Origin of the sequence: Streptomyces sp. NPDC055243, assembly GCF_044544025.1 — a bacterium.
In the GTDB taxonomy this organism is placed as follows: domain Bacteria; phylum Actinomycetota; class Actinomycetes; order Streptomycetales; family Streptomycetaceae; genus Streptomyces.
Genome location: NZ_JBITWR010000009.1, coordinates 343,178 through 400,848, shown reverse-complemented (window position 1 = coordinate 400,848; position 57,671 = coordinate 343,178). Strand labels below are relative to the sequence as shown.

Genomic DNA, 57,671 nt, shown 5'->3' with positions numbered 1-57,671 from the left:
GGGTTCGGGGTCTGGCCAAGAACCTGCACGACTTCGCCGACGATGTCTCGAAGGTGTTGCGGGACATCAAGGGGATGGCGGGCGAGGACGCGATCCTGCAGTGGGCGGGCAAGACCGCGGACGCGTTCACGGAGCAGTTCGAGGACGCTCCGGGCAAGCTGAAGAAGCTCAAGAAGAGCTACGAGATGGCGGGCGACGCGCTGTCCGCGTACTGGCCGGAGCTGGAGCGCGCCCAGAGCTTGGCGGGCAAGGCGCTGGTCAAGGGCCGCGAGGCGCGGGCCGACCTGAACAGCGCCAAGTCCCGGCTGTCCACGGCGGATTCCTGGGTGGAGCGGGCGGGCAAGGAAGCCGACAAGTACAAGGACGACAAGGCTTCGGGCGGCGGCAAGGACGTGCCCGAGCCCGACCCGGACAAGGTGCGGGCCGCCACCCGCAATGCCACCTCCGCGGAGAAGGCGCAGAGCACCGCTCAGGGGGACGTCAGTTCCGCGCAGAGCGCGCTGGACGCGGCGAAGAAGATGGCCGAGGACGCGCGCAAGATGCGCGAGGAGGCCGCGGGCACGGCCAAGCGGAAGATCGACGAGGCGTCCGACGCGGGCATCCAGAACCGCAAGTGGTGGGAGGAGATCGGCGACTGGGTCTCCGACAACTGGGACACCATCGTCGAGGTCTGCAAGGTCATCGTCGCGGTGGTGGGCATCATCGCGATGATCGTGGGCGGACCCATTCTCGCCATCATCGTCGTCGTGGCCGCCGTCATCGTGCTGGCCGACACCCTCAACAAATACAGAAAAGGCCAAGCAGGCCTGCTCGACGTGGCGTTCGCGGCGCTGGACTGTGTTCCTGGCATGAAGGGCCTGACCACGGTCGCCAAACTCGGCAAGGGTCTGAAGGGCCTCAAAGGTGGCCTCAAGGGCCTGAAGAGCGCCCGCAGCATGCTTGGCCGGGGCAAGGACGCTTTCGCGCGCAGTGCCAAAGCCGTCTGGAAGAAGCTGACCGACCCCGTCGACCTCGCCTCAGGACAGATGTTCCTGCCTCAGACGGACATCGAACTGCCCGGCATCCTGCCGCTGGCCTTCCGTCGTCGCGTCGCCTCCGACTACCGCACCGGCTGGTGGTTCGGACCTACCTGGTCCTCCACCATCGATCAGCGTCTCGAAGTCGACGACGAGGGGGTCGTGTTCGTCTCCGAAGACGGTCTGCTGCTTGCCTATCCGCACGCCGACGGGCCCCAGACCGCGACGCTGCCAGCGGTCGGTCCCCACTGGCCCCTCGTCCGTCTGGACAACGGCAGCTATCGCATCGATGACCCTCTCACCGGACAGAGCCGCCACTTCGGCATTCCGGACGAGGGCCTGGCCCTCTTGGAGCGCATAACCGACCGCAACGACAACGCCATTGACTTCGACTACGACAGCGACGGTACGCCGCTCGCGATCCGGCACTCCTGCGGCTACCACCTCAAACTGGTGGTCGAGAGGGAACGTGTCACGGGGCTGCTCCTTGCGGGAGGCGCCAGGGACGGTTCGGACGTCACGATCAAGCAGTACGGATACACCGACGGGAACCTCACGGAGGTCAGCAACTCCGACGGTCTGTCGCTGAAGTTCACGTACGACGATCGCCTGCGCGCCACCTCCTGGACCGACAGCAATCACAGCCGCTACGCGTACACCTACGACGACCAGGACCGCTGCATAGCCGAAGGCGGCGAGGCCGGACACATCGCCCTGACCCTCGACTACGACGGGACGGACGACGCCTGGCCCGACTGCCGCATCACCACCCTGACCACCTCCGAAGGCGCCGTATCCCGCTTCGTCATCAACGAGCGGTGCCAGGTCGTCGCGGAGATCGACGCGATCGGCTCCGTGACTCGGAGCACGTACGACGACCATCACCACCTCGTGTCGTGGACCGACCCCTTCGGGAACACCACCGAGTTCACCAACAACGCGTACGGCAAGCCCGTCACGGTCAGCCGTCCCGACGGCACCGAAGCCGACACCGAGTACAACGAAATCGGCCTGCCGGTACGGGTGGTGACGACGGACGGCGCCGTGTGGCGGCACTCGTACGACGAGCGGGGCAACCGTACTGCGCTCACAGGACCCGACGGCGCGACGACCCGCTTCACCTACGACACCGCAGGGCGGCCGCTGGGGGTCACCGACCCGCTGGGCGCCACCACACAGGTGCGGTGCAATGCCGCCGGGCTCCCCGTCGAGATCGTGAGCGCGCTCGGTGAACGGACCACGCGCTCCTACGACGCGTTCGGGCGCCTCGCCGAGGTCACCGATCCGGCCGGAGCAACGACTCGGATGTGGTGGTCCGTCGAGGGCAAGATCACCCGCGTGCTCGGGCCCGACGGGGCAGAAGAAGCGTGGGAGTACGACGGCGAGGGCAATTGCATCCGCCACACGAACGCCGCCGGCGCCATCACGACCTACGAGTACACGCACTTCGACCTGGTCAGCGCGCGCACAGGCCCCGACGGCGCCCGCTACGAGTTCGGCCACGACGCCTCGCTGCGGCTCACCCAAGTCACCAACCCTCATGGCCGGAACTGGAATTACGAGTACGACGCCGCCGGACATCTGCTGGCCGAGTGCGACTTCGACGGTCGACGTACCCGGTATACCCGCGATGCCATGGGGCGCCTCCTGGAACGCAGGAACCCGCAGGGCCAGACCGTCCGCTTCACCTATGACGCCCTGGGACGGCCGGTCACGAAGGACGTCGGCGACCGGCGGACCACCTTCACCTACGACCCAGCGGGCAGGCTGGTAGGCGGTGCCGGACCGGACTCCGTGCTGACCTGGGAGCGAGACCCTCGCGGGCGGGTGCTCGCCGAGCGGTCGGACGGCCGGACGCTGGCCTTCGCCTACGACGCCATGGGCCGGCGTACGCGGCGCACCACTCCCACGGGCGCGCGGGCCCGCTACGCCTACGACGCGGTGGGGCGGGCAACCCATCTGGACACCTCAGGACACCTCCTGTCCTTCGCTTACGCCGCGAACGGCCAAGAGACAGAGCGACTCGTGGATGATTCGCTCGCGGTCGCTCAGACCTGGGACCCGGTCGGCCGCCCTGTCGAGCAGACGGTGACCGTCGGAGGCGCGGCCGTCCAACGCCGGGCCTACGACTATCGCCCCGACAGCATCGTCTCCGGCATAGACGATCCGCTGCTGGGCGAGGTCACCATGGGACTCGACCCGGTGGGCCGGATCACCGCCGTCAGCGGCCACGACTGGACCGAGCGCTACGCCTACGACGAAGCCGGGCAGCTGACGAGTGCGCAGTGGCCCGAGCATCATCCGGGACAGGATGCCCGGGGCGAGCGGGAGTTCAGCGGTATACGGCTGGCTCGCGCGGGGACGGTGCGCTATGAGTACGACGAGGCAGGGCGTGTCGTCGTACGCCGGAAGACGCGGCTGTCCCGGAAGCCGGACGTCTGGCGTTATACGTGGGACGGCGAGGACCGCCTGACGTCCCTGACAACTCCGGACGGGACCATCTGGAAGTATCTGTACGACCCGCTGGGACGGCGGACCGCGAAGCTGCGCATGGCGCCCGACGGGGCGACGGTCTTGGAGCGGACCGACTTCACGTGGGACGGGCCGCAGCTCACCGAGCAGACCACAGCGTCCCCTGACATGCCCCATACCGTCACGCTGACCTGGGACTACGACGGCCTCCGGGCCATCGCCCAGACGGAGCGCCTCATCGACGAGGCCGCTCAGGAGGAGATCGACTCCCGGTTCTTCGCCATCGTCACGGATCTCGTCGGCACCCCGACCGAACTCATCGGTGAAGACGGCCACATCGCCTGGCGCGCCCGGCGGACCGTCTGGGGCCTCACCAGCTGGCCCGAGCGCAGCGCCGCGTACACACCGCTGCGCTTCCCCGGTCAGTATCACGACCCGGAATCGGGACTGCACTACAACTTCCAACGTCACTACGACCCCGAGTCCGCCCGCTACACCACGCTCGACCCGCTGGGCCTGGAGCCAGCACCCGATCCCTACGGATACGTCACCAATCCGTTCCGTCAGATCGACCCCTATGGGCTCTCCGGCTACGACGACAACGTGGTTCTCTACCACGGCTCGCAGAACTGGCATGGCGACGCGTTCTCATTGCCGACGTCGATATCGGACACCCGGCGGTACACACCTGACGCGGGCGTCTATCTGACGGACGACTTCATGCGGGCCGCCAACCAGTACGCTGGGCCCGGCGGACACGTGGTGCGCACGGAAGTTCCCCGGGCAGACGCCGCTCGCTGGCTGCGCACCCACGAAGGGCCTGCTGGTAACCAACCGGAATACTTCGTGAACACGCCTGAAGACGTCGCCCTCCTGAACGCCGGGTCACCACGAGTACTGCCGTTCAACGAGGCATTCATGCAGAACGTGGCCGGGACCTTCTAGGAGACGTGGATCAATTGAGCATGCCGGAATGGAACATCTCGGAAGAGGTTCTCGGCCGTGCGGTCTTCGCACCGCTCGGCGGCATCATCGAGATCGGTGCGGTCGCCGCGACGGAGACATGGTCGCTGCGGGACGCCTCTGTCGGCGGGTTCGTGGCTGCGCGGCAGCACGATGTGGCGCGGGTCCTCGAAGTGGTCAGGGAAGCCGGGGACTTCGGGGACGCGACCATGGAGATCCTCGACGGTCTCGGCTACCTGCGTGAGCATCCGGTGAGCGCACCGTCCTTGCTGATGTGGTCCTCTGTGTACGAGGACGTGTCACCCCGACTCGAGGAGCCGGACTCGGTGCGGCGCATGAGCCACGTGGGTGCCGATCTGCAGCTGACGCGGTTCCTTCAGGCTCTGGTCAATGCGGCCATCGCGCGCGGGCCAGAGGTCGAGCGGGGGGCCGCCCTCATCGCCGAGGCGCTGCGGATCGCCGCAGAGCTGGTCTCCGGGACGTCGGACGACACCGTCGGCAGCACACCCGCGACCGTCCTGAGGATGTGGCGCGTCGCCTTCCTCGCGGATCTGTTGCTGCCCAATTCGCCGGCGCGGCCCGACGCCCGGTCACTCTTCCGGGAGTACGGGCATGCACTGGACGCCCTGCTGGGTACCCACGGCCTCCCGTAGCTTCGCACCAATCCGCAACCTCGTATGAACACACCGTAGTCGCCAGACCCCCGCGCCCATACCGTGTGCCCGTGCAACCGAGCCGACCGCCGCACCAGCCCACACCCCCGTTCAACTTTCCCGCCGCCCGGCGCCTTCGCGAGGCGCTCGGGATGGCGCACGGGCACGTCGCCTACGGAATGCGGGCGAGCTACGGGCTCACCTACATCACCCCGGAGACCATCGCCGCCTGGGAACGAGGGCTCGCCTCGCCCACCTCCGCCGAACTCACCGCCCTCGCGGGAACCCTGTGGTGCTCACCGGGAGAGCTCATGGGCGCCGCGACCACCCTGCGCGAGCACCGGCTCGCCCGCGGGCTCGCGCCCGAGGACGTGGCCCGGGGCTCCGGCGTCGAGATCCAGGCGTATCTGCACATGGAGGAGACCAACACCTGGCGCGGCAACGAGCGGCAGTCCGCCGCCCTCGCCGAGGTGCTGCAGCTCCCCCTGCCCGACTTCATCGGCATCACCGGGCGCGCCGACGACCTCGCCGAACTGCTGCGCAGCGCCGTGACCAGCCGCTGGCAGGGATACGTCCGGCCGGTCAGCAAGATGCTGCCCGTGCCGAAGCGGCATCTCGAAGACGTGCTCCAGCAGCTGCACGCCGACTACCAGTCCCGGATGGTGCGGACGCTCAGCTGGGGCGGCGGCGCCGGGGCCGACGCCTCGGGAAGTGCCGGGAAGGACTTCCTGGACAAGATCCTGGAGCACTTCTGGGCGCAGGTCCGCGGCGCGGCAGGGGGCTGACGCCGCGCCGCCCGCGCGACGGCTGGAAGCGTGACGGCTAGAAGCGTGGCTGGAAGCGCGCCGGCTAGAAGACCGACTCCGCCTCGTCCATCCGGTCCTTCGGCACCGTCTTCAGCTCGGTGACCGCCTCCGCGAGCGGCACCATCGTGATGTCCGTGCCCCGCAGCGCCGTCATGCGGCCGAATTCCTCGCGGTGCGCCGCCTCCACCGCGTGCCAGCCGAAGCGGGTGGCCAGGACGCGGTCGTACGCCGTGGGGGTGCCGCCGCGCTGGACGTGCCCCAGGATGACCGGCTTGGCCTCCTTGCCGAGGCGGGTCTCCAGCTCGTACGCGAGTGCCGTGCCGATGCCCTGGAAGCGCTCGTGGCCGAACTGGTCGATCGCGCCGACGCCGTAGTTCATGGTGCCTTCCTGCGGGTGCGCACCCTCGGCCACGCAGATCACCGCGAACTTCTTGCCGCGCGAGAACCGCTCCTCGACCAGCTTGACCAGGTCGGCCGGGTCGAAGGGGCGCTCGGGGAGGCAGATGCCGTGGGCGCCGCCCGCCATGCCGGACTCCAGGGCGATCCAGCCCGCGTGGCGGCCCATGACCTCGACCACCATCACGCGCTGGTGCGACTCGGCCGTCGTCTTCAGGCGGTCCATCGCCTCCGTGGCGACCCCCACCGCCGTGTCGAAGCCGAAGGTGCGGTCGGTCGACGAGATGTCGTTGTCGATCGTCTTGGGGACGCCGACCACCGACAGGCCCGCGTCCGACAGCATCTTCGCGGCCGTGAGCGTGCCCTCGCCGCCGATGGGGATCAGGACGTCGAAGCCGATCTCCTTGGCGAGCGCGGGCGCGTCCTCGCAGGCCGCGCGGAAGCGGTCGCGCTCCAGGCGCGAGGAGCCGAGAATCGTTCCGCCGCGGGCCAGGATGCCGCTGACCTCGTTCAGGCCGAGGGAGCGGTAGCGGCCGTCGAGCAGGCCGGCGTACCCGTCCTCGAAGCCGATGACCTCGTCGCCGTAGTGCGTGACGGCTCGGTGCACGACCGACCGGATCACTGCGTTGAGGCCTGGGCAGTCGCCGCCTGCGGTGAGAATTCCGATGCGCATCGTGCTGTGTCTCCTGCTCGCTGTTGATGCGTGTGAGCCGGTCTGATTGTTCCATGGCCGCGCGGGGGCCGCCGCGCACCCGAAGCAGTCACGCGTCACGGCTGCGCCGCCCGATCCTGGGGAGGAGGCCTTTGGGCCCCTCGACGAGGCCCTTCGTCCGGCGGGCGACCTAGCCAGCCGCAGAGGTATTGTCAAGAGGGCACGGCAACCATATCGGGTCATTTGTCCGGCCCTGAGTGAGCTTGCCCGGTCCGACCCGGCTTCGCCGGGTCTTGTCGGGTCTTGCCGGGTACGCAGGGACACCGCAGCGAAGAAGGGGAGAGCACGCGTGACGCGCAGCGTGTACGTGACCGGGATCGACCGGGGCGACGGCCGCCAGGTCATCGAGCTGGGAGTCATGGAACTCCTGACCCGTCAGGTCGACCGGGTGGGGGTCTTCCGGCCGCTGGTCCACGACGGGCCCGACCGGCTCTTCGATCTTCTCCGCGCCCGCTACCGGCTCGCGCAGGACGCGGCATCGGGGTACGGGATGGACTACCACGAGGCCTCCGCGATCCAGGCCGAGCAGGGCACCGACGAGCTGGTCTCCCAGCTCGTCGACCGTTTTCACCGGGTGGCCAGGGACTACGAGGTCGTCCTCGTGCTCGGCACGGACTTCGCCGACACCCAGCTCCCCGACGAGCTGTCCCTCAACGCCCGCCTCGCCAACGAGTTCGGGGCGTCGGTGATACCCGTCGTCGGCGGCAAGAACCAGACCGCCGAATCGGTCCGCGCCGAGACGCGCAACGCATATCGCGCCTACGAGAGCCTGGGCTGCGACGTCCTCGCCATGGTCACCAACCGGGTGGCGCCCGCCGACCGCGACGAGATCCACGACGGCCTCGCGGCCGGCCTCCCCGTGCCCAGCTACGTCCTGCCGGACGAGCCCGCCCTGGCCGCCCCCACGGTCGCCCAGATCACCCACGCGCTCGGCGGCCGCGTCGTGCTCGGCGACGACGCGGGCCTGGCCCGTGACGCGCTCGACTTCGTCTTCGGCGGCGCGATGCTGCCGAACTTCCTGAACGCCCTGACCCCGGGCTGCCTCGTGGTCACCCCCGGCGACCGCGCCGACCTCGTCGTGGGCTCGCTCGCCGCGCACAGCGCCGGTACGCCGCCCATCGCGGGCGTCCTGCTCACCCTCAACGAGCAGCCCGGCGAGGCGATCCTGAAGCTCGCCGACCGCCTCGCGCCCGGCACCCCGGTAATCGCGGTGACCGGCGGCTCCTTCCCCACCGCGGGCGAACTCTTCGCCCTGGAGGGGAAGTTGAACGCCGCCACGCCCCGCAAGGCGGAGACCGCCCTCGGCCTCTTCGAGCGCTACGTCGACACGGCCGGGCTGCTCACCCGCGTACAGGCCCCCAGCAGCGACCGCGTCACGCCGATGATGTTCGAGCACAAGCTCCTGGAGCAGGCCCGCTCCGACAAGCGCCGCGTCGTCCTGCCCGAGGGCACCGAGGAGCGCGTCCTGCGCGCCGCCGACGTGCTCCTTCGCCGCGGTGTCTGCGACCTGACGCTGCTCGGCCCCGTCGAGCAGATCCGCAAGAAGGCCGCCGACCTCGGCGTCGACCTCGCCGACTCGCAGCTCATCGACCCGCAGACCTCCGAGCTGCGGGACGCGTTCGCCGCCAAGTACGCCGAGCTGCGCGCCCACAAGGGCGTCACCGTCGAGCTGGCGTACGACGTCGTCGCCGACGTGAACTACTTCGGCACGCTGATGGTGCAGGAAGGGTTCGCCGACGGCATGGTGTCGGGGTCCGTGCACTCCACGGCCGCCACCATCCGGCCCGCCTTCGAGATCATCAAGACGAAGCCCGACGCCTCGATCGTCTCCTCCGTCTTCTTCATGTGCCTCGCCGACAAGGTGCTCGTGTACGGCGACTGCGCGGTCAACCCGGACCCGAACGCCGAGCAGCTCGCCGACATCGCCGTCCAGGCCGCCGCCACCGCCGAGCAGTTCGGCGTGGAGCCGCGGATCGCGATGCTCTCGTACTCGACGGGTACGTCCGGGTCGGGCGCCGACGTCGACAAGGTGCGCGAGGCGACCGAGCTGGTGCGCCGCAGCCGCGGCGATCTGAAGATCGAGGGGCCGATCCAGTACGACGCCGCCGTGGAGCCCTCGGTCGCGGCGACGAAGCTGCCGGACTCGGAGGTCGCGGGCCAGGCCAGCGTGCTGATCTTCCCGGACCTGAACACCGGCAACAACACCTACAAGGCCGTGCAGCGCTCGGCCGGCGCGATCGCCGTCGGCCCGGTGCTCCAGGGCCTGCGCAAGCCGGTCAACGACCTGTCCCGCGGCGCCCTCGTGCAGGACATCGTCAATACCGTCGTCATCACCGCGATCCAGGCGCAAGGCCGCCCGGCCACCTCCGTGTAGCACCCTCGTATGACAGAGCGACCTCGTATGACGTCTACAGAAAGCATCTCCGCCGTGACCGCCACCCGCGTCCTCGTCCTCAACTCCGGCTCCTCGTCGGTGAAGTACCAGCTGCTCGACATGCGGGACAGCTCACGTCTCGCGGTCGGCCTGGTCGAGCGCATCGGCGAGGAGACGTCGCGGCTCAAGCACACGCCGCTGACGGGCGGCGACGAGCGCGAGCGCGAGGAACCGATCGCCGACCACGAGGCCGCCCTGAAGGCGGTCGCCGCCGAGCTGACCGCCGACGGGCTCGGCCTGGACTCCCCCGAGCTGGCCGCGATCGGCCACCGGGTGGTGCACGGCGGCCTGAAGTTCACCGCGCCGACGGTCATCACGGACGAGGTGCTCGCGGAGATCCAGCGGCTCGTCCCGGTGGCGCCGCTGCACAACCCGGCCAACATCACCGGCATCCGCACGGCCCAGGCCCTGCGTCCTGACCTCCCCCAGGTCGCCGTCTTCGACACGGCGTTCCACACGACGATGCCGGAGTCTGCGGCCCGCTACGCGATCGACGTGGCCACCGCCGACCAGCACCGCGTGCGGCGCTACGGCTTCCACGGGACGTCGCACGCGTACGTCTCCCGCAAGACCGCCTGGCTCCTCGGCAAGGCGCCCGAGGACGTGAACGTCATCGTGCTGCACCTGGGCAACGGCGCGTCGGCGAGCGCCGTGCGGGGCGGCAGGTGCGTGGAGACTTCGATGGGGCTCACGCCGCTTGAGGGGCTCGTGATGGGTACCCGTTCCGGTGACGTGGACCCGGCGGTCGTCTTCCACCTGGCCCGCGTCGGCGGGATGTCGATCGACGAGGTCGACACCCTGCTCAACAAGAAGAGCGGTCTGGTCGGTCTCTGCGGCGACAACGACATGCGGGAGATCCGGCGCCGGATCGACGGCGGCGACGAGGCCGCCGCGCTCGCCTTCGACATCTACATCCACCGTCTGAAGAAGTACATCGGCGCCTATTACGCGGTGCTCGGCCGGGTGGACGCCATCGCGTTCACGGCGGGGGTCGGTGAGAACGCGGCGCCGGTGCGGGAGGCTGCCGTCGCGGGTCTGGAGGAGCTGGGGCTCGCGGTCGACGGAGAACTCAACGCCGTACGTTCCGACGAGGCTCGGCTGATCTCGCCGGAGTACGCACGGGTCGCGGTCGCCGTCGTCCCCACCGACGAGGAGCTGGAGATCGCGCGGCAGACCTATGCACTGGTCGAAAACCCGTCATAAACGCGATACATCAGCAATTCATCACCGCAACGCCTGAGCGCACTTCCGCCCATTTGTAGATTCCACCAGACGGAATATTCCGAAGCGAAACAAACCGATAGGATCGCCCCCATGCGCCGTTCCAAAATCGTCTGCACGCTGGGCCCCGCCGTCGACTCCGAAGAGCAGCTCGTCTCGCTGATCGAAGCCGGTATGAGTGTGGCCCGCTTCAACTTCAGCCACGGCACGCACGCCGAGCACCAGGGGCGGTACGACCGCGTCCGTGCGGCTGCCGACAAGACCGGCCGTGCCATCGGCGTCCTCGCCGACCTGCAGGGTCCGAAGATCCGTCTGGAGACCTTCGCCGAGGGACCCGTCGAGCTGGTGCGCGGTGACGAGTTCACCATCACCACCGAGGACGTCCCCGGCGACAAGTCCATCTGCGGCACCACCTACAAGGGCCTGCCCGGAGACGTCTCCAAGGGCGACCAGGTCCTGATCAACGACGGCAACGTCGAGCTGCGCGTCGTCGAGGTGGAGGGCCCGCGCGTCAAGACGATCGTCGTCGAGGGCGGTGTCATCTCCGACCACAAGGGCATCAACCTGCCCGGCGCGGCCGTGAACGTGCCGGCTCTCTCCGAGAAGGACGTCGAGGACCTGCGCTTCGCCCTGAAGATGGGCTGCGACATGGTCGCCCTGTCCTTCGTGCGCGACGCCGGCGACGTCAAGGACGTCCACAAGGTGATGGACGAGGAGGGCCGCCGGGTCCCCGTCATCGCCAAGGTGGAGAAGCCGCAGGCCGTCGACAACATGGAGGGCGTCGTCGCGGCCTTCGACGCCGTCATGGTCGCCCGTGGCGACCTGGCCGTCGAGTACCCGCTCGAGAAGGTCCCGATGGTGCAGAAGCGCCTCGTGGAGATGTGCCGCCGCAACGCCAAGCCGGTGATCGTCGCGACCCAGATGATGGAGTCGATGATCACCAACTCGCGCCCCACGCGCGCCGAGGCATCCGACGTCGCCAACGCGATCCTGGACGGCGCGGACGCGGTCATGCTCTCCGCCGAGTCGTCCGTGGGCGCCTACCCGATCGAGACCGTCAAGACGATGTCGAAGATCGTCGTCGCGGCCGAGGAGGAGCTGCTCGCCAAGGGTCTGCAGCCGCTCGTGCCCGGCAAGAAGCCACGTACGCAGGGTGGTTCGGTGGCCCGTGCCGCGTGCGAGATCGCGGACTTCCTGGGCGGCGAGGCGCTGATCGCCTTCACGCAGTCCGGTGACACGGCCCGCCGTCTGTCCCGCTACCGCGCGGCCCAGCCGATCCTGGCCTTCACCACCGACCAGGCCACCCGCAACCAGCTCACCCTGAGCTGGGGCGTGGACTCGTACGTCGTGCCGCACGTCGACAACACCGACGCGATGGTCGAGCTCGTCGACGCCGAGCTGGTCCGTCTCAACCGCTTCAACGACGGCGACACCGTGATCATCACCGCCGGTTCGCCCCCCGGCGTCCCCGGCACCACCAACATGGTCCGGGTGCACCACCTGGGCGGCGGCGAGCGCGACTGACATCGTCCGGTACGACACTGAGGGCGCCCCCTGATGCAGGGGGCGCCCTCAGCGCTTTCGCGGCTCCCGGTGGGATCTTGGCGACCGGTCGCTGATCGCGGCGGGATCAGTCGGTGATCGTCTGGCTCAGGCCGGGTACGTGCAGGTTGCCGCCGAACTGGCCCGCCTGCTTGACCTTCACGTCCGTGAAGTAGATCAGCGGGATGTTCAGGGGCGGCGGGTGCTCCGGGTCGAACGTGATCGGGATCAGGCCGAAGAGCTTGCCGGAGATCGACTCGGTGTACATCGTCGTCTCCCCGCCACGGATCGTGGAGGTGGAGCCCTTCTCGGCCTGGACGTGGTACTTCTTGCCGGCCGGGCCCTCGACGATCTGGTGCAGGTCGCCGATGTCCGTGTTCTGGACGACGTACTTCAGGGCCTGCTTGGTGTTGCCGTTGGGCATCGTCAGGTTCACGACGCCCTGGTAGTCCGCGCCCTTGAGCGTCAGCGAGCTGGCCTCGAGGTTCCACGGCTGGTTCGGGATCGGCGCGGGCGTCTGCTCGGCCTTTCCGTCGACCTTCTTCTCGACCACGCACGGGAACGGCTTCTTGCCGTTCTCGTCCGGTGCCAACGGGTCCTCGGCCTCTTCCTTGGCCTTGGCGTCGGCGGCGGCCTTCTCGGCCTCCTCCTTGGCCTTGTCGACCGTGTCCTCGGCCTTGCCGGCACCGTCCTTGACGCCGTCCTCGACCTCGCCGAGGGCGTCGTCGACGGGCTTGGTGACGTCGTCGACCGTGTCCTTCGCCTTGTCCTCGGGGGACTCGGGGGACTTCGAGGACTCGGCCTCCTCCGAGGCGGAGGGGGTCGGCGTGGGGCTCGCGGACTCCTTCTCGTCGGGCGTGAAGATGTCCTTGAGCGCGTCGCCGACACCCAGCGGGTCCAGCGGGTTCTTGGTCTCGGAGGGCTCCGGAGCGGGCTCGTCGGCCTTGTCGTCCGCGTCGGCCGGCGACGGGGTCGGCTCGGCCCCGTCGGCGTCCGATCCCGCCTTGTCACCGGCGGAGGGCGAGGGCGTCGGCTCGGCGGTGGCCTTGCCGGAGTCGTCCTTGCTCTCGTCGCTCTCGTCGGCCTTGTCGGCGGCGTCCTTCTCCGCCTGCTCGGCCTTCTCCTTCGCCGCCTTCTGCGCGGCGGCCTCGTCGGCTTCCTTCTCGGTGTCCTTGGAGGCGTCGTCCGGCGCCGTGACGCACGGACCGTCCTGGAAGGGGTTCTTCGGCAGCGGCTTGGCCTGCGCGAGCTGGGGGGTCAGTCCCATGCCCATGAGGACGGCGGTCGGCATGGCCGCGATGGCTATCGCCTTGCCCGCCGGCACGTGCAGGCGGGTGAGGAGCGGCTTTCTGGGTGCCGCGTGGCGCGGCCCGGATCTCGCGCGGGGCTCCCCCGCGGAGTCCAGTTGATGCACCTCGTCAGCCGGCACGGTGCCTCCCGTTCGTCCCGTTGTCCGGGCTCGTTCCTGACAGATCGTCCGTAGTGCCGCTCACCCCGTTCGCGGCCCCCGCGGCCGCGGGCTCCGGCGCCCCGTCGTCGGAGCTTTCGGCCCGCCCCTTCGCGGACTTCTTGACCGGCTTGGCCGCGGCCCAGGAGATGCCGAGGGCACCGCCGAGCAGCGCGAGCAGGAAGCCGATGACGAAGCCGCCGAAGTTGGAGACCACCAGAGAGACCAGTGCGAGCAGAATCGCCGCGACACCCGCGAAGATCCGGGAATGCGGCTGGAACCACATGGTCAGGCCGAGCACGACAAGCAGGACGCCGATGATCAGCGAACCGGCACCGGCGGTCGTCGCCATCCGGATCGTCATCGTGCCGATCGTGAGGTTCGCGTACGGGAAGTACATGATCGGGATGCCGCCGAGCAACGTCAGCAGACCACCCCAGAACGGGCGCTGACCGCGCCACCCTCGGAACGATCGGCGCATCCGGCCGAGCTTGTCGCCCAGCCCCACTTGCGCTTCGGCGCTCATGTCGTACAGCTCCTCGGGGAATGGCGTTTGGTTCTGTGTGTGCTGCGGATTCGGGCACGGGGACGGTTTGAGGTCAAGATTTCCGTCGCGCCCCCGCGCCCGGCCGTGCTGCGCAACAAGTACCGCTGTCTAAGGCATCAACTGCCTCAGTAGCACTCGTGCTTGCCCTTCTTGACCGACATGGCCAGACCGGAGAGCTTGAAGGTGCCGGCGGTGGTCGCCCACGCACGCTGCTTGACGTCGGTGAACTTCACCTTGTCGGCCTGCTGCGCGAACGAGTCCGGGGCGTACTTGTCGCCCTTCGCCGGGCCGGGGCCCTTGGTGGTCTGGTCGACCGAGACACCGATGTCGACGTTGGTGAACGTCGCGTCGGCCTTCAGGTCGTCGGCGTCGATGTAGAGCTTCTTGGCCGCTACCCTCGGGCCGCCCTTGCCGCCGGCCTTGAGGGTCATCGACACATCGCCGAAGACGGGGACCGGAACGACGACGGACTGACACAGGTTGGTGATCTTGGCCGATTCGAGGCCGACGACGGCGACCGGGTGGTTACCCGACTTGCCGCTGTCGAGCGCCCCGTACTGGACGAATCCCGTACCGTCGAGCTGGTCGGCAGTCACCTTGAACTGCTGACCGGACACACTGAACGATGCCGCGAGTGCACCCTGCGAGAGGGCCACGCCTATCGCGGCAGTCGCCGCGACGCTCGGCACCATGACTACGGCGAACCGCTTCCATCTGGTTCCGCCACGAGCCACGGACTCCATGACTTTCCTCCTTCTCGGACGTACATCTCCGGCCCTGACTGCTGGGCGCTCAGTCGGGCAGGGATGGGAGAAGCGCTACGTCCTCGGGAAGGAGAGCGCCCGCATGGGAGGCGCGCAACCGCGCCACTCAGCACCGGCGATCACCCCCGAGCGACAACCACTGGTCGCACGCGACACGCACAACCTGCCGGACAGGCCCTGCCGGACGGCAGAGACCCCCCTGTCCAAGACCGGCGACGGGATGTCTCCGGCCTGCTCGGTGGGGACCCAGAAACCCCGCTCCCGACTGGCTTTCGGGCTGCGGGTTAATGGACCGAGCGTCGCCGATCGTGGTGCATTCTCGGTCCCCGCACAAGGGGGTTCGTTACTGGCTAGTAACGGCGCGATAACCGAAGCACGACCGCGCGGTATCGGTCGGCCACAGACGGTGCGCCCAGTGGGCGGAACAGACCGGGATGTTGAAGGGCACAACAGGACAGAAGGCTGGCCTGGGCTTACTCCAAGTAACAGTGGCCGCGTTTACCAAGATTTGGTAAAGCGCGGCCACTGTGACGCCTTGGAGGCGAATTTTTCACTCCTGCATCACAAGCCCCGGCGTTTAGGGACTGGTCAGCGGACGGCTCGCGAAGGGTCGAACGTCCGAGCCAGGGCGCGCGGGCGGTTGCCGGACCAGGGCGCGGACCAGGGACGACTCAGAAGAGCACCCGCGCGAGCTGCGTACGCGCCGCGGTCACCCGCGGGTCGTCCGAGCCGACCACTTCGAGGAGTTCGAGCAGCCGCACCCGCGCGGCGTCCCGGTCGTCGCCCGCCGTGCGGCGGACCGCCTCGATGAGCCGCCCGAAGGCGTCCTCCACATGACCGCCCACCAGATCCAGGTCGGCGGCGGCGATCTGCGCGGCCACGTCCGCGGGCCGGTCGGCGGCGTCCTTGCGGACCTGCTGCGGGTCCAGGTCCTGGACGCGCTGCAGCAGTTCGGCCTGGGCCAGGCCGAGCTTGGCCTCCGTGTTGGCCGGGTCGTCGTTCAGTACGTTGCGGTACGCCTGGACCGCGCCGCCCAAGTCGCCCGCGTCCAGCGCCTGGACGGCGGCTTCGAGCAGGGCGTCGTACGGACCGGCGGGCACCTCGGCGACGGGAGCCTCCTGCGCGTCGCCGCCACCCTGGGCGTCCGGGTCGACGACGAGGCCGGTCAGGCCGAAGCGCTCCTCGCCGACCTGGATCAGCTGGTCCAGGGTCTGGCGGATCTGCTCGACCGGGGCCGCGCCCTGGAAGAGCGGCAGGGCCTGTCCGGCCACCACCGCGAAGACGGCCGGGATGCCCTGGACCCCGAACTGCTGCATCAGCATCTGATTGGCGTCTACGTCGATCTTGGCGAGGACGAAGCGGCCGTTGTACTCCCGCGCGAGGCCTTCGAGCAGCGGGCTCAGCTGCTTGCACGGCTCGCACCACTCGGCCCAGAAGTCGATGACGACGGGCACTTCGGCGGAGCGCTGGAGGACCTCGCGCTCGAAGCCGGCCTCGTCGACGTCGATGACGAGACTCGAAGGTGAGACGCCCGGTACGGCGCCCCCGCCCTGCCTGGCCGCTTCGGCGCGCGCCTGCTCCGCCTTCGCCTTGGCCTCCTGGGCCGCCTTCACGGCGGCGAGGTCGACGACTCCGCTCATGGACATGTTCCGTGGCTGCATGAGTACATCCTCCCCCAAGCCGTGCGGGAACCGCGCCCGTCCGAAGCCCCCCGCCGGATTGCGGGGCCAAGGACGGCCGTGGCGCCAAGGTCCCGAGGAGGACCGATGGTTGTCGGTACGAGGTCCCCACCCCGTACCAGTGCCTGCTGCTGTGGTTGTCGCTGTGGTGCTGCTGTGGTGCCGCTGTGGTTGTCGCTCGGCGAAGGAGCGTGGGCGCCGAGGAATTGCCGTTCGTCCCGCCCACGTCTCTTTCGCTACGACTCGTAGCGTAACTGTCGAGCGCCGCGGTGTGGGAGGCGGGCCCGCACGAACTCCGGTGATCTGCCTCACTCGGCGGCCGGTAGGGAACTGCTCCGGCGCGCTCCGTACTGACCGGTATGGTCACGGGATGCAAAGCCGCATCCCTCCTGCCGCCCGCACCGGCGGCCGCCCCCGCAACGCCGCGGCGGACACCGCGATCCTGGAGTCGACCCGGCAGGCCCTGGTCGAACTCGGCTGGTCCAAGCTGACCCTCGGCGACGTCGCCGCGCGCGCGGGCGTCGCCAAGACGACCCTGTACCGGCGCTGGGCGGGCAAGAGCGAGCTGGTCGTGGACGCGGTGGCGGAGCTGTTCGACGAGCTGGAGCTGCCGGACCGCGGCAGCCTCGCGGCGGACATCGAGGGCGTGGTGCTGCAGTTCGCGGCGCTGCTGAGCCGCCCCGAGACGAAGACCGCGCTGATGGCGGTGGTGGCCGAGTCGACGTCGGACGAGCCGCTGCGGGAGCGGATCCGTACGTCGATCGTGGACCGCCAGAAGCGGTTGGTCCTCGCGGGGCGCAAGCGGGCGCAGGACCGGGGTGAGCTCCCGTCGGAGCCCGATCCCGCCGCCGCGGGCCGAACGGCCGACCTCATCTTCGACGTGATCGCCGGCGCGGTGGTCCACCGCGCCCTGGTCAGCGCGGAACCGGTGGACGAAGCGTGGGCCCGCCGCTTCACGCTGCTGCTGCTGGGCGGCTTGGCGGCGGCTGCGGCCCAGCCGTAACTGGCCGGGGGCCTCCAGCAGCGTGACCCCGCCGCGCCGGGCTTCGGGACGCCCCCCGGCTGCGGCCCAGCCGTAACTGACCGGACCGGGGGCGGGCCCACCACGCGGGGCTTCGGGGCGGGCGCCCCCGGCTGCGGCCCAGCAGTATCTAGCCGGGGGCCTCCAGCAGCGTGAGCCCGCTGCGCCGGGCTTCGGGACGCCCCCCCGGCTGCGGCCCAGCACTAACTGGCCGGGGGCCTCCGGCAGCGTGAGCCTGCCGCACCCCGCCTCGGGGCGGGCGCCCCCGGCTGCGGCCCAGCCGCAACTGGCCGGGCGCCTCCAACACCGCGGGCCCGCCACGCCCCGCTTCGGGGGCGGTGCCCCCGGCTGCGGCCGCCGCGACCTACACCGCCGCTTCGCGACGGATGTCTCCCACCCACCCACCCACCCGAGCGCCCCGGATCCGCCCCACCCAGGCACGTTGACGATGCGCTGCGGGGTGAACGGGTGGGCGGGCGGGGAGAATCCGCCGCGAAGCGGCGGGACAGGGCCCGCCCCACCCACCCGCGGGGAAGGAGCGACGAGACAAGGACGTCTGGCCCACCCGCAGGGAATGAGCGGCGGCACAGGGCCCCTCTCGCCCACCCGCAGGGAAAAGCGGCGGGACAGGGGCCGCCCCGTTCACCCGCAGGGAAGAGCGGCGGGACAGGCACCGCCCCACCCACCCGCAGGGAACAGCGACCCAGGCCCCGCCCAGCCCGCCCGCAGGGCCCCCTCAGACCTGGTAGCGGTCCGCCGCGAAGAGGCGGAGATTCTGCGCGACCCACTCCGAGGTCCACTTCAAGCCCTCGCTCAAGGAAACCGACGGAGTCCAGCCCGCCCACTCCCGGGCCCGGGAGTTGTCCGACAGGAGCCGCTGGACCTCGCTGCCCGAGGGACGGAGCCGGGACGGGTCCACGACCACCTCCGCCGCACGCCCGGACGCCTCGATCAGCGCCTCCGCCAGAGCCCCGATGGAGATCTCCTGGCCCACCCCCAGGTTCACCGCATGGCCCACGGCCGCCTCGCACGCCGCCAGCGCCATGAAGCCGCGCGCGGTGTCCGTCACGTACGTGAAGTCCCGCGTGGGCGTCAGCGAGCCCAGCTTGATCTCCCGCGCCCCGGAGTGCAGTTGCGCGAGGATCGTGGGGATCACCGCGCGGGCCGACTGCCGCGGACCGTACGTGTTGAAGGGGCGCACCACCGTCACCGGCAGCTCGAAGGCGTGCCAGTGCGACAGCGCCATCATGTCGGCGCCGATCTTCGAGGCGGAGTACGGGGACTGGGGCTGGAGCGGGTGCTCCTCGGAGATGGGAGCGGTCAGCGCCGTCCCGTACACCTCGCTCGTGGAGGTGTGGACGAGCCGCCGCACGGAGTGCCGCCGGCACGCCTCCGCCACGTTCTCCGTGCCGACGACGTTCGTCTGGACGTACGCCCCCGGCGAGTCGTACGAGTAGGGGATTCCGATCAGCGCGGCCAGGTGGAAGACCGTGTCGCACCCCTCCACCGCGTCCATCACCCGCCCCGCGTCCCGGACGTCGCCCGCGAGCATCTCGACCCGCGGGTCCCCCATCAGATGCGCGAGGTGGCCCTTGTCCGCGTACGGCTTGTAGTGCACGAAGGCGCGGACCTTCGCGCCCTGCTCCAGGAGCAGATCGACGAGCGTCGAGCCGATGAAGCCCTCGGCCCCGGTGACCAGGACGGTGCGGCCCGCCCAGCCGAAGGTCGCGTCGTCGAAAGTGCCGTTGCTGCTCATGCGTACTCCAAGTGCGGTGTGTGGTGGGTGAGTTCGATGACCCGCTCGGCGAGCAGGTCCGCGGCCCGTGCGTGCGGGCCCGGATCGGCGGCACCGCTCATCGCGGCGAGCCGCGCCGGATCGGCGAGCAGCGGACCGACGAGCTCCGCGAGCCGCGCCGCCGTCGTCTCGCCGTCGGGAAGGAGCAGGCCCGCGCCCGCGTCGGAGAGGACCCGCGCGTTGTGGGTCTGGTGGTCGCCGGGCGCGTGCGGATACGGGACGAGGACGGCAGGCACCCCGGTCGCGGCGAGTTCGGCGACGGTCGCCGAACCGGCCCGGCAGACCACCAGATCGGCGGCCGCGTAGGCGAGGTCCATCCGGTCGAGGTAGGGCACGGCACGGGCGATGCCTTCCGCGCCCGCCTCCGTCAGGCGCCGCCGCGTCTCGTCCAGCGCGGCCGGTCCCGTCTTGATCAGCAGCTGCACGTCGGCGCGGTGCCGCCACCGCGCCGCGAGCCCCACGGCCGCTTCGGTGAGCCGGGCCGCGCCGAGACTGCCGCCGTTGAACAGCAGCACCCGCGCCCCCTCAGGCACCCCGAACTCCCGGCGGGCCTCGGCCCGCAGAGCCCCCCGGTCGAGCACGGCGAGCGGCGCCGCGATGGGCATCCCGGTGGTGTACGCGCGCTCACCGCCCGGCAGGTGCTCCCGGCTGCGGTCGAACGCGACGGCGATGTTCGGGGTGAGCCGGGCCGCGAACCGGTTGGCACGGCCCGGCACCGCGTTGGACTCGTGGATCAGGCTGGGCAGACCCGCCATCCGCGCCCCGACGATGACGGGAGCGCTGGGGTAGCCGCCCATCCCGACGGCGACCTGCGCGCCCTGCGCCCGCAGGATCGCCCGGCACTGGGTGCCCGACTTCACCAGGGCGGCGGGCAGCAGATACCGCTTGGCGCCCAGCGAGGGGTCGAACGGAATCATGTCGACGGTGTGGAGCCGGTATCCGGCCTCCGGTATCAGCCGGGTCTCCAGACCCCGCTGCGTGCCGACGAAGGTGACGACCGCGCCCGGCACGGCACGCCGCAGGGCGTCGGCGAGGGCGAGCCCGGGATAGATGTGTCCACCGGTGCCGCCCGCGCCGATGACGACGGAGAGAGGGGCACGGGCCCCTGCCTCGGGAGATCGCATATCGGGTGTTCGCATGGCAATGGAGCATCACGAGCAGGTCTAAGAGGGTTTTAAGAGCCGCGTTTGGCACCTTTGACCCATGAGATCTCCGAGGAGCCGCCCCCGCGGGCGAGCAGGCCGCCCCCGTCACGCGCAGGCGGGCCCAGCGTGACCACACCCCCCGCGCCCAAGATCCTCGTGGTCGACGACGACCCGGAAGTCCGCGCGGCGGTCGAGGACGCCCTCACGATCGAGGGCCACTCCGTCCGCGGCGCCGCGGACGGCAGCCGCGCGCTCGGCGCCATCGCCCGCTGGGAGCCGGACCTCGTGGTCCTGGACGTGATGATGCCCGTCATGGACGGTCTCGCCGTCTGCCGCCAGATGCGCGCACTCGGCGACCGCACCCCGGTCCTCGTCCTCACCGCCCTCGGCTCCGTCAGCGAACGCGTCGACGGCCTCGACGCGGGCGCCGACGACTACCTGGTCAAGCCCTTCGCCCTCGACGAACTCGTCGCCCGCGTCCGCGCCCTGCTGCGCCGCGCCGCCCCGGAGCAGCACTCCCCCGCCGAGGGCGGCGACCTCGCGTACGCCGATCTGGTACTGGACCCCGCGACCCGCACCGGCCGCCGCGGCCACCGCACCGTCGAGTTCAGCCGCACCGAGTTCGCCCTGCTCGAACTGCTCCTGCGCAACGCCGGGCAGGTCCTGCCGCGCGAACTCATCCAGGAGTCGGTCTGGGGACGCGACTTCGGACCCGACTCCAACTCCCTTGCCGTGTACGTCGGTTACCTGCGCCGCAAGCTGGAGTCGGGCGGCGAGCCCCGCCTCGTGCACACCGTGCACGGCGTCGGCTACCGCCTGGGCAGCCCGTGAGCGCCCGGCGCAGGCTCGGCGCCCGGTGGCGGCGCAGGCGTCCGCTGCGCACCCGGCTCGCGCTCGCCGCGGCGGCGGCCGTCGCACTGGTCGCGGTCGGCGTGTGCGCGGCAGCGTTCCTGGTCATCCGCTACAAGCTCTACCAGCAGCTCGACCAGAACCTCGCCCAGTCGGCGAGCCTCATCGCCCAGCAGCGGCACTACGACAACGAGCCGGGCGTCGTCACGGGCGAGTGCCGCTACCTCGGCGCCCCCGCCTGCTCGCAGATCGTCCCCGCCGACCCGGCCGACGATCCCTCGAAGCCCTATCTGCTCCCGGTGAGCCAGTCCACGCGGAAGGTCGCGGCCGGCCAAGCGGCGCCGTACTACACGAGCCTCACCCTGGAGGGGAGGCCGACGCGGATGTACACCACCCACTACGGCAAGGGCGACGCCGTCCAGGTCGCCCTGCGCGCCGACATCGCGGAGCGCGGCGTGCGACAGGCCGCCGGGCTGCTGTCCGCGGTGGGCGGCGCCGGAGTGCTCCTGTCGGGGCTCGGCGGCTACTGGGTCTCGCGCACCGGCCTCGCCCCGGTCGCCCGCCTCACCGCCACGGCCGAACGCATCGCGGCGACCCGCGACGCCCGCCACCGCATCGAGCTGCCGCCGGGACCGCCTGGCCGCGAGGACGAGGTCACCCGCCTCGCCGCCGCGTTCAACGCGATGCTGGCCGAGCTGGAGGAGTCGGTCACCGCACGCCGCCGCCTGGTCGCCGACGCCTCGCACGAACTGCGCACCCCGCTGACCGCGCTGCGTACGAACGCCGAACTCCTCGCCCGCGCCGACCGGTTGAGCGACGCGCAGCGCGACCGTGCGTCCGGCGCGCTGGGCCGCCAGCTGCGCGAAGTCACCGGCATGGTCAACGACTTGATCGAGCTGGCCCGCGACGAGGAGCCGCAGCCCCTCCTGGAGGAGGTGCGCCTCGCGTCGCTGGTCGCCCATGTCGTGGACGCGGCGCGCGGCCACTGGCCGCAGGTGCCCTTCACGCTCCAGGTGTCGCCGGACGCCCAGGACACGCGCATCCCCGGCGTGCCCGCACGCCTCTCCCGGCTGGTCACCAACCTGCTCGACAACGCGGCCAAGTTCAGCCCGCCGGGCACACCGGTGGAGGCATCCCTCACCCCCACCGCCCTGACGGTCCGCGACCACGGCCCCGGCATCGCGGAGGAGGACCTGCCGTACGTCTTCGACCGCTTCTACCGCGCCGAGAAGGCCCGCGCCCTGCCGGGCTCGGGCCTGGGTCTCGCGATGGCCCGCCAGATCGCCCACGCGCACGGAGCGGAGCTCTCGGCGGAGAGGGCGCCGGGCGGGGGCGCGCTGTTCAGACTGACACTGCCCGACCGGTAGCCCGGCTCGTCAGCCGTTCTTCCAGGCGCAACTGCCCAGCGTGGCCTTGCCCTTGGCGAGCGCGCGGTCGGCCTCGTCGGCGGGGAGCACGCGCGTGTGCTTGCCGCGGCAGACGACCGTGCGCTCGCCGTGGCCCGCCAGGTCGACCAGGATCTGGTCCCAGTGGCGGTACTGCACGTCGTGCCCGGAGTCCGCGTAGGTACGCACCTTCGCCTTGCCCGGCAGCGCCTCCTGCCAGGTCGTGAGGGTCGCGGGCGGCACAGTCGTGTCCTTCTTGCCGCCGTAGAGGTACACGGGGGCGTCGAGCTTCTTCAGGTCCGGGCCGGGACGGCCGCAGTACAGCTTCTGCTCGTGCACCTGCGGCGCGGGGTCCGCCTGCTGGCCGCGCTGGTTGTAGGTGCGAGCGCCTTCCTCGTACGCCGTGTCGGCGAAGCCCGGAATCGTCTTCACGGGGCTGTCGTCCGGGAACGCCCACCACTTGCGCGGGTCCCTGATGGAGTCCCGCACGGTGTCGGCGAGCGCGTCGTCGGACATCGAGCAGTACGCGGGCTTCGTGCCGTAGGGCGGCAGGGCCGCCGCGAGGTGCAGGGCCGAGATCCGCCCGGGGGCTCGACCCGCGAGCTCCGCCGCGTACGGACCGCCGCCCGAGATCGCGATCACGCTCACGTCGTCCACGCCGAGCTGGTCGAGGACCTCAAGGGTGTCGGAGGCGAAGTCGGCCTTGCCGAGCTTCTTGTCGAACTCCGTGTCGCCGAAGCCGTTGCGCTCGACGGATATGAGGCGCAGCCCCAGGTCCTCGCGCGTCGAGCGGAAGAAGTCCGTCATGTGCGCCGCGCGGGCGCTCGTGCCGGTGCCGCCGATGAACAGGACCGGCTTGCCGTCCTTGTTCCCGGTGTCGGAGTAGTGCGCCGTCCGGCCGTTCTTCAGCTTCGCCGCGTGCACGTCCGGGCCGAGCGAATCGAAGGTGTCCTGGACCTTCGGCTCGGGCGGCGGGCTCGCGCTGACGTCACCTGAGCCGTACACGGTCAGCGCGCCGAGCAGCGTGAGCGTGGCGGCTCCGATGGCGATGACGGCGGTACGAGTGGGGCCGGGCATGCTCACGGGTGACACAGGGTGACTCCAGGGGCAGGACGGGTTGACGGGCGGCGCCTACCCAGCCCCGTGCATCTGACACCCACAATTTTCAGCCGAGCTTTCCGGGGCGCCCGAGGGCGCCCCGAAGGGGCGCGGGGAACTGCGCGACCAGCCACGACGGCCCCGCAGATCCCACGCACCTCGAAGACCCGATCTAGAACCCCGGCGGCTCGGTATAGATCCCCCACTCGTCCCGCAGGGCGTTGCAGATCTCCCCCAGCGTCGCCTCCGCGCGGACCGCCTCCAGCATGGGGCCGATCATGTTCGACCCGTCGCGCGCAGCCGCCAGCATGGCGTCGAGCGAGGCCCGCACCCGAGCCTCGTCCCGTGCCACCTTGCGGGCACCGAGCACCTTGACCTGCTCCCGCTCCACCTCGTGAGAGACCCGCAGGATCTCCAGGTCGCCGGTGACGGAGCCATGGTGGACGTTGACGCCCACGACCCGCTTGTCGCCCTTCTCCAGGGACTGCTGGTACTGGAAGGCCGACTCGGCGATCTCGCCGGTGAACCAGCCGTCCTCGATGCCGCGCAGGATGCCGGAGGTGATGGGCCCGATGGGGTGCTCCCCGTTCGGGTGCGCCCTGCGCCCCCGCTCCTTGATCTGCTCGAAGATCTTCTCGGCGTCCGCCTCGATGCGGTCGGTGAGCTGCTCGACGTACCAGGAACCGCCCAGCGGGTCCGCCACATTGGCGACGCCCGTCTCCTCCATGAGCACCTGCTGCGTGCGCAGCGCGATCTCGGCGGCCTGCTCGCTCGGCAGCGCGAGCGTCTCGTCGAGGGCGTTCGTGTGCAGGGAGTTCGTGCCGCCGAGGACTGCGGAGAGCGCCTCGACAGCGGTGCGTACGACGTTGTTGTAGGGCTGCTGCGCCGTCAGCGAGACGCCCGCGGTCTGCGTGTGGAAGCGCAGCCACTGGGCCTTGTCGGTCTTCGCTCCGTACACGTCCCGCATCCAGCGGGCCCAGATGCGGCGGGCGGCGCGGAACTTCGCGATCTCCTCGAAGAAGTCCAGGTGCGCGTCGAAGAAGAAGCTGAGGCCGGGCGCGAAGACGTCCACGTCCATGCCGCGGCTCAGGCCCAGCTCGACGTACCCGAAGCCGTCGGCGAGCGTGTACGCGAGCTCCTGCGCGGCCGTCGCCCCGGCCTCGCGGATGTGGTACCCGGAGACCGACAGGGGCTTGTACGCGGGGATGTCGCGCGCGCAGTGCTCCATCAGGTCGCCGATCAGGCGCAGGTGCGGCTCGGGCTGGAAGAGCCACTCCTTCTGCGCGATGTACTCCTTGAAGATGTCCGTCTGGAGCGTGCCGTTCAGCAGGCCCGGGTCGATGCCCTGGCGCTCGGCGGCGACCAGGTACATGCAGAAGACGGGGACGGCGGGTCCGGAGATCGTCATCGACGTCGTGACGTCACCGAGCGGGATGTCCTTGAACAGGACCTCCATGTCGGCGGCCGAGTCGATGGCGACCCCGCAGTGCCCGACCTCGCCGAGGGACTGGGGCTCGTCGGAGTCCCGGCCCATCAGGGTCGGCATGTCGAAGGCCACGGAGAGACCGCCGCCGCCGTTGGCCAGGATCATCTTGTAGCGCTCGTTCGTCTGCTCGGCGTTGCCGAAGCCGGCGAACTGGCGGATGGTCCAGGTCCGGCCGCGGTAGCCGGTGGGGTGGAGTCCGCGGGTGAAGGGGTATTCGCCGGGCCATCCGATCCGCTCGAATCCCTCATAGGTGTCCCCGGGCCGCGGCCCGTAGACGGGCTCGACCGGGTCGCCGGAGAGCGTGGTGAAATCCGCGTCGCGCTTCTTCGCGGTGTCGTACCGGGCCTGCCAGCGACGGCGGCCCTCCTCGATGGCGTCAGCGTCCATGCTTCGAATTTACTTGGACGTCCTAGTAAATGTCGATGGCTGACCGCCACGGGTATCTCCGTGGCGGTGTTTCCGGGGTGGTGCTACGCCTTCGCGGTGGCCGGGGAGCCGTCGACGATCAGCGGCTCGACCTCGCGCACGACCTTGCGCTCGACGAAGAAGGCGGCCGTCGGGATCGTGCCCGAGACGAGCACCCACAACAGCTTGCCGAACGGCCACTTCGCCTTGGAGCCCAGGTCGAAGGCGAAGATCAGGTAGATGATGTAGAGGACGCCGTGGACCTGGGAGACGACCAGCGTCAGGCCCTCGCCCTTGTCGAAGCCGTACTTGAACACCATGCAGGTGCACAGCACGAGCAGCATGACGGCGGTGACATAGGCCATCACCCGGTAACGGGTCAGCACGGATCGCTTCATGCCTACGAGCGTATCGGCCCGTTTTGCGCGATCTTCCGGCGGCCCCGGCACGACCGGAACGCGCGGTTCTACTGCTCCTCGAAGTCCTCCGCCGCCACCCGGAGCGGCCGCAGCATCGCGAAGATCTCCGCGCACTCCTCGGCGTCGTACACCCCGAGCCCGAAGTCCATGGCCATCAGCTCGCGGGTGGCCGCCTCGACCACCTCGCGGCCCTTCTCCGTGATGGAGGCCAGGGTGCCGCGCCCGTCGTTCGGGTTGGGGCGCTTGTCGACCAGACCGGACCTGACCAGCCGGTCGACGGTGTTCGTGACGGACGTGGGGTGGACCATGAGCCGCTCGCCGATCTTGGACATCGGCAACTCGCCCGCCTGCGAGAACGTGAGCAGGACCAGCGCCTCGTACCGCGCGAAGGTCAGCCCGTACGGCTTGACGACCGCGTCGACCTCGGCGAGCAGGATCTGGTGCGCCCGCATGATCGAGGTGATCGCGCCCATGGCCGGTACGGATCCCCAGCGCTGCTTCCAGAGTTCGTCGGCGCGGGCGATGGGATCGAAGGGGAGGCTGAGCGGCTTCGGCACGCCAAAGACCTTACCCGCCGGTCACATGGTGGTCAGCCCCGTCTCGCGATTCGGTCGCCTGTTCCCGTAGGTTGGCGGGTTTGCCGTCGGCCGTACGCTGCGTGCCGCGGACCTCCGCTGCCAGGGCGAGGCAGCAGAGGGTGCCGAGCACGCCCGACGCCGTGACGACGGTGCTCACCGCGAAGAACTCCGCCGCGAGCCCGGCGAGCGCCATCCCGACCCCCTGGATCGTCATCAGCCCCGCCGTGTGCACGGTCATGGCCCGCCCGCGCAGTTCCTGGGGGACGGCGTCGACGAACCACCGGTCGACGCCCAGCGTGTACGCCGATCCGGCGCCGGCCAGCGCGAGGGCGAGCATCGCCCACAGGAGGCCGGGCGTGACGGCGTACACGATGAGCGGCAGGAGCGTGAAGGAGGCGAGCGGCAGGGCGATGCGGGCCCGGGTGGTCGCACGGAGCGCGGAGCCGACGTACAGCTCCGCCGCGATCGTGCCGACCGGCAGCGCGCACATCAGGAGTCCGACACCCGCGACGCCGACGCCGATCTGGTCCGCGTACGGAGCGGCGAGCGCCTCCGGGACGACCATGAACATCGGCGGCGCCCAGAGAAGGAGCAGCAGCGACCGGATGCGCCGGTCGCCGAGCACCTGCCTGGCGCCGCTGAGCGAGTACTTCACCAGCGCCGAACCGGCGCCCCCGCGCGCGGGTCTGCGCCGGGTGCCGCACCGCAGGAGCAGCGCGGAGGCCGCGAACGTACCGACGGTGATGAGGAGCGCGCCGCGCGGCGGTACGACGGTGAGCAGGACGCCGCCGAGCCCGAACCCGACGAGCACGGAGCTCTGCGAGACGATCCGGAGCAGGGAGCGCCCGAGGACGAACAGGTCACCGTCGCCGAGGATGTCGGTGAGGGTCGCCATCCGCGTGCCGTTGAACACCGGCGAGACGACGGCGATGACGCAGCGCAGCGCGAGCAGCCCGAGGACGGGTGTGGCGGGCAGCGCCATGAGGGCGGCGCAGCCGGCGCAGATCACGTCGCAGAGCACCAGGACCCGTCGCGGCGGGTAGCGGTCGGCGATCCCGGACAGCAGGGTGCCGCCGACGAGGTAGGGCAGCATCCCGAGCGCGAAGGTGAGCGCGCTGAGCAGCGGCGATCCGGTGAGCCCGTACACGAGCACGGTGAGCGCGACCTCGCTGACGACGATGCCGAGCAGGGAGAGGGCGTAGGCGAGGAAGACGGCACGGAACTCGCGGATCGTGAAGAGGCGGAGATAGCCGGTGGGTTCGGGGGCGTACGTCTCCGGGATGGGCTCGTCAGACATGTGCGCACCCTGCACGCGCGCGTGCCTGCCGCCCTAGAGTTTCGGTTCCAGGCGAATCATGGGGGTGGGGGCGTGGCGGACCGGTTGTATTTCGGGCCGGACGATCTGTTGCGGTGCCGGTTCGCCGTGTCGCCGCTGTGGGAGACGCAGGAGGCCGTGCGCACCCTGAAGCGGCCCGACCGGCACGGCTACCACCCGCAGTGGCTCCGGCGCATCCGCGCCGCGAGTGCCGGGCTCGACCTGCGGGCGCTGTGGCTGCTGATGCCGCAGCGCGGGTACAGCCCCGACTTCATCGGCCCTCCCCCCATCGGTCCCGCCGCCACCTTCGAGGAGGAGATCGAGGCGGTGCGCGCGGCCGACCCCGAAGCAGCGCGGCAGGAGCTGGCGCGGGCGCTGGCCTCCACCCCGGGGGCCGCCGAATCTCCGCAGGGGCGGGCGCTGCTGGCCGATCCCGCGCGTGCGGTACGGGAGCTCGCCGATGCCATGGAGGCGGCCTGGCGCACCCTCGTCGAGCCGGACTGGCCCCGGCTGCGCGCGCTCCTGGAGGCGGACGTCGCCTTCCATTCGCGGCGGCTCGCGGAGGTCGGCCTCGGCGCGCTTGTCGCCGAGCTGGATCCGCGGTTCACCTGGGACGCGGAGACGCTGACCGTCGCCCGGCCCGCCGACCATGTGCGGCATCTGGCGGGTGAGGGCCTGGTCCTGATGCCCAGCGTCTTCACCTGGCCCGACGTGGTGGGCGGCCACGAACCGCCCTGGCAGCCGACCCTGGCCTATCCGGCCCGCGGCATCGGCGGTCTGTGGACCGAGCCGAGCGAACGCACCTCCGAGGCGCTCGTACGGCTCCTGGGGCGGGGCAGGGCGACCGTCCTGGCCGCGCTCACCGACCCGACCACCACCTCGGCCCTGGCGCACCGCCTGGGGCTCGCCCCCTCCTCGGTCTCCGCTCATCTCGGCGCCCTGCGCGGCGCGGGGCTGCTGGTGTCGCGGCGGTACGGGCATCAGGTGCTCTACGAGCGCACTCCGCTCGGCATCGCACTGGCGAGCGGGGGCGGCTGACGGGGCCGGTCCGGGGCCATCGGGGGTGATCCGGTGTCGTAACCAAGGGCGATTGGCCCGTTATGTAACGATTGGCCGGTCACCGTCGCCCAAGGGGGCTGGATGCACCGGCTGCTCCGCACATTCACCGCACTCACGGCCCTCACGGCCCTCGGGCTCACGGCAGGGTGCTCGTCCGACTCCGGCGCCAAGGGCAAGGAGAAGGCGGCGGCCGAGACCGGCCCCTCCTCCGAGGCCGCGAAGAAGGCCCCGCAGAGCGCCTTCTGGGTCGACCCGCAGAGCGCCGCCGCCCGGCAGGTCAGGCAGTGGGAGCAGGAGGGCCGCACCCAGGACGCCGACGCGCTGAAGCGGATCTCCGAGCAGCCCATGGCCGTGTGGCCCGCGGGCGACGACCCGGTGCCGGACATCAAGGCGGCCGTCGACGGCGCCGCGCAGGGCGACCGCACCGCCGTGCTCGTCGCGTACAACATCCCGCACCGCGACTGCGGCCAGCACTCCGCGGGCGGCGCGCAGAGCTCGGACTTCTACCGGCAGTGGATCGACAAGTTCGCGGGCACCATCGGCGACAGCCGGGCCGTCGTCGTCCTGGAGCCGGACGCGATCCCGCACATCGTGGACGGCTGCACCCCCGCCGAGTACCACGCCGAGCGCTACCAGCTGCTCTCCCAGGCCATCCAGCGGCTCAAGCAGCAGCCCAAGGTGAAGGTCTACCTGGACGCGGGCAACCCGGGCTGGATCAGCGAGGCGGGCAAGCTCGCCGAGCCGCTCAAGCAGGCGGGCATCGCCCGGGCCGACGGCTTCTCGCTGAACGTGTCGAACTTCCAGGACGACGCCACCATCAAGGCGTACGGCCGCGGCCTGTCGGGGATCGTCGGCGGCAAGCACTTCGTGATGGACACCAGCCGCAACGGCAAGGGGCCGCTCGCCGGCGACCGGCAGGACGCCTGGTGCAATCCGCCGGGACGCGGCCTGGGCACCCCGCCCACGGACAGGACCGGTGACGCGCTGCTCGACGCGGTCCTGTGGATCAAGCGGCCCGGCGACTCGGACGGCCCGTGCCGGGGCGGCCCGGCGGCGGGCCAGTGGTGGCCCGACTACGCGCTCGGCCTCGCGCGCAACGCCAAGGACACCTGAGCAACTGGCCTGCGCGTACCGCTACTTCACGTGAATCCACTTCGCCTCGGACGACGTGCCGTCCTGGTCCGTAACGAACAGCATGTACCAGCCCGGCGGCACCAGCGCGGTGTCGCCCTTGGGCACGTCCACCGTCACCTCGCCCTTGCCCTTGGTGAGTTCGAGCGCGATGGACCGCTGCTCGACGTCCGTCGTGTGCGTCACCGCGCTGGGACGCATCAGACGGGCCGATGCGATCTTCTGCGGGGTCTTGGTCCGGAACGTCGCGCGGCCGTCCGCCGCCAGCTCCTGCGGACCCTCGCCCAGGACCGGGCGGTTGTTGCCCGCCTTGTGCAGCGTGGGGGGCGTGAAGACCTCCATGCGCTGCTCGAAGTGGCCGAGCTTGGTGTTCTGATCGTTGTCGTAGAGCGGGTCGGAGCCGAACGTGACGACCCGGCCGTCGGGCAGGAGCAGCGCCTCGGAGTGGTAGTTGCGGCCCACCTTGGGTGACGCCGCCGAGCGGAAGCTGTTCGTCTTGGGGTCGTAGAACTGCGCCTTGAGGATGTTGCTGCCGCCGCGGCCCCGGTAGTCCTTGGAGCCGTTGGACGTGAACACCGAGTCGTCCGGCAGGATCACGCTGTTCAAGTAGCGCGTGCCCTGCGGGAGTTCGGGGCCCGTCTTGAAGGCGGGGCTCTTCTCCTTGAGGTCCACGACGGCCGTGCGCCGGGTCGCCTTGTCGGACTCGCCGACGCCTCCGCCGCCCAGGATCATCACCTTCTGGTCCTGCGCCGGGGGCAGCAGGAGGGAGGCGGACGTCTCGGTCTGGTCGAGGTCGACGAGGCCGGGGATCTTCTCGAACTTGTTGGTCTTCAGGTCCCACAGACCGGGGTCACGGCCCTTGTCGGCGGGCCCGTAGCCCGCGTTCGAGGCCGGGTAGAAGAGCTTGCCGCCCTTGGTGAGGAAGAGCGCGGGGTAGGTCGGGAAGTAGCGCTTGGGACCGTCGGTCCACTTCTTGGTCTTCGGGTCGTAGATCTCGTTGTCGCCCGGGTCGATCATGCCCACGTCGTCGAGGCCGGAGACCGCGAGCACCTTGCCGTCGTCGAGACCGACGAGCGTGGGGTACCAGCGGGCCTTCTCCATCGGCTCCACGGGGACGTACTTCTCGGCCTTGGGGTCGAACTCGTACGCCGCCTTGATCCCCTGGAAGTCCTGCTTGCCCATGGTGATCTTCTCGGCGATCCCGTACGCGTTGTCCGCCGCCTTGCCGGTGAGGCCCTCGATCTCGTACTGCGCGGACTTCTCCGTGACGAACTCGTCGCCGTCCCCCACGGCTTCCACGAAGACACGTGACTCGCTCGCCTTGACCGTGGTCTTCCACGGCTGCATCACACCGGACTTGGAATACGTGATCTTGTAGTCCCGCTTGGCCTTGGGGACGTTGACGTCGAACTTGCTCACGTACTCGATGCCCGACGGCGAGCGGAACCGGGTGCCCTTCTTCAGGACGATGGCCTTGTCGGGGTTCTCGTTCTTGACGCGCATGCCGCCGCCGGCCCGGTTGACCTCGCCGTCCAGGAGTTCGTAGCGCGCCGTGCCGCCCGCCACCAGGAGGCGGCCGTCGGGGAGTTGGGCGTGGCCCGAGCAGAAGAAGTCCTCCGGGGTCCTGACCTTCTTGAAGGTGTCCGTCTTCGGGTCCCAGAGGATCGTGTCGAACGACCCCTTGTCGAACTTCTTCTGTTCGTTCCCCGAGCCCGCGACGATCAGGACCTTGCCGGTGTGCAGGAGGGCTGCGTGGATGGCGTTGGTGCGGAACTCCTCGGGGATGCCGATCTGTTTCCAGGAGCCGTACTTCGCCTTGTAGCCGGGCTGCGCGATCTTGTACGCGTAGTACCTCTCCTCGGCGAAGGAGAGCGCCGCCGGTGCGTTGAGTCCGACGAGCAGCGCGCCCGCCCCCACTCCGAGGAGTGTCTTCTTCGTCCGCTGCGAGGGCCGGTAGGCCATGGGTCAGTTCCCTCCTGTCGTCGTACCGGTGGCGAACGCCGGCTCCGGCTCGCCGTCCGCGCCCGCGGCGCCGAGGCCTTCCGCGTCTTCCCTGCCGCGCTGCCGCGCCCGCTGCCGGGCCTCGCCGCGCGCCGTGCTCTTCCTGCGCTCCTTGACCAGCGAGAAGCTCCAGATCGCTATCGGGGCGAGCGAGATGACCATCGCCAGTACGGCCCAGGTGCGCATCGCCACATGGGTGTGGCCGAGCACGAACGAGGCGACCAGCGAGCTGGCGAGGACCGCCGCCCAGAAGAGATGGATCCGGAAGGTGAGCACCCGGTCCGGGCTGGCGTCGCCGCCCTTGGGGGTGACCACGAAGCGGCTCGGGCGGCGCAGGACGGCGGCGCCGAGCGACTTGGCGTAGATGGGCGCGGAGAGCGCGGACATCGCCATTCCCGCGAGGCCTCCGGAGCCTTCCGGTTCGTGCGGGGAGACGTTGTGGCGGCGGTTCCAGAGATACAGACCGACCTGGAGCGCGGCCGCGTCGCTGTAGAGCATCAGCCAGACGGACGCGGCGACCTGGGTTCCGGACGCGCCGAACCAGAGGAACAGCACGCAGCTCAGCACGCCGAGCAGCCAGTTGACGGCCGTCATGGGGTAGTAGACGAGCATCATCGTGTACGAGAAGAGACGGCCGGGCGGCATCGTGAACGGCGCCTTCCAGTACTGCTTGAACAGCGTCTCGTAGGTCCCGCGCGACCAGCGCATCTGCTGGGTGAAGAAGTCCGTCCAGGAGGCGGGGCCCTCGCCGACGGCGAGCACGTCCGGGGTGTAGACGGACCGCCAGTGCTTCCTGGTGACGGGGTTCTTGTGACGGTGCAGCTCGAAGCCGGTCGCCATGTCCTCGGTGATGGAGTCGTACAGGCCGCCGATCTGGCGGAGCGCCTGGATGCGTACGACGTTGTTGGTGCCGACGAACATGGGGGCGCGGTAGCAGTTGCCCGCGCGCTGGATCAGGGCGTGGAAGAGGAACTGCTGGGACTCGGCGGCCTTGGTGACGGGCGAGTCGTAGTTCCCGTAGACCTGCGGCCCGACGACGAACGCGACGTCCTCGTCCCTGAAGTACCCCATCATCCGCTCCAGGAAGTTGGGCAGGGGGACGTGGTCGGTGTCCACGGAGGCGAAGAAGTCGTAGTCGCCGCCGTGCATGGCGAGCCAGGCGTTGTAGTTGCCGTGCTTGGTGCGGGCCTTGTGGACGCCCTTCTTGCGGTTCCACTCGGGGACGCCGTTGCGGGTGAAGTGGCGTACGTCGAGCTCGACGCAGAGGGCTTTGGCGTCCTCGTCGTCGCCCTCGTCCAGGAGCCAGACGTCGAGGGGCCCGGTGTGGTGTATGCCCTTCGCGCCCTCGAGGGTGGCGCGGACCATGCTGAGGGGTTCCTTGCCCGGGACGTACGTCGTGAGGAAGGCGACGCGGGTGCCGGGTTCGGGGGTGACCGGTATCGGGTCCCTCGCCACCATCGTCGCGTGGGCGATCGAGATGACGTTGATGAGCATGAAGAGCTCGATGAGCCCGATCGCCACGAGCATCGTGATGTCGAGGCCGATGAGCCAGCGGTCGGCGCCCTCGCGTTCCGTCCAGTGGGTGGGCCAGACGAGATAGACGAGGAGGAGTCCGGTGAGGACGGGCGCGAGCGTCATGAGGATGACGGCCCGTATTCGGTGGGGCTCGCGGGAGAGAAGCTTGTTGTACTGCACCCGATAGCGATCGCTGCCGCCGCCGTCGCCTAGCTCCGGCTCTGTGAGCGGACCGGCGAGTGTGCTGTGGGTGTCGTAGTCGTAGCCCTCCGGCCGCACGGTGCCCTCCAGGTCTTGGGTGATCTGGCTCTGGCAGGTTCAGGTGCGAACAAGCCGATACCCACACAAAAGGGGAGTTTCCCCGGCGTGTCGAACCGGATGCGTCCGTGCGAGCGGTTTTAGGGTGAACGGTTTGACTGGGGTTGCGGTACGGAGACGCGACTGCTGGGGGCTGGGGGCGGCGTGGGGGCTGGACCGTCTGGGGGGGGCGGCTGGCGCGCGGCGGGGCTGGAGCGGCTGAGGGATGGCTGGCGAGCCCTGAGGCACGGCTGGCGCGCGACGGGGGTGGACCGGCTGAGGGACGTGGTGCGGGGCTGCGGGGCTCGACCGGCTTAGGGACGGTTGGCGTGCGGCGGGGCTGGACCGGCTGAGGGACGTGGTGCGGGGCTGCGGGGCTCGACCGCCTGAGGGACAGCTGGCGCGCGACGGGGCTCGTCTGCCTGCGGGCCGTCGTGCGGGGCTGCGGGGGCGGACCGGCTGAGGGACGGCTGGCGTGCGACGGGGCTGGACCGGCTGAGGGACGTGGTGCGGGGCTGCGGGGCTCGACCGGCTTAGGGACGGTTGGCGTACGGCGGGGCTGGACCGCCTGAGGGACGGCTGGCGCGCGACGGGGCTCGTCTGCCTGCGGGCCGTCGTGCGGGGCTGCGGGGCGACTCCGTGTGTGGGTGCGGTGCCGCGCCGGTATGTCCGTCCTCGCTATCGTCCGGTGGCCCCATGGGTACTTCGGCACCGGAGCGCCGCGAACCGTGCTCCGGGCGGACATACCGGCACGTCCCCTCCCGAGCGCTCCCGACTGCGGATGCTCAGGGCCAATCTCCCTACCCACCCCTGCCCCTACGCTCTTCGCCCACCCCCGACTTGCACGTTCCCATCCACCCTCGACCTGTGCGCCCCGAACCCACCCCGGCAACGCACGTTCCCCACCCACCCCCGACCTGTGCGCTCCAAACCCACCCCGGCCCGCACATTCCCCACCCACCCGTCACTCAGATCACCCGCCCACCCACCCACTCATCCCTTGTCGCCGCGGGGTAATCGGGTGGGTGGGCGGGAAAGGCCTGTTCGTCGCGGGCGAGGCTGCGGGGTTCGGGCGGGTGGGTGGGAGAGGTCCTTTCGGCAGCGCAACTGCCGGGGGCGGGCCCACCCGGGGGCAAGGGCTAGGGGCGCACAACCCGCCGTAGGCGATGACGCATGGCCCGCTGCGCAAGCGGTCCCAGCTCCTCAACCGCCGCCACCAGAATGGACAGTTGCTCCAGAGCGTCCAGCGCCCTGCCCGCCCCCTCCGCATCAACCCCCTCGTACAGCTCGATCCCCACGAAGGACGCCGCCACCGCCCGCGCAAGCCCCGCGGGATCCGCGAACTCCCCCAGCGGCGTCGCCGAGAAGACCCGGATCAGGACCTTCTCGATCTCCTCGATCCACAGGGCGAGACCCGCCGCCGTGGCGGGGGCGAGCCGAGGCTGCGTCTGCGCCCCGGCGAGCAGCTGGCCGAGGACCGCGACATGCCCCGCGGCCCGCTCCTCCTCGTGCATCTCCCGCCCGAATTCCAGGAGTTCGGCCAGCGAGGACACCGCGTCGAGCCGCTCCCGGTAGCGGGACACCCGCTGCTCCGAGCCATGGCGGCAGGCCGCCGCGAGAAGCTCGTCGACCGACCCGAAGTGGTAGAAGACCAGCGCCTGGTTGACCCCGGCGGCAGCCGCGATCGTGCGCGCGGACGTCTTCGCGATGCCCTGCTCCGTCAGCGTACGCAGCGCCCCTTCGAGGAGCTTCTCCTTCGTGTCGGCGCTCACGCCCTCGCCTCCTCGCGCAGGGGCCGCAGCCCAGGCCGCACACCGCAGCTCCGGACGTCCGCGTACTCCACCGCGAAGGAGCCCTCGTACCCGAACAGCGGCCCGAAGTACCGGTTCGCCACCCGGACCTGGATACGGAAGCGCCCCGTGGAGTCGTCGTAGGACTCCCGCACCTCGGCGTCGCCCCCGATCAGTTCGGGCACGCGGACATCCACCGGCCCTTCCCGGAAGCGGTGCTCCCCGGAGCGGATCAGCAGGGAGCCGTCCGGCTCGGCCCGGAGGTGGAGGTCGCTCGCCAGGTGTTGGTGAGTGCCGAGGTAATCGAGGATGCGGTCGCCCTGGGGGCCGAGGACCATCTGGGCGTCGAAGCGGCGCGAGCGGCCGGGCAGATCGAAGGTGCGCACGAAGCTCACCGTCTCACGGCCGAACGTGTCGGTGTACGGGACGTTCTCGATGGTGAAAGGGACGTGGCGTCCCCCGCGCGGGACGAGGATGTTGCGGGTGCCGCCCGCCGCCAGGAACGGCTTCACGAATCCCGCGCCGTGCCAGATGCGGTCCATGACGCCCCTGCCGGTGCACGCCTCGCCGCTGGCCAGCCCCACGGAGAAGCGGCGGCGCAGCTGGGGGTGCAGGCGGTCGAAGTCGGGGCCCATCACCGTACGGAAGATCGACGCCTGCATCACCGCTCCTGGAGGGTCGCCAGAACGCGCGGCGCACGCGTGCGTGCCGGTGGGGTCCGCAGGCAGCGGCGCGCCGCCGGTGTCGTCGGCAGGGGCGGCAGGACGAAGGCGAGCGCCAGCGCCGCGAGCGCCACCATCGGCGCGGCGACGACGGCCGTGACCACGCACCCGACGCGCACCGCCACTTCGGCCAGCGCGTGCAGCAGCTGCCGCTCGGGAGTGATCCCGCGCTCCAGCCAGAGCCGCAGCCGGTCGAAGGACCAGGCCGTGGCCCACCCCATCAGGGGGCGGAACAGAACCCGGTCGGCGAGCGCGCCGAAGCGGCCCCAGCGCGGCCGGTAGTCGTAGCCGGTGAGGAAGCGGATGCCGCCGTCCGGGGCGGGGACGTAACGCCAGTAGCCCGAGCCCTCCTGGAGGAGCGACAGCGGGTGCGGCGAGGAGAAGCGCAGTGCCGACGTCCTGGTGCCGTCCGCGCGGCGCTTCTCGCCGGCGGAGATCCCGGTGCCCGCGATGGTGAGGAAGGGCAGTACGCGCGTGCCGTACCGGAAGTGCCGCGGCTCCCCCGGCACCTGCGGGAGGTAGTCGATCGCGGTGAAGCGGAGGTCCCAGCGCTGGTGCTGGGACGGCTCCTGCGTGCGCGCCCAGAGCTCGTCGATGTCGGCGTCTATGCGTGCTTCGACATACAAGCTCACGGCATACCCCCAGGTCAGTGCAGTTTTGAGCGACTGCTTAAGGAGATCGTAGGTATTTTTGAGCGGTCGCTCAAGTCCGCGAGCGACAAGAAGCCCCCACCGGATACCGGCGGGGGCTCTTCGCAGTGCGGGGGCGGCTGCTACTGGCGACTACTCGGAGAGGTGCCGCTCCACCGTCTCGACCTTCGACGTCATCCCGTCCGTCACCCCGGGGCGGATGTCCGCCTTCATGACGACGGAGACACGCGGCGCCCGCGCCTCGACCGCGGCGACGGCGCGCTTGACGACGTCCATCACCTCGTCCCACTCGCCCTCGACGGACGTGAACATCGCGTCGGTCCGGTTGGGCAGGCCGGATTCACGGACGACGCGGACCGCGTCGGCGACGTACTCACCGACGTCCTCGCCGACGCCCAGCGGGGTCACGGAGAAGGCGACGATCATGCGCTCACGACACCTTCGCGGCGGGCGCGCGACGCGATAACGGCGGCCTCGGCCTCACGCTTCAGCTTCCGCTCGGCGAAGAAACCACCGGCAGGCAGGACGGAGAGGACGAAGTAGAGGGCGGCCGTTTTCACGTTCCACTTCGTGCGGTTCCAGGCGTCGAGCCAGAAGAGCACGTACAGGATGAAGAGCACGCCGTGGACCATGCCCATCACCGGCACGGCATTGAATTCCGTGGTCCGCTTGAGCACCGAGCAGATGATCAGGAGCAGGAAGGAGACGGCCTCGGGGGCCGAGACCAGACGGAGGCGGCGGAGTGCGGAAGCGGTCTTGATGTCCACGGATCACCTTCGGTGTGAGGCGGGAGCGAGGGGCGGGGCCGCTCGACGGCATTGATCTTGTGAATGCGCGCACAAGCGACCCCCATTGTGACATCGGGGTGTTCTCGGGGTTCGCTCAGGGGCCGTTGCCCTGTTCCGACCGCATATCCGACGGCTACCGTCGATACGTGACAACGTTCCGACTGCAAGGCAGCAGGGTGCTCGCCGTGGACATGTCCGGCGACGCCGTCAAGGCGAAGAACGGCTCGATGGTCGCGTACGACGGCCAGATGGCCTTCAAAAAGATGACCGGCGGCGGCGAGGGCATCCGGGGGATGGTGACCCGCCGCCTCACCGGCGAGCAGATGACGGTGATGGAGGTGAAGGGGCACGGCACCTGCTGGTTCGCCGACCGCGCCACGGAGATCAACCTCGTGGAGCTGCGCGGCGAGACGCTCTTCGTCGAGTCCGGCAATCTCCTGTGCACGGACGCGGGCCTGCGCACCGGCACCCACTTCACGGGCGTGCGCGGCGCCTCGCAGGGCAACGGCCTGTTCACCACGACCGTCGAGGGCTCGGGCCAGGCGGCGATCATGTCCGACGGCCCCGCGGTGGTGCTCCGCGTGAGCCGGCAGTATCCCCTGACGGTGGACCCGGGCGCGTATGTCGCCCACCAAGGAGACCTCCGGCAGAACCTCCAGTCGGGCGTCACCTTCCGTACGCTGCTGGGCGAGGGCGGCGGCGAGGCCTTCCAGATCCGCTTCGAGGGCGAGGGACTCGTGTACGTCCAGCCCAGCGAGCGGAACACGATCGCGGGGGACGTCTGACATGCCCTTCCGAGAGATCAACTCGAAGATGGTCGAGGCGACGGTCCTTCCGGGCCAGCGCCTGTTCAGCCAGCGCGGCGCCATGCTGGCGTACAAGGGAGACGTCGCGTTCACTCCGAACGTCCAGGGCGGGCAGGGCGGCCTGGCCTCCATGATCGGGCGCCGGGTCGCCAACGAGGCGACACCCCTGATGACCGTCGAGGGCAGCGGCACCGTCCTCTTCGGGCACGGCGGCCACCACATCCAGGTGATCAGCCTCACCGGAGACACCCTCTACGTGGAGGCGGACCGCCTGCTCGCCTTCGACGGGACGCTCCAGCAGGGCACGATGTTCATGGGCTCGCAGGGCGGCGTCATGGGCATGGTGCGCGGACAGGTCACAGGACAGGGTCTGTTCACCACCACCCTCAAGGGCCAGGGCGCGGTCGCCGTCATGGCGCACGGCGGCGTCATCGAGGTGCCGATCACCCCGCAGCGCCCGGTCCATGTCGACCCGCAGGCGTATGTGGCGCACCACGGCGACGTGCGCAACAAGCTCTCCACGGCGCTCGGCTGGCGCGACATGGTGGGGCGGGGCTCGGGCGAGGCATTCCAGCTGGAGCTGTCCGGAAGCGGTGCGGTGTACGTCCAGGCGTCGGAGGAGAAGCTGTGAACCCCTCAATGCCCGTGGGAGCGCCCGCGGTCCTCGACCCGATGACGCTGCCGAGCGACGACAGCGTGAACGCGTACACCTTCTGCGTGGAGCTCAGGGGAAGCCAGTGGTTCCTGCAGAAGGGGAAAATGATCGCCTATTACGGGTCGATCGAGTTCAACGGCATCGGGCACGGCCGCCTGGACCGCCTGGTGCGCACGAGTTTCCATTCGCCGCTGCACGCGAGCGACTGGGTGGTGGCCGACGGCCAGGGCAAAATGCTCCTCGCCGACCGGGCCTTCGACGTGAATTCGTACGACCTCGAAGACGGCAACCTCACCATTCGCTCGGGCAACCTCCTCGCTTTTCAGCCAACTCTCGCGCTGAAGCAATCCATTGTTCCGGGCTTTCTGACCCTGATCGGAACCGGAAAGTTCGTGGCCGCGTCGAACGGCCCGGTGGTGTTCATGGAGCCGCCGATCCGGGTGGATCCACAGGCCCTGGTGGGCTGGGCCGACTGCCCCTCGCCCTGCCATCACTACGACCACGGATATCTGACCGGAGTCATCGGGGGCGTACGGGCACTGACCGGGATCGGGGGAACCTCAGGGGAGGAGCACCAGTTCGAGTTCGTGGGGGCGGGCACCGTGCTTCTGCAGTCCTCGGAGGCGCTCATGACCGAGCACGCGACGGGTGCGGTGCCGCAGCAGGCGGGCGTGCCGGGCGGCCAGGGCGCACCGGGTCAGCACGGCCAGCAGCCAGGACAACCGCGCCTTCCCGGACAACTGGGGGACCTCCAGCGTCGCTTCGGCCTGTGAGCGGTAGTCTGCGGAGTGTGACGGCGAACGCCTGTGCCCCTCTGTCACCTGGGGGGTGAGAGGCGCGTGTCACACACCGACATTCGTTCACCTTTCAACTTCTTAGGTAGAATCGATTCCATGGAGACCGATACGGCCCCGCAGTGGCTGACCAACGAGGAACAGTGCGCCTGGCGCACCCACGTGGAGGTCAACAGGATGCTGACATATCAGCTCGAGAAAGACCTCCAGCCGTTCAACCTGACCATGAACGACTACGACATCCTCGTGCATCTCTCCGAATCGGAAGAGAAGCGGATGCGTATGAGCGATCTCGCGGCCGCCACACTGCAGTCCAAGAGCCGCCTGTCCCATCAGATCACCCGTATGGAGAACGCGGGCCTGGTCCGCCGGGAGAACTGCGAGTCCGACCGGCGCGGGCTCTACACCGTGCTCACGGACGAGGGCATGGAGACCATGCAGCGGGTCGCCCCGCACCACGTGGCCTCGGTCCGCCGGCACTTCGTCGACCTGATCTCACCCGAGGCGCTCGGCGAACTCCACAAGGCCCTGACCCCGATCGCGGAACACCTCCGCGCCCAGCGGGGCAAGCCCTGACCCTCACCGGGAAGCGGCAGGGATCCTGAGCTCGAAGAGCGCTCCCCCACCGGGGGCCTCGCCGACCGTGAGGGTCCCGCCGTGGCGCGCGGCGACGTCGCGCGCGATGGCGAGGCCCAGACCTGCCCCGCCGTCGTCCCGGGTGCGGGCGTCGTCGAGGCGGACGAAGCGCTCGAAGATCCGATCGCGCTCGCCCTCCGGTACGCCGTCCCCGTCGTCGGAGACCTCCAGGACCGCCCACGCGCCCTCGGCGCGGGTGGCGACCGTGACGTGCGAGCGGGCGTGGCGCTGCGCGTTGTTCACGAGGTTGCCGAGTACGCGCGCCAACTGGCTCCGGGAGCCGGTGACTTCGACGTTCTTCAGATCCATGCGGACGTCGGCGCGGTCCCTGGTGCGCTGCGAGAGCTCCTCGCGGGCCAGGGCCGCCAGGTCCACGTGCCCGCCGCCCGGCTTCTCGCCCGCGTCGAGGCGGGCGAGCAGGAGCAGATCGGCGGCCAGCTCCTGAAGTCGCACGGTGTCCTCGACCGCACCTTCCACGTCCAGCAACTCCGGGTGGGCCGCGCCCACTTCGAGCTGGGTGCGCAAGGAGGCGATGGGGCTGCGCAGCTCGTGCGAGGCGTCGGCAACGAAGCGGCGCTGGCGTTCCACCGAGCTCTGCAGGGCGGCGAGCGTCTCGTTCGTCGTCGTGGCCAGGCGGGCGATCTCGTCGTGCGTGTCCGGCTCGGGCACGCGGCGCGCGAGATCCTCGGACGCGGTGATCGCCGCCATCTCGGAGCGGATCGCGTCCACCGGGCGCAGGGCGCGGCGCGTCACCAGCCAGGTCACACCGGCGATGACGGCCAGGAGCAGCGGGAAACCGATGAGCATGGACGTCAACGCGGTGGACACCGCGCTCTGTTGCGCGGCGAGGGACGCCCCCGCGTAGACGGTGAGATCGCCCTTGTTCTCGACGTTCACCTCGACGGCGGCGAAGCGGTAGTCGGCCGTCTCGCCGTCGATCGTGGCGGAGCCGGTGGTGACGCGCGCCGCGTCCTCGGAGATCTCTCCGGGTTCGAGCGCGCCGCTCTCGCTCTCGTCGTCGTCATCGTCGTCGTCGCCCTTGGGGGGCGTGGTGGACGCGGGGCCCGGCTTGACGGCGTCGACTCCCGTGCCGCTGATGCGCTCCAGGTCCTCGCTTGCGGCGACGAGCCGGCCGCTGCCGTCGACGACCTGGACCGGATGGTCCTCGTCGTCCAGGTCCAGGTCGGCGTACGCCACGTTCGACGCGAGCGTGGACGCCACCCCTCGGGCGGCGGACTCGGCCTGACCGCCCGCCTGGTCGGTCAGATTGGCGCGCAGCGAGAGCAGCACGGCGGCACCCGCGGCGAACAGCGCGACGGCCACGACGAGGGAGGCGCCGAGCGTGGCCCGGGCCCGTACGGAACTGAAGAAGCGCCTCATCTTCATCGGGTTCTTCGGGTTCTTCGGGTTCATCGGGTTCATCGGGTTCATCGGGGTGTCTCCAGGCGGTATCCGGCGCCGCGCACCGTCTTGATCAGGGGCGCCCCGAGCTTGCGCCGCAGTGCGCTGATGTACACCTCGACGATGTTGGGGTCCCCCTCGTAGGCGAAGTCCCAGACGTGCTCCAGGATGTCGCCCTTGGAGACCACCTCGCCCGCCCGCAGGACGAGCTGCTCCAGCACCGCGAACTCCTTGGCGGTGAGCGTCACTTCGTCGTCGCCGCGGAAGACGCGGCGCGCGGCGGTGTCGACCTTGAGGTCGCCGAGGGTGTGGACGGGGGACGGCCCCGCGTTGCCGCGGCGGCGCAGCAGCGCCTTCACACGGGCAACGAGCACGACGTACGAGAAGGGCTTCGTCAGGTAGTCGTCGGCGCCCGTGTCGAGCCCTTCGGCCTCGTCGTACTCGCCGTCCTTGGCCGTGAGCATCAGGATCGGTACGTCGTGTCCCGCGGCGCGCAGGGTCGAGCAGACGCGGTAGCCGTTCATGCCGGGCAGCATGATGTCGAGGATGACCAGGTCGTACGATCCCTCGCTCGCCCGGTGCAGTCCGTCGGTGCCGTCGTGCACGACGTCCACGGCGTAGCCCTCGGCCGTCAGGCCCTTGGCGAGCGACAGGGCGAGCCGCTTTTCGTCCTCCACGATCAACAGGCGCATGCGTTCAGGGTCGCAGAGCGAACCTGAAGAGTTCTTCAGGCGGCTTCAGGCTGGCTTCAGCATCGCTCAGCCAGATTGGTTCTTGTCGAAAGCGAACGGCAGCGGCCCCCGGGCCGCACAGCCACCGTCTCGGGAGGAACCCCTTATGAAGCGCAACATCGTCATCGCCACTGTCGCAGCCATCGCCCTGGCCGGGGGCGGCACGGCGACGGCGCTCGCCGCCACCGGCGACGACGAGTCGTCGGCCGCCAAGAAGTCGAGCGTCCAGCTCAAGGACAACGACCGGGACGACGACCGGGACGACCGGGACGACGACCGGAACGACGACCGCGACGACGCCGCGGAGAACACCGCCGAGGCGAAGGCCGCCAAGCTGACCGCGGCCGACGCGATCAAGGCGGCCCTCGCGAGCCAGTCCGGTACGGCCGTCTCCGCCGAGCTGGACGACGAGGACAACGGCGGTCTGGTCTGGGACGTCGACGTGCTCGGCAAGGGCAGCACGTGGCACAGCGTGCAGGTCGACCCCGGCACGGGCAAGATCCTGGGCTCGCACACCGAGCAGGACGAGGACGGCGACGCGAGCCGCGTGGCCGCTGCCCTGAAGGGCGCGTCCGTCACGGCGGAGGACGCGGCGAAGGCCGCCGCCGACAAGGGCACGGTCACGTCCGTGGACCTGGACGACGACGGCACGGCCGGCGCCTGGGAGGCGGAGACCTCCGGTGCGAAGGGTGCGGAGTCCGACTGGAAGGTCGACCTTCAGTCCGGCAAGGTCAGCGCCGACAAGTCGGACAGCCACGACGACTCCGACGACAACGACTCTGACGACAACGACTCGGACGACTCCGACGACTAATTGACCCCGTCCCCCCGGGGAGCCGGGCCCGCAGGGATGTCCCTGCGGGCCCGGCTCATGTCGCGGCTACCCGCAGGGATGTCCCTGCGGGCCGGGCTCATGTCGCGGCTACGGCCTGAGCCGCCGCTTCGCGGCGGATTTCTCCCGCCCGCCCACCCAATTACCCCGCGGGGCAATCGGTGGGTGGGCGGGAAAGTCTTGCCGCGGGGATACGGGTGGGCGGGCGGGAGAGCCTCGCCACGCGGATACGGGTGGGTGGGCGGGAGAGCCTCGCCACGCGGATACGGGTGGGTGGGCGGGAAAGCCTCGCCACGCGGATACGGGTGGGTGGGCGGGAAAGCCTCGCCACGCGGATACGGGTGGGCGGGCGGGAAAGCCTCGCCGCGCAGCGGCGGCTCGTCCGGCTTCGGGCCCACCAAGAGCTGCCGATCCGCTCACCCGCAGGGTAACCGCCGCCGGCCCCGCCCTCAGCCAGAGGTCAAGCTCTCGATCAGTTCGTCCGCCGCCGAGTACGGGTCCAGCTCCCCCGCGACGATCCGCTCCGCCAGCGCGGACAGCCACGCGTCCCCGTGCAGGTCCGCGATCCGCTCCCGCAAGGCCGTGACCGCGATCGTCTCGACCTCCCGCGCCGCCCTCGCCGCCCTGCGGTCCGCCAGGACCCCCCGCTCTTCCATCCACGCCCGGTGCTTCTCCAGGGCCTCGACGACCTCGTCGATCCCCTCGCCCCGTGCGGCCACCGTCTTCACGATGGGCGGGCGCCAGTCCCCCGCGGACCGGGCCTCCCCGAGCCCCAGCATGTGGTTGAGCTCGCGCGCGGTGGCGTCCGCGCCGTCCCGGTCCGCCTTGTTGACGACGTACACGTCGCCGATCTCCAGGATTCCGGCCTTCGCCGCCTGGATCCCGTCCCCCATCCCGGGGGCGAGGAGCACCACCGAGGTGTCCGCCTGCGAGGCGATCTCCACCTCGGACTGGCCCACGCCGACCGTCTCGACGAGGATCACGTCGCAGCCTGCGGCGTCCAGCACCCGGATCGCCTGCGGAGCCGACCACGCGAGGCCGCCGAGGTGGCCCCGCGTCGCCATGGAGCGGATGTAGACCCCGGGGTCGGACGCGTGCTCCGACATCCGGACCCGGTCGCCGAGCAGCGCTCCCCCGGAGAACGGCGAGGAAGGGTCGACGGCCAGGACGCCCACCCGCTTGCCCGCCCTGCGGTACGCGGAGACGAGCGCCGACGTCGAAGTCGACTTGCCGACACCGGGCGACCCCGTGAGGCCCACCACGTACGCATGGCCCGCCAGCGGAGCGAGCGCCGCCATGACCTCGCGGAGCTGCGGTGACGCCCCCTCGACCAGTGAGATCAGCCGGGCCACGGCCCGTGGCCTGCCCTCGCGGGCCTGTGCCACCAGGGAGGGGACGTCCTGCATGTCAGACAGCTCCGTTCCTAGACGTAGAGAAGGCGTACGCGCGATGAGCGGCAGGCCCTCAGGCCTTCGCCACCTTCACGATCAGCGCGTCACCCTGCCCGCCGCCACCGCACAGGGCGGCCGCGCCCACGCCGCCGCCGCGCCGCTTCAGCTCAAGGGCGAGGTGCAGCACGACGCGTGCGCCGGACATCCCGATCGGGTGACCCAGGGCAATGGCACCGCCGTTGACGTTCACCTTTTCCGAGGACACCCCGAGGTCCTTCATTGACTGCACCGCGACCGCGGCGAAGGCCTCGTTGATCTCGATCAGGTCGAGGTCCGCGACGTCCAGGCCCTCCTTCTTCAGGGCGTGCTGGATCGCGTTCGAGGGCTGCGACTGGAGCGAGTTGTCCGGTCCCGCCACGTTGCCGTGCGCCCCGATCTCCGCGATCCAGTCCAGGCCGAGCTCCTCGGCCTTGGCCTTGGACATGACCACGACCGCCGCGGCGCCGTCGGAGATCTGCGAGGACGTGCCCGCCGTGATCGTGCCGTCCTTGGTGAAGGCGGGGCGCAGCTTGCCGAGCGACTCGGCGGTCGTCTCGGCGCGGATGCCCTCGTCCTTGGAGAACAGGACCGGGTCGCCCTTGCGCTGCGGGATCTCGACCGGGGTGATCTCGGCCTCGAAGATGCCGTTCTTCTGGGCGGCGGCGGCGCGCTGGTGGGAGCGTGCGGCGATCTCGTCCTGCTCGGGGCGCGCGATGCCCAGGCGAGTGTTGTGCTTCTCCGTGGACTCGCCCATGGCGATGTTCTCGAAGGAGTCGGTCAGGCCGTCGTACGCCATGGAGTCGAGCATCTCGATGGCGCCGTACTTGAAGCCCGCGCGCGACTTCGGGAGGAGGTGCGGCGCGTTCGTCATCGACTCCTGGCCGCCGGCGACGACGACGTCGAACTCGCCGGCGCGGATCAGCTGGTCGGCGAGCGCGATCGCGTCGAGCCCGGAGAGGCACACCTTGTTGACGGTGAGCGCGGGGACGTTCATGGGGATGCCCGCCTTGACGGCGGCCTGACGTGCCGGGATCTGCCCTGCCCCGGCCGTGAGGACCTGCCCCATGATCACGTACTGCACCTGGTCGCCGCCGATCCCGGCGCGGTCGAGCGCGGCCTTGATCGCGAAACCGCCCAGGTCTGCGCCGGAGAAGGACTTCAGGGAGCCGAGCAGGCGGCCCATGGGCGTTCGTGCGCCCGCGACGATCACTGAGGTGGTACCGGTCGTTCCAGACATGTGCCACGGCCCCTTGGGAGGAGGAGTTAATGAGGGTTTACTTGAATGTACTGAGCGGTACGCCGCGCGTCATCGGGCGTTCGGTGTGATCGCGCGCACGTTGCGTAATCAGCGCCGGAAGGGCTGCACTTAAAACATGCTGACGCGAATCGATCACATCGGGATCGCCTGTTTCGACCTCGACAAGACCGTCGAGTTCTACCGGGAGACGTACGGCTTCACGGTGTTCCACACCGAAGTCAATGAAGAGCAGGGGGTGCGCGAGGCCATGCTCAAGATCAATGAGACGAGCGACGGCGGCGCCTCCTACCTGCAGCTCCTCGAACCCACTCGCGACGACTCCGCCGTGGGCAAGTGGCTGGCCAAGAACGGCGAGGGCGTGCACCACATCGCCTTCGGCACCGCGGACGTGGACGGGGACGCCGCGGCCATCAAGGACAAGGGCGTACGCGTCCTGTATCAGGAGCCCCGCATCGGCTCCATGGGGTCCCGTATCACCTTCCTGCACCCCAAGGACTGCCACGGCGTACTGACCGAACTCGTCACCTCGGCAGCTCAGGAGTCACCGGAGCACTGACCTCCGCATACTTGGGCCGGTAGGGTTGGGGTCGGCCGTCCGAAGTATTGGGCGGCCGGTCGTCCGTACGCTGGGCGGCCGCTTGCCGGGGTCCGGGTTTCGGGGGACGAGCGTCGGGGCAGCAGCCCATGCTCTGCTGTTGATCTGACACCATTCCCCGTGGGCCCCGTTCGGCGGATGGACAGGGCTCGTACGAAGAGACTTGCGACCAGGGGACGGATGGGACCGCGCAGTGCGGGGCTACGAACGCCAAGAGAGCTCGCGGGCTGAGACGGACCATCTTTCGCGGTTCGAGGCCGAGATGGACCGGCTGAAGACCGAACGAGAGAAGGCTGTTCAGCACGCCGAGGACCTCGGCTACCAGGTCGAGGTGTTGCGCGCCAAGCTTCACGAGGCGCGCCGCAACCTCGCGTCCCGCCCTGCCTACGACGGCGCGGACATCGGCTACCAGGCCGAGCAGTTGCTCCGTAATGCCCAGATCCAGGCCGACCAGCTGCGCCAGGACGCCGAGCGGGAGCTGCGCGACGCCCGTGCGCAGACCCAGCGCATCCTCCAGGAGCACGCCGAGCAGCAGGCCAGGCTCCAGTCCGAGCTGCACTCCGAGGCGGTGTCACGCCGTCAGCAGCTCGACCAGGAGCTGTCCGAGCGCCGCCAGACCGTCGAGTCGCACGTCAACGAGAACGTGGCGTGGGCCGAGCAGCTGCGGGCGCGCACCGAACAGCAGGCGCGCCGCCTGCTCGACGAGTCGCGTGCCGAGGCCGACCAGGCCCTGGCCGCCGCCCGCGCCGAGGCCGAGCGCGTGGCCGAGGAGACCCGCCAGCGCCTGGCGAGCGACGCCGAGTCCGCCCGTGCCGAGGCCGAGGCGACCCTGCGCCGGGCCCGTTCGGACGCCGAGCGCCTCCTGAACGCCGCCTCCACGCAGGCGCAGGAGGCCACCGACCACGCGGAGCAGCTGCGCTCCAGCACGGCCACCGAGTCCGAACAGGCCCGCCGCCAGGCCACCGAGGCGAGCCGCGCCGCCGAGCAGCGCATGGCGGAGGCCGAAACGGCTCTGCGCGAGGCGCGCGCCGAGGCGGACAAGGTCCTCGCCGAGGCCAAGGACACCGCGTCCAAACAGCTCTCGGCCGCCGAGGGCGCCAACGAACAGCGCACGCGCACCGCCAAGGAGCAGGTCGCCCGCCTCGTCGGCGAGGCCACGAAGGAGGCCGAGGCCACCAAGGCCGAGGCCGAGCAGCTCGTCGCCGACGCCCGCGCCGAGGCCGAGAAGCTGATCAAGGAAGCCGCCGAGAAGGCGCGCACGATCACCGCCGAGGAGACCGCGGGGCAGCTCGCCAAGGCCGCCCGCACCGCGGAGGACGTACTCGACAAGGCGTCCAAGGACGCCAAGGAGACGACGAAGGCCGCCACCGAGGAGGCCGAGCGGATCCGCACCGAGGCCGAGGCCGAGGCGGACCGGCTGCGTGCCGAGGCGCACGACATCGCCGAGCAGCTCAAGGGCACGGCGAAGGACGACACCAAGGAGTACCGCGCCAAGACCGTCGAGCTGCAGGAGGAGGCGCGCAGGCTGCGCGGCGAGGCCGAGCAGCTGCGGGCCGACGCGGTCACCGAGGGGGAGCGCATCCGCGGCGAGGCCCGGCGCGAGGCCGTCCAGCAGATCGAGGAGGCGGCCAAGTCCGCCGAGGAGCTGCTCGCCAAGGCGAAGGCCGACGCGGACGAGCTGCGGACGGCGGCCACCGCCGACAGCGAGCGCGTGCGCGGCGAGGCCGTCGAGCGCGCCACGACCCTGCGCAAGCAGGCCGAGGAGACCCTGGAGCGCACCCGCGCGGAGGCCGAGCGGCACCGCGAGGAGGCCGCCGAGCAGGCCGAGGCCACGAAGTCGGAGGCACAGGACGCGGCGCGCGCCCTGCACGAGGAGACCGAGCGGGCCATAGCGGCACGTCAGGCCGAGGCGGCCGACGAGCTGACGCGCCTGCACACGGAGGCCGAGGAGCGTGTCGCCGCCGCCGAGCAGGCGCTGACCGACGCCCGCGCCGAGGCCGAGCGCATCCGCAAGGAGGCCTCGGACGAGACGGACCGGCTTCGCGCGGAGTCCGCCGAGCGGATCCGCACCCTTCAGTCGCAGGCCGAGACCGAGGCCGAGCGGCTGCGCACCGAGGCCGCCGCCGACGCTTCGCAGGCGCGCGCCGAGGGCGAGAACGTCGCGGTGCGGCTCCGTTCGGACGCCGCCGCCGAGGCCGAGCGGCTCAAGACCGAGGCCCAGGAGTCGGCCGACCGGCTCCGTTCGGAGGCCGCAGCCGCCGCCGAGCGCGTGGGCACGGAGGCCGCCGAGGCCCTGTCCGCCGCCCAGGAGGAGGCCGCCAGGCGCCGCAGGGAGGCCGAGGAGACCCTCAGCTCCGCGCGCGGCGAGGCCGACCAGGAGCGCGAGCGGGCCCGCGAGCAGAGCGAGGAGCTCCTCGCCTCCGCCCGCAAGCGCGTCGAGGAGGCCCAGGCCGAGGCCGTGCGCCTCGTCGAGGAGGCCGACCGCAGGGCGACCGAGATGGTGTCCAGCGCCGAGCAGACCGCCCAGTCCGTACGGGACTCCGTGGCGGGCCTCCAGGAATCCGCGCAGGAGGAGATCGCGGGCCTGCGCAGCGCCGCCGAGCACGCGGCGGAGCGCACCAGGACCGAGGCGCAGGAGGAGGCGGACCGCGTCCGCTCCGACGCGTACGCCGAGCGGGAGCGCGCCGCCGAGGACGCCACCCGCACCCGGCGCGAGGCGAACGAAGAGGCCGAGGCCGCCAAGTCGCTGGCCGAGCGCACCGTTTCGGACGCGATCGCGGAGTCCGAGCGGCTGCGTTCGGACGCCTCCGAGTACGCCCAGCGTTCGCGTACGGAAGCCTCGGACGCGATCGCGTCGGCCGAGCAGGACGCGTCCCGTACCCGTGCCGACGCCCGCGAGGACGCCAACCGCATCCGCAGCGACGCGGCGAGCCAGGCCGACCAGTTGATCGGCGAGGCGCGCAGCGAGGCGGAGCGGCTGCAGAACGAGACCATCGCGGAGGCCGAGCGGCTCAAGGCCGACACGGTCGCCGAGGCCGAGCGGCTCAAGGCCGAGACGACCGCCGAGGCCGAGCGGGTGCGTTCGGAGTCGGTGGCCAAGGCCGAGAAGCTCATCTCGGACGCGACCGGCGACGCCGAGCGGCTGCGCGCGGACGCCGCCGAGACGGTCGGCTCCGCCCAGCAGCACGCCGAGCGCATCCGGTCCGATGCCGAGCGCGTCAAGGCGGAGGCGGCGGCCGAGGCCGAGCGGCTCACCTCGCAGGCTCGCGAGGAAGCCGAACGGACCCTGGACGAGGCGCGCCAGGCGGCCAACAAGCGCCGCTCCGAGGCGGCCGAGCAGGTCGACACGCTCATCTCGGAGACGGCCGCCGAGGCCGACAAGCTGATCAAGGACGCCCAGGAGAAGGCGCTCAAGGCGACCACGGACGCGGAGGCGCAGGCCGACACGATGGTCGGCGCGGCCCGCACGGAGGCCGACCGCCTGGTCGCCGAGGCGACGGTCGAGGGCAACTCCCTGGTGGAGAAGGCCCGTACGGACGCGGACGAACTGCTCGTCGGCGCCCGCAGGGACGCCACGGCCATAAGGGAGCGCTCCGAGGAGCAGCGCGACCGCCTCACCGCCGAGATCGAGCAGCTGCACGAGCGTGCGCGCCGCGAGTCGGCCGAGGCGATGAAGTCCGCGGGCGAGCGCTGTGACGCACTGGTGAAGGCCGCGGAGGAGCAGCGCGCCGAGGCCGAGGCGAAGGCCAAGGAGCTGGTGTCGGACGCGAGTTCCGAGGCCGGCAAGGTGCGGATCTCCGCCGTGAAGCGGGCCGAGGCGCTGCTCAAGGAGGCCGAGACGAAGGTCGCCGAGCTGGTGCGCGACGCCGAACGCGTCAAGGCGGAGGCACAGGCCGAGGCGGAGCGTACGGTTGACGAGGGCAAGCGCGAGCTCGAAGTCCTCGTCCGGCGCCGTGAGGACATCAACGCCGAGATTTCCCGTGTCCAGGACGTGCTGGAGGCGTTGGAATCTTTTGAGGCCCCACCGATCGCCGGCACGAAGGACGCGGGTGTCAAGGCCGGTGCGACGGCGGGGTCAACTCGATCGGGTGGCAAGCCGTCTGAGGGCTAGCCAAAGAACATCTCGCGTGCTTTGTAAGGACCTTCGGCACTGTCGCTGGCAAGTGCTCTGGCGGTTAGCCACTCAAAAGGGGTGTCATTCTCCAGATCAAACGGGCATCCGCTCGATGACACGCCGCTTGGACCCCTAGGATTCCCCCTATCACCTCACCGGTCTCATTCGACAGGAACCCCATGAGCGACACTTCCCCCTACGGCTTCGAGCTTGTGCGGCGTGGGTACGACCGCGCTCAGGTGGACGAACGTATCTCCAAGCTCGTCTCCGACCGTGACAGCGCTCTTGCTCGTATCACTGCTCTGGAAAAGCGCATTGAAGAGCTGCACCTCGAGACGCAGAACGCGCAGGCGCAGGTAGCCGACGCCGAACCGTCGTACGCGGGTCTCGGCGCGCGCGTCGAGAAGATCCTCCGCCTCGCCGAGGAGGAGGCGAAGGACCTGCGCGAGGAGGCCCGTCGCGCAGCCGAGCAGCACCGCGAGCTCGCCGAGTCGGCGGCCCAGCAGGTGCGCAACGACGCCGAGTCGTTCGCGGCCGAGCGCAAGGCCAAGGCGGAGGACGAGGGCGTCCGGATCGTCGAGAAGGCCAAGGGCGAGGCGGGCACGCTGCGCAGCGAGGCGCAGAAGGACGCTCAGCAGAAGCGCGAGGAGGCGGACGCCCTCTTCGAGGAGACCCGCGCCAAGGCCGCCCAGGCCGCGGCCGACTTCGAGACGAACCTCGCCAAGCGCCGCGAGCAGTCGGAGCGTGACCTGGCCTCGCGTCAGGCCAAGGCCGAGAAGCGTCTCGCGGAGATCGAGCACCGTGCGGAGCAGCTGCGCCTCGAGGCGGAGAAGCTGCGGACGGACGCGGAGCGTCGCGCTCGCCAGACCGTCGAGACCGCTCAGCGTCAGGCCGAGGACATCGTCGCCGATGCCAACGCCAAGGCGGACCGGATCCGCTCGGAGTCCGAGCGCGAGCTCGCGGCCCTGACGAACCGTCGCGACAGCATCAACGCTCAGCTCACCAACGTGCGCGAGATGCTGGCCACCCTCACGGGTGCGGCGGTGGCTGCCGCCGGTTCGCCCGCCGAGGACGAGCCGGTCAGCCGCGGGGTGCCTGCGCAGCAGACCCGCTGAGGCACCTGGGAAACCCGCGGGCTCGTCGTGGCCGCGCACACGGTTCCCCGCGCCCCCTTCGGGACGCTTTCAGAGCCCTCTGTCCAAGTGGCAGGGGGCTCTGTCCCGTTTTAGCGTGGCCGCATGATCGAGCTCGAGGGGCTGACCAAGCGGTACGGCGAGAAACTGGCCGTCAACAACCTCACCTTCACCGTGCATCCGGGCATCGTCACCGGCTTCCTCGGGCCCAACGGCGCGGGCAAGTCCACGACGATGCGGATGATGCTCGGGCTCGACAACCCCACGGCGGGGGCGGCGCGCATCGACGGCAAGCGGTACGCCCAGCTGAAGGACCCGCTGAAGTACATCGGCGCCCTGCTCGACGCCAAGGCCATGCACGGCGGGCGCAGCGCCTTCAACCACCTCCTCTGCCTCGCGCAGAGCAACGGCATCCCGCGCGCCCGCGTCCACGAGGTCCTCGACACCGTCGGTCTGACCCAGGTCGCCAAGAAGAAGGCCAAGGGCTTCTCGCTCGGCATGGGCCAGCGGCTCGGCATCGCGGGGGCGCTGCTCGGCGACCCCGAGATCCTGATGTTCGACGAGCCGGTCAACGGCCTGGACCCCGAGGGCATCCACTGGATCCGGAACCTGATGAAGTCCCTCGCGTCGCAGGGCCGTACGGTCTTCGTCTCCTCCCACCTGATGAGCGAGATGGCGCTGACCGCCGATCACCTCGTCGTCATCGGGCAGGGGCGGCTCCTCGCCGACACCTCCATGGCGGACTTCATCCACCAGAACTCCCGCAGTTACGTCCGGCTGCGCTCCCCGCAGCGCGAGCGCCTGCTCGACGTGCTGCACCAGGAGGGCGTCACCGCCGTCGAGGCGGGCAACGGCACCCTGGAGGTCGACGGGACCTCGTCGGAGGACCTCGGCGAGCTCGCCGCCCGCCATCAGCTCGTACTCCATGAACTGAGCCCCCAGCGCGCCTCGCTGGAAGAGGCCTTCATGCAGCTCACCGCGGAGTCGGTGGAGTACCACGCGCACGCCGACCACGCGGCCCCCGGCGCCGCCCCGCCACCGCCCCAGCAGGCCGAGGGCTGGGGCGGCAGCTGGCAGCAGAAGAAGAAGGGGTCCTGAGCGATGGCCGCGACGCAGGTACTGAAGTCGGAGTGGACCAAGATCCGCTCGGTCTCCTCGACCGTGTGGACGCTGGGTCTCGCCGTGGTCGTCACGGTCGGGCTCGGCCTGCTGATCAGCATTCTGGCCAAGAACGACTACGACAACCTCAACGCCCAGGACCGGCAGGTCTTCGACCCCACCTACACCAGCTTCGCGGGCATGAGCCTCGGCCAGCTCGCGATGATCGTCTTCGGGGTGCTCGTCGTCTCGAACGAGTACAGCACCGGCATGATCCGCACCTCGCTCTCCGCGGTCCCGCAGCGCGCCACCTTCATGGCGTCCAAGGTCGCGGTCGCCACCCTGCTCTGTCTGGTGGTGGGCCTGGTCACGAGCTTCATCGCGTTCTTCGTGGGGCAGGCGATGCTCGGCGAGCACAAGGCGATGATCAGCGATCCGGGCGTGCTGCGGGCGGTGATCGGCGGCGGGCTCTACATGACGCTGATCGCGATGTTCTCGATGGGCGTCGCGACGATGCTGCGCAGTCCGATGCTGTCGCTCGGCATCCTGATGCCGTTCTTCTTCCTGATCTCCAGCATTCTGGGCAACGTCTCGGCGACGAAGAAGATCGGCCGTTTCCTGCCCGACCAGGCGGGCAGCAAGATCATGCAGGTGAAGACGCCGCTGGACGACGACACTCCGTACGGGCCCTGGGGCGGGCTCGCGATCATGGTGGTGTGGGTCGTGGTGGCACTGATCGGCGGCTACGCGCTGTTGAAGAAGCGGGATGCGTGACGCTTCGCTGGGACCGGTGATGGATCCGCGGGCCGGTGGGGGCTTCTCGCGCCCACGCGCCGGAGCCGCACATGCCGGAGCCCCGCGCCTGTTGCCGGGCGCGGTACCGCCCGCCGGGGAGAGGGAGACGCATGCCGCAGGACCGGAGCCTGGCCGCGCTCGGCCTCGACGTCGTGCCCGCCCTGCATCCGCTGACCTACCCGGGGCGGCCCGTCCCCGGGCCCTCCCTCCTGACCGGTGAGGAGCTCCTCCCCCTCGGCGTACGGCCGCTGCCGCTCGGGCAGTGGCACGTGGCGGGGCGGCCGCTCGACGAGGAGCTGGCCGGGCGGGGCCTTGCGTCCATCGGCGGCCGGCATCCCGTCATGGCCGTGGGGTCGAACGCCTCGCCCGCGCAGGTCGCGTACAAACTGCTCCGGCGCGGCCTCTCCCCCGTCGTGCCGATGGTCCCGGTGCGGGTGCGGGGCATCGCCGTCGGCTGCTCGGCGCACATCGGGCGGGCCGGTTATGTGGCGGCGGCCCCCTGCCTCGATCCGGCGGCCGAAACCTCCCTCGTCGTGAGCTGGCTCGATCAGGACCAGTTCCGCGCGGTCGACGAGACGGAGTTCCCCAACTACCGGCGGGCGCTGATCCCGGGCGACGACTTCGGGCTGACCATGCCGTCCGGAGAACGGCTCGACGACGCATCCCTCTACGTCGGCGTACGCGGCGTCCTCGCCGATCCCGGCACCGGACTGCCTCGGCCCGGCGGCGGCCACCAGGCCGCGCTCCTCGCCTCGCTGCTCGATGCGTCACCGCGCCTGCGGGACCTGCTCGGCCCCTGTCCGGCGAGCTGGGTGCGGAAGGCGGCCGCCGAGCGTGCGGTGCGCGAGTCCGGGACCCGCATCTTCGCCGAAGAGGGCTGGGACCTGCGGCAGCCGGGCTTGTCGCCGTACGGCGACGGGGCGGTCGGACTCTGACGGATGCCGTGCTCACGCCGCGCGCTGTCCTTGTGCGGCCCGGCCGATCCGTTCCTCGTGGGCCCGCGCCCCGCTTCTCCGACCGGGGGTCCGGGGGTCGTCCCCCGGAAAGACGCAGCACACGCTCTTGGCTGGAACCGTCAGCTCCCCGTTATCCTCCTAACCCTTACGGGGGCGTGTGCCCCGACGTCCTGAACCATTCGATGGGTGCGGAGAATGATCGAGGCAGTCGGCCTGACGAAGCGCTACGGCGCCAAGACAGCCGTGTACAACCTTTCCTTTCAGGTGCGACCCGGCACGGTCACCGGCTTCCTGGGCCCGAACGGCTCCGGCAAGTCGACGACCATGCGCATGATCCTCGGGCTCGACCAACCCACCACGGGCCAGGTGACGATCGGCGGCTACCCGTACCGCAAGCTCCCCAACGCCCCCCGCCAGGTCGGCGCGCTCCTCGACGCCAAGGCGGTGCACGGCGGCAGGCACGCCCGCAACCACCTGCTGTGCCTCGCGCAGCTCTCCGGCATCCCGGCCCGCCGGGTCGACGAGGTGCTCGGCGTCGTGGGCCTCCAGGAGGTGGCCAAGAAGCGCTCCAAGGGCTTCTCGCTCGGCATGGGCCAGCGCCTCGGCATCGCCGCGGCGCTCCTCGGCGACCCGCAGGTGCTGCTCTTCGACGAGCCCGTCAACGGCCTCGACCCCGAGGGCATCCTCTGGGTCAGGAACCTGATGAAGTCGCTCGCGGCCGAGGGCCGCACGGTCTTCGTCTCCTCGCACCTGATGAGCGAGATGGCGCTGACCGCCGAGCACCTGATCGTGATCGGCCGCGGCCAGCTGCTCGCCGACATGAGCGTCAAGGACTTCATCTCGCACAACTCCGCCGACTTCGCCCGGGTGCGGGTGCCGGACGGCGACGTGCAGCAGCGCGAGAAGCTGTCGGCGGCGCTGAGCGAGGCCGGCGGCCAGGTCATGCCCGAGCAGGACGGCGCGCTGCGCGTGACCGGCCTTCCGCTCCCCCGCATCAGCGACCTCGCGCACGGCGCGGACGTCCGCGTGTGGGAGCTCTCCCCGCACCAGGCCTCGCTGGAAGAGGCGTACATGCGGATGACGCAGGGCGCCGTCGACTACCGCTCGACGGTCGACCAGCGCGCGGGACTCCAGCAGCAGCTGCCGCCGGGCGCGATGCAGCAGCCGCCGATGCCGGTGCCCGGACAGGGCCAGCCCGGGTGGTACGCGCCGCCGCCGCCCCAGCAGGGCGGCCAGCCCTTCGCGATGCCGCAGGGTGCTCCCCAGGGCGCTCCTGGAGCCCCTGGCGCACCGCAGGGCGCCACCCCCAACCCGTACGCGACCGCCGCCCCGCAGGCGCCCGCGTCCGCCCCCGCCCCCGCCCCCGCCCCCGACATGACCAAGCGCGACAGCGAGGACCCGCGATGACCACGCCTCCGACTCCGCAGCCGCAGGCGCAGCCCCAGCAGGCACCCCAGCAGGCACACGCACCGGCCGGTGCCCCCGTGCCGCAGGGCGCACCGATTCCGCAGGGCGCCCCGATGGCTCCCCCGCCGGCCGCCCCCGCGCCGCCGTCCGCGTGGCAGCAGGCGATGAACAACGCCTACACCTCGCCGATTCCGGTCAGGAAGACCCACCTCGGCAACGCCCTGGCGTCCGAGTGGACGAAGATCAAGTCGGTCCGCTCGACGATGTGGACCCTCGGCGTCTTCTTCCTCCTGGTCGTCGGCATCGGCCTGCTGGTGGCCGTGAACACGCAGGACCGCGACTACGCGGACGTGCCGTTCACGATCCCCGCGTTCTTCGGTCTCGTGCTCGGCCAGATCTGCCTGATCACGCTCGGCGTCCTGGTGACGTCGTCCGAGTACGGCACGGGCATGATCCGTACGACGTTCACGGCGTCGCCGCAGCGCTATCGCGTGCTCGCCGCCAAGATCCTGATCTTCTTCGTGATCGCCTTCGTCGTCGCCGCGGGCTCCGTCCTCCTTGTGGGCCTGATGACGTCGGGGATGCACAGCGGCCCCGAGGCGGGTGACGTCGACTGGGCGGGCACGGTCCTCAAGGGCGGGCTCTACGTCTCGCTCCTGGGCGTCCTCGCGCTCGCCGCAGGATCGATGCTGCGCCACTCCGCGGGTGCGATCACCGCGATGCTCGGCGTGGTCCTGGTGCCCGCGATCCTGCCGGTGTTCCTGATGATCTCCGAGGGCACGCGTCCGCTGGGCGAGAAGATGATGGACTACAACGCCATCAATTCCCTCGCCAAGATCTTCGAGATGGACGGGACGGGCGGCGGCACCTCGCAGCTGCTGCTGCTCGTCGGCGTGACGGCGGCCGCGATCGCCGGCGCCTTCGTCCTC

At 70.6% G+C, this 57,671-nt stretch carries 47 protein-coding genes (2 of these 47 running past the window's edge); 24 read left to right on the top strand and 23 right to left on the bottom strand.

Annotated features, from left to right (window positions below):
* From ACIGXX_RS27070 to ACIGXX_RS27060, 3 genes are all read left to right on the top strand, one after another.
* On the top strand, positions 1 to 4,433 hold the 3' portion of the coding sequence (locus ACIGXX_RS27070) for a DUF6531 domain-containing protein (protein WP_399979446.1). It extends 55 nt beyond the left edge of the window; the window shows 4,433 of its 4,488 coding nt (coding positions 56-4,488); the start codon falls outside the window, past its left edge; it ends in the stop codon at positions 4,431 to 4,433.
* A gap of 5 nt (positions 4,434 to 4,438) precedes the next feature.
* Entirely contained in the window at positions 4,439 to 5,104 is a 666-nt protein-coding gene (locus ACIGXX_RS27065) for a hypothetical protein (protein ID WP_361473130.1), read from the top strand.
* A gap of 65 nt (positions 5,105 to 5,169) precedes the next feature.
* Positions 5,170 to 5,889, top strand: a complete 720-nt coding sequence (locus ACIGXX_RS27060) for a helix-turn-helix domain-containing protein (RefSeq protein WP_399979442.1) — start codon at positions 5,170 to 5,172, stop codon at positions 5,887 to 5,889.
* A 64-nt stretch (positions 5,890 to 5,953) separates the two neighbouring features.
* On the opposite strand, the gene ACIGXX_RS27055 is transcribed toward ACIGXX_RS27060, so the two are convergent.
* Positions 5,954 to 6,979 carry a 6-phosphofructokinase gene (locus ACIGXX_RS27055; RefSeq protein ID WP_351163981.1) on the bottom strand — a complete coding sequence of 342 codons (1,026 nt, stop codon included), beginning with the start codon at positions 6,977 to 6,979 and terminating at the stop codon, positions 5,954 to 5,956.
* Positions 6,980 to 7,307: 328 nt separating this feature from the next.
* Here ACIGXX_RS27055 and pta point away from each other — a divergent pair, with 328 nt between their 5' ends.
* The 3 genes from pta (at position 7,308) to pyk (ending at position 12,197) form a co-directional block, all read left to right on the top strand.
* On the top strand, positions 7,308 to 9,392 hold the full coding sequence (pta, locus tag ACIGXX_RS27050) for a phosphate acetyltransferase (RefSeq protein ID WP_351163980.1): 2,085 nt from the start codon (positions 7,308 to 7,310) through the stop codon (positions 9,390 to 9,392).
* A 54-nt stretch (positions 9,393 to 9,446) separates the two neighbouring features.
* The gene (locus tag ACIGXX_RS27045) at positions 9,447 to 10,655 is read left to right on the top strand and encodes an acetate kinase (RefSeq protein ID WP_351163979.1); all 1,209 of its coding nucleotides are present in this window, start codon (positions 9,447 to 9,449) and stop codon (positions 10,653 to 10,655) included.
* Between the two features lie 111 nt (positions 10,656 to 10,766).
* Entirely contained in the window at positions 10,767 to 12,197 is a 1,431-nt protein-coding gene (gene pyk, locus ACIGXX_RS27040; RefSeq protein WP_351163978.1) for a pyruvate kinase, read from the top strand.
* A 106-nt stretch (positions 12,198 to 12,303) separates the two neighbouring features.
* Here pyk and ACIGXX_RS27035 read toward each other — a convergent pair whose 3' ends face one another.
* The 4 genes from ACIGXX_RS27035 to ACIGXX_RS27020 form a co-directional block, all read right to left on the bottom strand.
* Positions 12,304 to 13,644, bottom strand: coding sequence for a hypothetical protein (locus ACIGXX_RS27035; protein WP_399979436.1), 1,341 nt, complete (start codon positions 13,642 to 13,644; stop codon positions 12,304 to 12,306).
* A complete protein-coding gene (locus ACIGXX_RS27030) occupies positions 13,634 to 14,188 on the bottom strand; it encodes a DUF6114 domain-containing protein (RefSeq protein WP_351163976.1) in 555 nt (184 codons plus the stop codon). Before ACIGXX_RS27030 ends, ACIGXX_RS27035 begins: the two co-directional genes overlap by 11 nt.
* 146 nt (positions 14,189 to 14,334) lie before the next feature.
* Positions 14,335 to 14,952, bottom strand: a complete 618-nt coding sequence (locus ACIGXX_RS27025; protein ID WP_351163975.1) for a DUF6230 family protein — start codon at positions 14,950 to 14,952, stop codon at positions 14,335 to 14,337.
* A 692-nt stretch (positions 14,953 to 15,644) separates the two neighbouring features.
* Entirely contained in the window at positions 15,645 to 16,634 is a 990-nt protein-coding gene (locus ACIGXX_RS27020; protein WP_351163974.1) for a tetratricopeptide repeat protein, read from the bottom strand.
* A 388-nt stretch (positions 16,635 to 17,022) separates the two neighbouring features.
* On the opposite strand from ACIGXX_RS27020, the gene ACIGXX_RS27015 reads away from it, so the two are divergent.
* Entirely contained in the window at positions 17,023 to 17,655 is a 633-nt protein-coding gene (locus ACIGXX_RS27015) for a TetR/AcrR family transcriptional regulator (RefSeq protein WP_361473119.1), read from the top strand.
* A 754-nt stretch (positions 17,656 to 18,409) separates the two neighbouring features.
* On the opposite strand, the gene ACIGXX_RS27010 is transcribed toward ACIGXX_RS27015, so the two are convergent.
* Both ACIGXX_RS27010 and ACIGXX_RS27005 read right to left on the bottom strand, forming a co-directional pair.
* Positions 18,410 to 19,429 (bottom strand): SDR family NAD(P)-dependent oxidoreductase, encoded by a 1,020-nt coding sequence (locus tag ACIGXX_RS27010; RefSeq protein WP_383820988.1) that lies wholly within the window; start codon positions 19,427 to 19,429, stop codon positions 18,410 to 18,412.
* On the bottom strand, positions 19,426 to 20,607 hold the full coding sequence (locus tag ACIGXX_RS27005; protein WP_399979429.1) for a UDP-N-acetylglucosamine--N-acetylmuramyl-(pentapeptide) pyrophosphoryl-undecaprenol N-acetylglucosamine transferase: 1,182 nt from the start codon (positions 20,605 to 20,607) through the stop codon (positions 19,426 to 19,428). Before ACIGXX_RS27005 ends, ACIGXX_RS27010 begins: the two co-directional genes overlap by 4 nt.
* A 132-nt stretch (positions 20,608 to 20,739) precedes the next feature.
* On the opposite strand from ACIGXX_RS27005, the gene ACIGXX_RS27000 reads away from it, so the two are divergent.
* Positions 20,740 to 21,444, top strand: coding sequence for a response regulator transcription factor (locus ACIGXX_RS27000; RefSeq protein WP_351163970.1), 705 nt, complete (start codon positions 20,740 to 20,742; stop codon positions 21,442 to 21,444).
* Entirely contained in the window at positions 21,441 to 22,829 is a 1,389-nt protein-coding gene (locus ACIGXX_RS26995; protein ID WP_399979425.1) for a sensor histidine kinase, read from the top strand. The genes ACIGXX_RS27000 and ACIGXX_RS26995 overlap by 4 nt, the downstream gene beginning before the upstream one ends.
* Positions 22,830 to 22,838: 9 nt before the next feature.
* Here the strand turns inward: ACIGXX_RS26995 and ACIGXX_RS26990 are convergent, their stop codons facing one another.
* The 5 genes from ACIGXX_RS26990 to ACIGXX_RS26970 all read right to left on the bottom strand — a co-directional run bounded on the left by ACIGXX_RS26990 (position 22,839) and on the right by ACIGXX_RS26970 (position 28,130).
* Positions 22,839 to 23,924 (bottom strand): alpha/beta fold hydrolase, encoded by a 1,086-nt coding sequence (locus tag ACIGXX_RS26990; RefSeq protein WP_399979507.1) that lies wholly within the window; start codon positions 23,922 to 23,924, stop codon positions 22,839 to 22,841.
* Between the two features lie 193 nt (positions 23,925 to 24,117).
* Positions 24,118 to 25,818 (bottom strand): methylmalonyl-CoA mutase family protein, encoded by a 1,701-nt coding sequence (locus tag ACIGXX_RS26985; RefSeq protein ID WP_361473988.1) that lies wholly within the window; start codon positions 25,816 to 25,818, stop codon positions 24,118 to 24,120.
* 83 nt (positions 25,819 to 25,901) lie between these two features.
* On the bottom strand, positions 25,902 to 26,234 hold the full coding sequence (locus ACIGXX_RS26980) for a DUF3817 domain-containing protein (protein WP_351163967.1): 333 nt from the start codon (positions 26,232 to 26,234) through the stop codon (positions 25,902 to 25,904).
* 68 nt (positions 26,235 to 26,302) lie between these two features.
* A complete protein-coding gene (locus ACIGXX_RS26975) occupies positions 26,303 to 26,812 on the bottom strand; it encodes a MarR family transcriptional regulator (protein WP_351163966.1) in 510 nt (169 codons plus the stop codon).
* Between the two features lie 10 nt (positions 26,813 to 26,822).
* Positions 26,823 to 28,130: an MFS transporter gene (locus tag ACIGXX_RS26970; protein WP_399979420.1), complete on the bottom strand. Its 1,308-nt coding sequence runs from the start codon at positions 28,128 to 28,130 to the stop codon at positions 26,823 to 26,825.
* 72 nt (positions 28,131 to 28,202) lie between these two features.
* Between ACIGXX_RS26970 and ACIGXX_RS26965 the strand changes: the two genes are divergently transcribed.
* Together ACIGXX_RS26965 and ACIGXX_RS26960 are read left to right on the top strand one after the other, a co-directional pair.
* The gene (locus ACIGXX_RS26965) at positions 28,203 to 29,186 is read left to right on the top strand and encodes a DUF5937 family protein (RefSeq protein WP_399979417.1); all 984 of its coding nucleotides are present in this window, start codon (positions 28,203 to 28,205) and stop codon (positions 29,184 to 29,186) included.
* A 102-nt stretch (positions 29,187 to 29,288) separates the two neighbouring features.
* A complete protein-coding gene (locus tag ACIGXX_RS26960; protein WP_399979414.1) occupies positions 29,289 to 30,320 on the top strand; it encodes a glycoside hydrolase family 6 protein in 1,032 nt (343 codons plus the stop codon).
* Between the two features lie 21 nt (positions 30,321 to 30,341).
* Here ACIGXX_RS26960 and ACIGXX_RS26955 read toward each other — a convergent pair whose 3' ends face one another.
* The 7 genes from ACIGXX_RS26955 to ACIGXX_RS26925 form a co-directional block, all read right to left on the bottom strand.
* Positions 30,342 to 32,300, bottom strand: a complete 1,959-nt coding sequence (locus tag ACIGXX_RS26955) for a galactose oxidase-like domain-containing protein (RefSeq protein ID WP_399979411.1) — start codon at positions 32,298 to 32,300, stop codon at positions 30,342 to 30,344.
* A gap of 3 nt (positions 32,301 to 32,303) precedes the next feature.
* Positions 32,304 to 34,133 (bottom strand): glycosyltransferase family 2 protein, encoded by a 1,830-nt coding sequence (locus ACIGXX_RS26950; RefSeq protein WP_399979408.1) that lies wholly within the window; start codon positions 34,131 to 34,133, stop codon positions 32,304 to 32,306.
* Positions 34,134 to 35,290: 1,157 nt separating this feature from the next.
* Positions 35,291 to 35,923, bottom strand: coding sequence for a TetR/AcrR family transcriptional regulator (locus tag ACIGXX_RS26945; RefSeq protein ID WP_399979405.1), 633 nt, complete (start codon positions 35,921 to 35,923; stop codon positions 35,291 to 35,293).
* Positions 35,920 to 36,603, bottom strand: a complete 684-nt coding sequence (locus tag ACIGXX_RS26940) for a DUF4166 domain-containing protein (protein WP_399979402.1) — start codon at positions 36,601 to 36,603, stop codon at positions 35,920 to 35,922. The genes ACIGXX_RS26945 and ACIGXX_RS26940 overlap by 4 nt, the downstream gene beginning before the upstream one ends.
* Positions 36,603 to 37,295, bottom strand: coding sequence for a hypothetical protein (locus ACIGXX_RS26935; protein ID WP_399979399.1), 693 nt, complete (start codon positions 37,293 to 37,295; stop codon positions 36,603 to 36,605). The genes ACIGXX_RS26940 and ACIGXX_RS26935 overlap by 1 nt, the downstream gene beginning before the upstream one ends.
* A gap of 150 nt (positions 37,296 to 37,445) precedes the next feature.
* A complete protein-coding gene (locus tag ACIGXX_RS26930) occupies positions 37,446 to 37,739 on the bottom strand; it encodes an MTH1187 family thiamine-binding protein (protein ID WP_249587703.1) in 294 nt (97 codons plus the stop codon).
* Positions 37,736 to 38,080, bottom strand: coding sequence for a DUF3817 domain-containing protein (locus ACIGXX_RS26925; protein WP_351163955.1), 345 nt, complete (start codon positions 38,078 to 38,080; stop codon positions 37,736 to 37,738). The genes ACIGXX_RS26930 and ACIGXX_RS26925 overlap by 4 nt, the downstream gene beginning before the upstream one ends.
* A 167-nt stretch (positions 38,081 to 38,247) precedes the next feature.
* On the opposite strand from ACIGXX_RS26925, the gene ACIGXX_RS26920 reads away from it, so the two are divergent.
* The 4 genes from ACIGXX_RS26920 to ACIGXX_RS26905 all read left to right on the top strand — a co-directional run bounded on the left by ACIGXX_RS26920 (position 38,248) and on the right by ACIGXX_RS26905 (position 40,932).
* On the top strand, positions 38,248 to 38,886 hold the full coding sequence (locus tag ACIGXX_RS26920; RefSeq protein ID WP_351163953.1) for an AIM24 family protein: 639 nt from the start codon (positions 38,248 to 38,250) through the stop codon (positions 38,884 to 38,886).
* Position 38,887: 1 nt separating this feature from the next.
* Positions 38,888 to 39,538, top strand: a complete 651-nt coding sequence (locus ACIGXX_RS26915; protein WP_351163952.1) for an AIM24 family protein — start codon at positions 38,888 to 38,890, stop codon at positions 39,536 to 39,538.
* A gap of 8 nt (positions 39,539 to 39,546) precedes the next feature.
* Positions 39,547 to 40,335, top strand: a complete 789-nt coding sequence (locus ACIGXX_RS26910; protein ID WP_399979504.1) for an AIM24 family protein — start codon at positions 39,547 to 39,549, stop codon at positions 40,333 to 40,335.
* A gap of 120 nt (positions 40,336 to 40,455) precedes the next feature.
* Positions 40,456 to 40,932, top strand: a complete 477-nt coding sequence (locus ACIGXX_RS26905; RefSeq protein ID WP_351163950.1) for a MarR family transcriptional regulator — start codon at positions 40,456 to 40,458, stop codon at positions 40,930 to 40,932.
* A 3-nt stretch (positions 40,933 to 40,935) separates the two neighbouring features.
* On the opposite strand, the gene ACIGXX_RS26900 is transcribed toward ACIGXX_RS26905, so the two are convergent.
* Positions 40,936 to 42,372 (bottom strand): HAMP domain-containing sensor histidine kinase, encoded by a 1,437-nt coding sequence (locus tag ACIGXX_RS26900; RefSeq protein ID WP_366465146.1) that lies wholly within the window; start codon positions 42,370 to 42,372, stop codon positions 40,936 to 40,938.
* A gap of 47 nt (positions 42,373 to 42,419) precedes the next feature.
* On the bottom strand, positions 42,420 to 43,085 hold the full coding sequence (locus tag ACIGXX_RS26895) for a response regulator transcription factor (protein WP_351163948.1): 666 nt from the start codon (positions 43,083 to 43,085) through the stop codon (positions 42,420 to 42,422).
* A gap of 145 nt (positions 43,086 to 43,230) precedes the next feature.
* Here ACIGXX_RS26895 and ACIGXX_RS26890 point away from each other — a divergent pair, with 145 nt between their 5' ends.
* Positions 43,231 to 43,938: a PepSY domain-containing protein gene (locus tag ACIGXX_RS26890; protein ID WP_399979391.1), complete on the top strand. Its 708-nt coding sequence runs from the start codon at positions 43,231 to 43,233 to the stop codon at positions 43,936 to 43,938.
* A 467-nt stretch (positions 43,939 to 44,405) separates the two neighbouring features.
* Here ACIGXX_RS26890 and meaB read toward each other — a convergent pair whose 3' ends face one another.
* Positions 44,406 to 45,362, bottom strand: coding sequence for a methylmalonyl Co-A mutase-associated GTPase MeaB (gene meaB / locus ACIGXX_RS26885; protein WP_399979388.1), 957 nt, complete (start codon positions 45,360 to 45,362; stop codon positions 44,406 to 44,408).
* A gap of 58 nt (positions 45,363 to 45,420) precedes the next feature.
* Positions 45,421 to 46,623, bottom strand: coding sequence for an acetyl-CoA C-acetyltransferase (locus ACIGXX_RS26880; protein WP_351163942.1), 1,203 nt, complete (start codon positions 46,621 to 46,623; stop codon positions 45,421 to 45,423).
* Between the two features lie 136 nt (positions 46,624 to 46,759).
* Between ACIGXX_RS26880 and mce the strand changes: the two genes are divergently transcribed.
* From mce to ACIGXX_RS26840, 8 genes are all read left to right on the top strand, one after another.
* Positions 46,760 to 47,200, top strand: coding sequence for a methylmalonyl-CoA epimerase (mce, locus tag ACIGXX_RS26875; protein ID WP_249587713.1), 441 nt, complete (start codon positions 46,760 to 46,762; stop codon positions 47,198 to 47,200).
* A 232-nt stretch (positions 47,201 to 47,432) separates the two neighbouring features.
* The gene (gene scy, locus ACIGXX_RS26870) at positions 47,433 to 51,350 is read left to right on the top strand and encodes a polarized growth protein Scy (protein WP_351163938.1); all 3,918 of its coding nucleotides are present in this window, start codon (positions 47,433 to 47,435) and stop codon (positions 51,348 to 51,350) included.
* A 182-nt stretch (positions 51,351 to 51,532) separates the two neighbouring features.
* Complete coding sequence (locus ACIGXX_RS26865; RefSeq protein ID WP_249587715.1) at positions 51,533 to 52,468, top strand: cellulose-binding protein; 936 nt, start codon at positions 51,533 to 51,535, stop codon at positions 52,466 to 52,468.
* 123 nt (positions 52,469 to 52,591) lie between these two features.
* Positions 52,592 to 53,584 (top strand): ABC transporter ATP-binding protein, encoded by a 993-nt coding sequence (locus ACIGXX_RS26860; protein ID WP_399979382.1) that lies wholly within the window; start codon positions 52,592 to 52,594, stop codon positions 53,582 to 53,584.
* Between the two features lie 3 nt (positions 53,585 to 53,587).
* A complete protein-coding gene (locus ACIGXX_RS26855; RefSeq protein ID WP_351163932.1) occupies positions 53,588 to 54,358 on the top strand; it encodes an ABC transporter permease in 771 nt (256 codons plus the stop codon).
* A gap of 131 nt (positions 54,359 to 54,489) precedes the next feature.
* A complete protein-coding gene (locus ACIGXX_RS26850; RefSeq protein ID WP_399979378.1) occupies positions 54,490 to 55,314 on the top strand; it encodes a hypothetical protein in 825 nt (274 codons plus the stop codon).
* 216 nt (positions 55,315 to 55,530) lie between these two features.
* Entirely contained in the window at positions 55,531 to 56,742 is a 1,212-nt protein-coding gene (locus tag ACIGXX_RS26845; RefSeq protein ID WP_366464378.1) for an ABC transporter ATP-binding protein, read from the top strand.
* Positions 56,743 to 56,855: 113 nt separating this feature from the next.
* Positions 56,856 to 57,671, top strand: partial view of an ABC transporter permease gene (locus tag ACIGXX_RS26840; RefSeq protein ID WP_383821072.1) — the 5' portion only. The gene runs 21 nt beyond the window's last position; only the first 816 of its 837 coding nucleotides appear in the window; its start codon is at positions 56,856 to 56,858; its stop codon lies beyond the right edge, outside the window.

Bases quoted from the DNA above. Each gene is read 5' to 3' on its own strand.
- ACIGXX_RS27055 (WP_351163981.1), bottom strand. From the start codon at position 6,979: ATGCGCATCGGAATTCTCACCGCAGGCGGCGACTGCCCAGGCCTCAAC.
- pyk (WP_351163978.1), top strand. From the start codon at position 10,767: ATGCGCCGTTCCAAAATCGTCTGCACGCTGGGCCCCGCCGTCGACTCC.
- ACIGXX_RS27030 (WP_351163976.1), bottom strand. From the start codon at position 14,188: ATGAGCGCCGAAGCGCAAGTGGGGCTGGGCGACAAGCTCGGCCGGATG.
- ACIGXX_RS27025 (WP_351163975.1), bottom strand. From the start codon at position 14,952: ATGGAGTCCGTGGCTCGTGGCGGAACCAGATGGAAGCGGTTCGCCGTA.
- ACIGXX_RS27020 (WP_351163974.1), bottom strand. From the start codon at position 16,634: ATGCAGCCACGGAACATGTCCATGAGCGGAGTCGTCGACCTCGCCGCC.
- ACIGXX_RS27015 (WP_361473119.1), top strand. From the start codon at position 17,023: ATGCAAAGCCGCATCCCTCCTGCCGCCCGCACCGGCGGCCGCCCCCGC.
- ACIGXX_RS27010 (WP_383820988.1), bottom strand. From the start codon at position 19,429: ATGAGCAGCAACGGCACTTTCGACGACGCGACCTTCGGCTGGGCGGGC.
- ACIGXX_RS27005 (WP_399979429.1), bottom strand. From the start codon at position 20,607: ATGCGAACACCCGATATGCGATCTCCCGAGGCAGGGGCCCGTGCCCCT.
- ACIGXX_RS26990 (WP_399979507.1), bottom strand. From the start codon at position 23,924: ATGCCCGGCCCCACTCGTACCGCCGTCATCGCCATCGGAGCCGCCACG.
- ACIGXX_RS26985 (WP_361473988.1), bottom strand. From the start codon at position 25,818: ATGGACGCTGACGCCATCGAGGAGGGCCGCCGTCGCTGGCAGGCCCGG.
- ACIGXX_RS26980 (WP_351163967.1), bottom strand. From the start codon at position 26,234: ATGAAGCGATCCGTGCTGACCCGTTACCGGGTGATGGCCTATGTCACC.
- ACIGXX_RS26970 (WP_399979420.1), bottom strand. From the start codon at position 28,130: ATGTCTGACGAGCCCATCCCGGAGACGTACGCCCCCGAACCCACCGGC.
- ACIGXX_RS26960 (WP_399979414.1), top strand. From the start codon at position 29,289: ATGCACCGGCTGCTCCGCACATTCACCGCACTCACGGCCCTCACGGCC.
- ACIGXX_RS26955 (WP_399979411.1), bottom strand. From the start codon at position 32,300: ATGGCCTACCGGCCCTCGCAGCGGACGAAGAAGACACTCCTCGGAGTG.
- ACIGXX_RS26940 (WP_399979402.1), bottom strand. From the start codon at position 36,603: ATGCAGGCGTCGATCTTCCGTACGGTGATGGGCCCCGACTTCGACCGC.
- ACIGXX_RS26930 (WP_249587703.1), bottom strand. From the start codon at position 37,739: ATGATCGTCGCCTTCTCCGTGACCCCGCTGGGCGTCGGCGAGGACGTC.
- ACIGXX_RS26915 (WP_351163952.1), top strand. From the start codon at position 38,888: ATGCCCTTCCGAGAGATCAACTCGAAGATGGTCGAGGCGACGGTCCTT.
- ACIGXX_RS26910 (WP_399979504.1), top strand. From the start codon at position 39,547: ATGCCCGTGGGAGCGCCCGCGGTCCTCGACCCGATGACGCTGCCGAGC.
- ACIGXX_RS26905 (WP_351163950.1), top strand. From the start codon at position 40,456: ATGGAGACCGATACGGCCCCGCAGTGGCTGACCAACGAGGAACAGTGC.
- ACIGXX_RS26900 (WP_366465146.1), bottom strand. From the start codon at position 42,372: ATGAGGCGCTTCTTCAGTTCCGTACGGGCCCGGGCCACGCTCGGCGCC.
- ACIGXX_RS26895 (WP_351163948.1), bottom strand. From the start codon at position 43,085: ATGCGCCTGTTGATCGTGGAGGACGAAAAGCGGCTCGCCCTGTCGCTC.
- ACIGXX_RS26890 (WP_399979391.1), top strand. From the start codon at position 43,231: ATGAAGCGCAACATCGTCATCGCCACTGTCGCAGCCATCGCCCTGGCC.
- meaB (WP_399979388.1), bottom strand. From the start codon at position 45,362: ATGCAGGACGTCCCCTCCCTGGTGGCACAGGCCCGCGAGGGCAGGCCA.
- ACIGXX_RS26880 (WP_351163942.1), bottom strand. From the start codon at position 46,623: ATGTCTGGAACGACCGGTACCACCTCAGTGATCGTCGCGGGCGCACGA.
- mce (WP_249587713.1), top strand. From the start codon at position 46,760: ATGCTGACGCGAATCGATCACATCGGGATCGCCTGTTTCGACCTCGAC.
- ACIGXX_RS26865 (WP_249587715.1), top strand. From the start codon at position 51,533: ATGAGCGACACTTCCCCCTACGGCTTCGAGCTTGTGCGGCGTGGGTAC.
- ACIGXX_RS26860 (WP_399979382.1), top strand. From the start codon at position 52,592: ATGATCGAGCTCGAGGGGCTGACCAAGCGGTACGGCGAGAAACTGGCC.
- ACIGXX_RS26855 (WP_351163932.1), top strand. From the start codon at position 53,588: ATGGCCGCGACGCAGGTACTGAAGTCGGAGTGGACCAAGATCCGCTCG.
- ACIGXX_RS26850 (WP_399979378.1), top strand. From the start codon at position 54,490: ATGCCGCAGGACCGGAGCCTGGCCGCGCTCGGCCTCGACGTCGTGCCC.
- ACIGXX_RS26845 (WP_366464378.1), top strand. From the start codon at position 55,531: ATGATCGAGGCAGTCGGCCTGACGAAGCGCTACGGCGCCAAGACAGCC.